This is a genomic window from Lacticaseibacillus boliensis, from assembly GCF_054784775.1.
Genome location: NZ_BAAIHN010000005.1, coordinates 55618 through 113288, shown reverse-complemented (window position 1 = coordinate 113288; position 57671 = coordinate 55618). Strand labels below are relative to the sequence as shown.

Here is a 57671-nt window from a genome sequence, read left to right as displayed (position 1 = left end):
TCGCCGATTCACTTGAAGCAGACGCACTCGTAGCGGTTGTCGCCGTGGTGTCCTTAACATCAGCCTTTTTATCGTCAGCCTTGGGTTCATCTGCCTTCTTCAGCCGCGCCGCGTAACTTTTGTGCAGCGCCTTGATCTTGACGGTCAGCTTCTTCAGCTGCTGATCCGAGTAAACCACCGCCCGCTCGCTTTTGGCGACCTTCAACAACGCCGCCAGCGCATGGTCGTTGGCCTGCAACTGCTTCTTGCTGGCAGACGCAAGCTGCTTGCCGTCCAGCGTCGCCGCCTTCAGTGCCGCGGCATTTTTGTGGACAAAGTATTGCTTCTCTTCAGCAATATCAGCCTGATACTGCGCCAAGATCTGTTTGTCGTGTTCGTCACCTTGGCGATAAGCGGCATACGCCTTCGTCAAAGACTTCAGAGCTGCCAGACGCTTGGCGTCGTTTTTCTGTGCTTTGACCTTGGCAAAATCTGCGCTCATGTCCGCCAGCTTGACGTGGATCCGATCCTCATAGTGTTGCTGTGCCATCACGTTTTGCCGATGGTGGAAGCCGACAAAAACGAGTGCTGCCACAATGATCACGGCGCAGACGGTGGCGACCAGCGTCGAAATGCGCTTCTTTGTTCGCATATGTCATCCCCCACGATTCTCCCATACCAAACCCCGATCGGTATGGACATGCTTCGATGATATTATACCAGCCCAGCAAACACTTAATATAGTCTGAAAACAGTTTAATTGCGTAGCTGGCAGTCTGACTCGCGTATTAAACGATCCAGACCGTCACATTCATGCAAGAGCGGATTGTTAGCAACAAGTCTTTAACGAAGTCTGGATGGTTAGTAATGCCGAACCTCGATTCAAACACTACCCGATACACAACAACGTCGATACAGTGCCAGTTGGCGATTCATTCAAGAATACATAAGGCTTGGAACGCAACTGATTACCATGCTATAATGGCTACAGAAAAGGCGCGGTGTGCAACCACCACGCCCAATGCAGACCGTTTAAGACGGCTGGCATTTATGAATTGACTAGAGAACCGTCGCTTCGGCCAAGAAGTTATCGATGGTTCTTTTTTTGTCGGCTTCGATCATTGCTTTCACGATAACAACCACTAGCTCGAGTAAGGCAACAATTAAGCTACCAAACGCCAACATCATCATGATTGCATCAGCAACGGGAATCAACAAGGCACCCCCTTTCACTTAGCGTTTGTGAATCACCCATAGGCGACCACCTCACAATGTGATTGGATTTACCAACCGTCATCAACTTTCTGCTTTGTTATCTTACCATATCGACTATCACGACACCCCAAAAAGTTGCCACGATTCTCCCATACCAAACCCCTATCGGTACGGACACGTTTCGATGATATTATACCAGCCCAGCAAACAGGGAAAATGCTTAATTCCAATAAAACAGATACATTGCGATTTGGAGGAGACCCATGACCGCCAAGAAAGCCGGCTCGGATCATCTTCGCTTCGCTGCTTTCGCGTGCTTACCCTCCAGAACGCAACCGACTTTCCTTGAGTTGAAATCAAATCTTTTTTGTTAGCCTAAAATCTTATAAAATATGATAGAATCAAAGTAAGGTTTCATTCACGTTAGCTCAATTTTCAGTCGCCACGATATCGATAATATTCCTATAACAATAAGCTTTACATCATTGAAATTTAAATCTCTTCCAATCCACCATTGAGCACTTTTCAATTACTTATTGCTAACTTTCTCGTTAAGTTCATCTTATACGTATACGTATACGTCCAGGCGCGGATTGACGTTAAAAGCTTGGCGCGTTCCAGGAGGCATTATTCATGAAAGTAACAAAGCTCGTTGTCGGTATTCTTCAGATCCTGGTTTCATTGGTCATCTTGCTGCAATCTTGTGCAGTTGGGCTTGGCCACGCAATCGAAAGCAAAACGTCAGATGCTGGCGGCTCTGTCGGCGTCTTCGTCGGAATCTTATTTCTGGCAACCGGCATCGTCTATATTGCAACCCGGAAGAGCGAAAAACTTGGCGGCGACATCGCTGCAATGGTTATGATGCTCATTTCGTGGGTCTTTGGCATCACGAATGCTGCCGATTATTCCGACCTCGCAATCTGGGGTTGGCTGGCGTTCATCATCGGTGTTGGCTTCTTCGTCTGGCACCTCATCAGTAATCGCAAACAGAAACATCCAGCCGCATAATTAGCGGCCAGCCCCTTCTCGCATGGCTAACGATGTTGACTAACGAACCGGCACTTCTGCCAAGAAGTGCCGGTTCGTTTTGTTGTCTGCGATCATTTTGCTAACGCATGCACAGCCGAGCACTGACGCCATGATCGCCGCCGCTGCTGGCGAAGGCTCTCCTCTTAAGCAAAAAAAGAACGCCATCTCTTGATTCCAAGAGACAGCGAACCTTCCACCTGATTACTTCACCGAACGAATCGAACCCATCAGGACGATCGCGACGATTTCCATCCCGATCGCGAAGTAGAAAATAGCACCAAATCCGAAAGCGCTGACAATAACAGACGCAATAATGGAAGCTAACATCTGAGAGAACGTGTTCGCTAAGTTGATCAAGCCCAGATCCTTACCAGCCGTATCAGAAGATGGCAGGACATCCAAGTTCAACGCGCCATCGACTGAGTTATACACGCCATTACCAATAGCGGCTAAACCACCATAAAGAAACATTGCCCATGGTGTGACGAAAAGGAGTGGTAATACTGGCGCAATGGCTAAGATAACCGTTGCAATCAAGATTGGCAGCTTGACCCGCTTGAATTTATCAGCAATTGGCCCGGCAACGGCAGCAAAGAACACCCCAACGACCAGACTGATCGTCGAATAAATCGAGATAGATGCACCTGCACCGCTGTTAGACAAGTGAATGTAATCTGTGAAGATATACAGCAGATAAGTAAAGACAATCATGTAACCGACAGTCATGAAGAACTTGCCTGTCAATGCTAAGTAAAAATCACGTGCGCCCTTGGTTGGGAACGTGAAGTATTTCAATACGGCAGCTTTATCGAATTTGATCTTAGGCTGATCCAAGTTCGACTGTTCATTAGACAACAGTATATGAACCACGCATAAGATGACCGAAATCGCAGCTAACGTATAGAGCCCATACTTCACATTACCAAGGAACTGAGCGGCAAGAATCGCAAACCCTTGTTGTGCGGCAGTCATCCCCACACCATAAAACGTTGATAGCGTCCCGCGCCACCGTGGTGCGATCCGATCCGAAATCTGCGGGTAAATAGCCGCGGCGACAATGTTCTCGCCTCCAGAAACCAACACCCACACAAAGATAATGGCCATTACTGAACGAAGATTGGCAACGATCACCAATGAGATCGCCATAATCAACGTCCCAATAACAATGTACGGTTTACGCTGACCGAACCGTGAACGGTTGACATCGGACATGGCACCAAACATAAAGTTGGTGATCGCCCCGGTGATCGTCGCGACCGCACCAAGGATCCCGACCGCCCAGATCTTCCGCGCAGGGTCGATCTGACTAAACAGTTCTGGTAACAAGGTCCCCCGAGCAGAAGCGGCTGGGCCGTACCAGCATAACGGTGCTAGAAACATCGCGATAGAAAAGGCAAGCGGTAATTTGGGCTGATCCTCATCGCGAACTTTGGCGTTAACTGCACCGACTTTCTTATCTTTATCCATGATTTCACCTCATTTTGAAATCTGTTACGTTTACCAGCTAACCATCGTGCCCGCATCTTCAGGATCGTTCAAATCAAAGAACGTTAATTTTGCTTCGGTGTAATGCTCCCCGACGCGATACAGGTTGGTCCCGTGAGTGATATTGCCGTGCCCGTTGATGACCAAGTAGTGCTGTGAATGGGCAACGATGTCGAGTCCTTCGACTTCGTCTTCCGGCACGACACGGTTCAACTTGACGTCGTGAACAGGTACCCGCTTGACGCTCACATTTTGAGCGGCCCCTGCAACCAAGACGGTGTAGAACGTCTGATTACCAGTGAAATCACCGGCACATACGACCTGCTGACTAGCTACCTTGCTGTTGTAATGATACGATTGTTCGCTATCTGCCAAAGTACTGCTCAAACGCTCATCGAAGACGCTGGTTGCGGCCACATCAGCTACCGTGAATTCAGCGACATGATCGTTGAGGACGACCTTACCTTGACTGTCATAATGGAATGCTTGTTGATAATGATGCTTGCCAGAAGCCTTGACCTGATCGATGACCAGATAAATATCAGGCTGCAGATGCAAGACTTTGCGGGTGACCCATACCGGACTAGGCAGCTTCATGAAGCCATCATGGCCGCCTTCAAAGAACTCATAGCCAGGGCCTTGATGCAAAGGACTCTTCAGCACGTCGACTTGCGTATTGAGATCCCAAGATTGGTCGTAATGGTGGGGATCGAAGCCGTCGACGATGATCGTATTGTGCGCCGGCAACATCTTGAATTCATAGCGGTCGGCCTTGTCGACATACGTGTAACGGCCGGCATCGACTAAGACATCATGGCCGCCAACGATCCAATCGACATGCAAGAGATCGCTGTGGCCGTGCCCACTACCGATTTGACCACAATCCATGTGCAACATATTCGCGTCGCGGCGCCAGCTTGAACGTAAAACATAATGGCCTGAAGATTCTAGGGCAATCGATGTCTGCTCAGGGTCGCGCGGCGCTAAGCCATCAAACAAAGCTTGGTCATGCGCGGTAAACAACCAAGAGTTCTCGAAACTCAACGGCTCATCTGAAGCTTGCTTGAACGTTCCGTCGGCAAAGTCGATCGCCGCCAGCTGCCACGGTGTGTTGAGATGCTGCACATCAGAATCGCCATACAGAAGCTGGGTGCCGTCAGGTTTGGCCATATACCGCGAAGCTTTGGCCATCTTGGCAACCTGCGCGCTAAAACCAGCGGGCAAAGTGAGATTCAAGCGCCGGGCGAACAGGATAACTTCAAGCATCACGCGCAACACTTCGTTATGATAAAGCGCGGATTGTTCGACCTGAACGCCGTCGTTTTGGACCTGCACGTGCAGTTCATGGCTCAAGTATGCCAGCGAATCGTGTAAGGCCCGCTCCGTGTCGCTGTTATGTGGTAACAAACAACCGTATAAGAATAACCCGAAGTTCTCGAACACACCCCAATTTGTTGAATAATTGTAGGGTTTGTTCTCAGCCAAGAGCGTCTTTTCATGCACCCGCATCGATGCGTAGATCTTGTTGAGCACCGCATCGGTCAACTTAGGGCTGTCTTGGATCATGTACAACGATTTCAACCATTTTTCGGTACGGAAGCCAATTTCTAGGATCCGCCAAGTCGTCATCCGATTATCTGGACTGATCGGCTGTTGATCGATGAAATCTGTGATCAAATCAATATAGCCTTGAACGTACTTTTCCTTACCAGTAATCAGATAGGCCTGTGCCAAGCAAACCAAGAACTGGTGCCGGTTGAACGCCCAGATGAACTCGTTGTCGTCTGCCGGCTTGAACTCCCAGTTGATCTTATCTTTAAAAATCACCGGAATATCGGTCCGTTCCAGGTCCCATTCCATGTTAAAGACAAACTTCTTTTGCAACGCGTCATCCGCGGTTTCGATCACCTGTTGGACGATGTCTTCATGCTGATTCACCCGTGGTAGCACCAAATCCATATGTGCAGCCGGTGCAAATGCCGGTTGGAAAAAAGTCGCTTTTGTAACATCAGCCATTGTTAACTGCCTCCTTGGCAACTTGACTAAGTGGTAGTGGATAACCACCTAATCGCATTAATGCTTCAATATAATAGAAATCTGCATAAATTAACGGTTGGGGTTGCGGCTCATCGTGATAACTGACTGCCGCACTTTCGACAATGTTATCTCGCTTATCGTCGTAATCGGCATACTTGGCGTCAATCACCTCCAGCAGATCGATAGCGGCTCGTTTAAACTTACCCGCCTGCTCGGGCTGTGTTGCTTGCAACGCAGTGCTCAAGTGTAACAACCCGCTGGCCAGGATCGCCGTTGCTGAATTGTCGACGTAATCAACGGTTTGGGGCTGATCAAAATCAATTGGCAGAGCCGCTCCTGGCCGCAACTGTTGTAAACAATAGTCGGCGATCTTCGTCGCGGTCGCTAGATATTCTGGCAATCCGGTATATTCATAAGCCTTCATGAAGCCGCTGACGCCCCAGCTTTGCCCACGCGTCCATGCAGAACCATGCGCGAAGCCTTGCCCGCCGAGAGAATGCTGATAATCACCGGAAACGGGATCAAAGACGATAATGTGTTTGACTGAGCCATCATCACGCACCGCATGCTTGATGACCGTGTGGGCATGGGCATTGGCAATCGCGGCAAAACGCGGATCCCCGGTGGTGGCACTTGCCCAATACAAGAGCTCGAGATTCATCATCGTGTCGATGATCGACCACCCGACTCTCGTATCGCTATCGGTGCGCGCATCCCAGGCACGAATGAAGCGGCCGTTGAGGTTGAAACGGCCCGCCAAGATCGTGGCGGCATGAAGCGCGCGTTGCTTGGCAGTGGCAGAACGCGTCAAGACGGCGTCATAACCGCTGCTCAATAAGTACATGAAGCCGACGTCGTGATCAAGCCCGCGCATGGTTGTCAGATTCAGCGCCAATTCAGATTCAATCGTCTTGGCCGCTGCACTGTATTGCTTGCTTCCACTCACCGCGTATAGCTCCCACAAGATTCCTGGATAAAAGCCGTTCGTCCACCAGCTGAGATGATCGACCGCCATCACATCCCCGCCAATGTGGCTGTGATCATCAAAGTGCCCATCCACAGTGGTATAAGGAATCTTGCTACCTGTCCGTGAAGCAACGGTTTGATACTTTTTCTCAATCGCTTGGAGACGCTCTTTTGCAGCAAACTCGCTCATAGATATCACCTCGAAAATAGTATTAATCGTTTGATTTTTTAATTAAATAAATATAGAGGAACTTTACCCCTATTTCCGTAAATATCAAACGTTTATCTTTGAACAAGCACACTATACATCCGCATAAAAGCGCTGTCAATAGCAAATCCAAAATTCTCATCATCCCGTTTCTATGGTATAATAATGCCAGCTTTTCTCATTTACTCTAACTAATCAGGTGACTTGGCCATGAAAAAGAAAATCGGGCTGGTCGATATCGCCAAGCGTGCAGGTGTCTCTGTTGCGACTGTCTCTTACGCCTTGCATGGCGGCGGTACCCTCAGCGACAAGACGCGTCAAAGAATCAAAAACATTGCAACTGAACTGCATTATCGCCCAAACATAGCGGCTCAAGGGTTGCGGACGCACCAGTCGAAGATCGTCTGCATGCTCATTAACAGATTCAACAGTGCCTTCAACGGCACCTTGATCGACGACACCAGAATGGCGTTGCTGGCCAAAGGCTACGCCTTGGTGGTCATTGGCAACAGCAACGCCTATTTGATCGACTCGCAGATGTTCGACGGTCTAATCTTCTGGAACCACGCGATCCCCCGCGACGAGCTGCACGCGCTGGCCAAGCGCGTCCAAATTCCCATCGTCTTGATGGCTGATGAGCTCGACTTGCCTAACGTCGACAACGTGGTCTTGGATAACGCCCCGGCGATCGACGCCTTGATGCAATACTACGAGCACTCCGCCCATCACAAGATCTGTTTCTTCCGGCACTCCGCGGACTTCTACAACGAAGATCACGGCTCGTACAACTCGGAACAACGCCTGAACGCGTGCATCGCGTATCTGCGCAAACACCATCCCGACATCGACGTGCTTGCCAATACTTACGACGGCTTCTTCGAATTTTCCCGCGCGTACGAGATCGCGCTAGACCTGTTGAAAAAGCGCCGCTACGACTTTTTCTTCTGTCTCAATGACATGATGGCCTATGGCGTCTACAAAGCCGCCAATGAGTTGGGCCTGGTGGTAGGCGAAGACATCAGCGTCGTCGGCTTCGATAACTCCCCCACTTCCGGGACTTATTATCAGCCCGCGCTGACCACGATCGACTCCGAACTTACTGAATGGAGCACCCGCGTCGTCGATGCCATCACCGACAAGATGTCACATCCGGACAAGATGCAAGGCCACACGATCATCTCCCCAACCACGCTGGTGCCCGGGGACTCGGTGAAGTTGGCAACGGCGTTGGATAGCAAGTGATTTGGCAATATAAAAAAGGCAACTCGCGAGAGTTGCCTTTTTTACATGTTCTGTTAGCGATAAACCCTAATACAAAAGTCTCGACGATGACAGCACATTTATAGTCGGTTATACATATAACGGATCGTAATATTTGTGCACCCATGCATCCGCTTCTTCTTGGGACTCATTTATGCAATCTTCTGGTTTAATGATCAAATCATCATCAACGTTAAACAGCCGCTGACGTCCTTTTACCTTGAACGGTCGGATGTAATAACCATCTGTTCCAAATTTCCACTCATAGCTTTTAGGACCCAGCTTCACCACATCAACGATTTGAATCACGCATAAAGCATGACCTGGAATTGTGCCCGGTATGTGTTGCGCGGTCGAACAGATCAGCAGATCCCCACGGTGTGACGTTGGCCAACTCCTGAACTCACTCATTTTTTCGCCTACAAGAATATCCATCACATAATCCGGTCGAATCGATATCGCCTTCATAAGCTCATCCCCATCCTCTTCAACCAGATTATAGCATTTAGCGCTTCCAAAATATTTCAAAAGCTTCCGAAACATCGCTTTTAATAATGGAATACTCCCATGAGTTCTTGCCGGTTTCTTCGATTGTGACTAGTTTCTGGGCGTCCATTAAACCATACAGATCGGAGCCTGCATCGCTGCGCCACAGATACGGCACGCCGCTTGAGATGTGCGCGTCAGGCTACGCAAAGCAAAAAACCACCGCCCGCTCTTGTTAGCAGGCGGTGGCATGTGTGAAAGGAAGTCCGTCCCTTTGATCCGGCCGTCACCCAAACAGCCGGTGGCGCAATCGCGCCTAAAAATAGGATAGCAAATTCTGCATGACAAGATAGTCAGGATTTCACTAAAAACTTTGCGATGCCGATATTCATCACGACGAATTTTACTTCTAAGCTTGGTTAATGCTTCTATTCTATGTGAGCCCAGCCTCACAGACTTTATGGAGGAAGGAGGACGCAACCATGGCACGTACAGTTTTGAGTTATACGCTGTCGGTGTCTTCGCGCCGGAGTAATGGGACGATCATTACCCGGCGGTACCCGAATGCCAGCTTATCGCTGAATGATGATCAGGCACGGACGATTCAGGATGTTGTCAACAGCTTCGACGAAGATCTACCGAACTACCTGCGGGTGACCCGCATCGATAATATTGACACCGAGCCTGATGACTGACCCTATTGACGGATAGAAGGAGGTGATTATCATGGATAACATCATCCAAGACCTGAGCTTGAACTTTGCAGGTGCAAACGGCGAGATCAACAGCTTTCGGATCAACGGCTTATACGGTACAGTGACGAGCGAAAAGGCTAATGCGGCGATGGATATCATCCTCGCCACAGGCGCATTCGTCGACGACACCGGGCCTTTGTATACGACCCCCATCAACGCCGTTTTGACCACCACTGAGACCAAGACGATTTCCGAGCGCTAACCACGATTGCGGGAGGCGCAGGCAATTGCCAAGGGCTCAAGCGGGTAGGAAAGAAGATGACGCTTATGGACACACAATTCTTAGGCAGTCTGGTCGACCAAGCCATCGGCGGCGTGATCGCCTTGATCCTGCTGACGAAGATCGACAAGCGGCTCGAACAACTCAGCACGGATGTGCAGGCGCTCATCACCGAGATCCGCGCCGAATTAAAAAAGTCAGCGTAACGAAAGGAGATTCCCGTTCATGGCAACAGCACTGGTCGCAGATGTCTCTAGCTGGAATCCAGACACCCAAGCTTTTTTCTCAGACCTCGCCAAGCGCGGCGTGAAAGCCGTGGTGGTGAAGCTGACTGAAGGCACCACGTACAAGAATCCCAAGGCCAAAGCCCAGATCCGTGCCGCCTGGAACGCCGGCATGCACGCACACGGCTACCACTTCGCCCATTATCAAAATACCGCCCAGGCCCAGGCCGAGGCGCAATACTTCACCCAAACTGCCCGTGCCTTAGGCCTCAACGGCACCTCAGTCTTGGCCGCCGACGTCGAAGACCCCGCCCTTCCCAAGGCCAATCTCACGGCATTGACCAACACCTTCCTGACAGCGGTCAAGGCGGCCGGTTTTGGTAAGGTCGACTTCTACACCATGGCCAGCTGGATCTGGTCGGGTTACCTCAATCCCGCCACCCTATTGGCCAAGAACCGCTGGATCGCCCGCTACGGCGCCACCCAACCCGGCGTGGACAACGTCGGCACGTGGCAGTACACGAACAACTTTCAGGGGCTGCATGTGGATATGAGTTACGATTTTCATGGATTATATACCAAAGTGTCGTGAGGCGGGTTTTGCTGGAAGTCTATGGCGGCTTGGGTGCCGGTGCGTGACCGAGACAGCTTAGCCAGTCCTCTGTTGCACCCTGAAGCTCGACAATGAACCGGAGTGTTGTGCGTACTTCGAACCCAGAAAGGAGGCCTGGCATGTCCCCGTCTCGAATCCATGTCGTCTTGAGTCTCTCCCAACGCCGCACCATTAACCATTACAAAGCAGTCTACGGCCTGTCGATCAGCAAAATAGGCAAGCTGGCATTGATGGAATTCTTCGCCAATCATCCCCTTGCACCTGATCCCCAGACGTTCCAACTCGAAGACACGCCGGCGTTCGCCTCAGTCGATGCATTACTCCAGTATCTAGAGGAAAAGAAAACTGATCAGGCTTGACCTCCCCCCGAACAAAATCGCCTGCCATCCGCGAGATGACAGGCGATTTTTTCATGGGTTCAGTTCCTTATACACCGCGGCGATGTGCTTAGCGTACTGCCCAATTCGCGCCGGGCTAAGATGCAGGCGTGCCGCGAGCTCACGGTTGTTCAGTCCTTCTTCGTAGCGCAGGCGCACGATGGCCTGCTCCACCGGCTTCAAGTGTGGATACAGCGCCGTCAGCGTCTCCGCCACCTCGATGGTTGTCGTGTCTGTTGTGGTTTGTAGAGGCAAAAGTGCCGGTGTTCTGGCGATCGCCTTGTCTTCGATCTCATGGCGATGGTTGTCGCGTTGGCGGGCGTGTTGAATGTCGTAACGCAACCGCCAGCCGATCAGCCGGTTCAAATCCGAACCGTGATACTTGGCGGCAAACTCGTGGTAATAGTGCACATAGCGCGCCACACCGACCATCCACATGTCGTCATAGTCGGTGTGGCTTCTCAACACCCCTGCCCGCTTCAGCGCGGCGTAAACTACGCCTTGATTAGCGGCGAGGGCTTCCAATGCATCGTCGGTCAAATCTGGTCGTCTCCCGGTCTGCATCGCGGCCGCTTAGCAGACATCAGTATTTCCTGAGCACTCGGGATACTGGCAGGATACAGCAGAGGCGTGGCTGGCGGCTATTGTTGCAAAACGTCGGGAAACGCCTTGGCGACAGGCGCAACCCCGATCCTGCGGTGAACGCCCAATCAGGCGCTGTCAGGACAAGGCTTGCACGCGCTTTGCGGCAATCTCAAATCAGACGATTTTTCCAGATTCATTAATCTCGTCAAATGCCAAGTCCAGCAACTCTTGCATCAGCTGGGCATTGCTACCGACAATATCAAAATTGCTGTTCATTCGCGCCATCAAGAGTTGCTTGAGATGATCAGGGTCGCCTTTTCCCACCGCTTCCCGCCACACGTCCAACAATGATTCCACTGTCGTCAGATCTGTGTTGAAGCGCGACGTCTTCAGTAAACTGGGGGCAAGGGCAACGAGGATGCGACGCCACACCGGCAACAAAATATCGTCGACTTCGCGACAATACTGCCAGATCCGGTTCATCATCGCAAAGTTCAGATGGGGATGGTAGATCTCGACGGTGGCGGTATGGCGCTCGAATTTGAACGCCGCGATACACCTGTGGGCATCAACGTGGTGTAACTCTTGCATCAAGGTCGCACACAACCACATGGATTCCGCACCGCTGCCGACATGAAACCAGATGCCGCACATCGACACCGCGATCAACGGTAATTTACCGCCAGGCATGTGCATCGCCAGCTGTTCACGCTGATCGGCGCGACCTTTTGCCTGATTGATCCACATCTGGTAAGGCGCCATAAACTTCGCCGTCTGGGCACACAAAAACTCCGGACGCTTCGGATGGCCGATCACACCGCGGTCCAGATCCAACATATACATGCCAGACGCTAAAAGCGGGTCAGCCAACAAAATGATCCCTTCGACTGGAAACACCCGATAATTCGACGTTTGGCCATGTGCGTCTCGCACGGATAACGCGCTCCCGATCGGTAAATGCAATCCTGACCAGGTTTGGGTTAAGGTAACGCTAGGCATTATCATCGGCTTTCACCCTTCCCATTCATTTGTATTAATTGGTTCTATTATGACCCTCCTCAATCCAGCTACCTAATTTTTTGTCTCGACATCGATAGATATTTGAATAAATCTAGGACGTTTTCATGTCGTATTTTATTTGAACAAAATAGATTATTTTCTAATTCAAGCCATATTCGCTGCCAATCGCAGATTTACTTCTAAGTTATTTTCAGCAAACACCTGGCATCGAGAACCCCATCCATGTAAACTAGAAGAGAAGCTACACGATAGCACCTAGGAGGAACACATATGCCAGATCAACGTACCTTAATTCTAGTCAAGCCTGACGGCGTTGCCAGCGGCCACATCGGCGACGTGATCGCCCGCCTCGAGCGCCGGCGCTTCACCATCACCGCGCTGAAAGTCGTCAACGCCAGCAAGGAACAGCTTGCCCAACACTACGCCAAGTTAGTGGGCAAGCCATACTACCCTGCCGTTGAAAAGTTCATGATGTCCGGCCCCATGGTCGCCATCGTTGCCACCGGCGTCGACGTCGTGGAATCCTTCCGCAAGATGACCGGTCCGACCAACCCAGAAGACGCCTTGCCTGGTACCATCCGCGGCGACTACGGCCGCGCCTGGGACGCAGACGCAATCTACAACGTCGTCCACTCCTCCGATTCTGTCGAAAGCGCAGAAAAGGAAATCAAAGTCTGGTTCCCAGAACTATAACCAGAGCGCAGTGGCGCGTACTTAGGAGGGAGTCTAAGATGGCCTGGGTGCGTGCGGCAAAGCCGTGCGTGACCGGGACAGCTTAGACAGCCCTCCGTTGCGCCACGGAGCTCGACGCCAAACCAGAGCGGAACAAGATCAGGTTCCCACGTCTGCCCATACCTGGCAGACAGATTTGATCGTTACCATCCAAGTCCCAACATGCTACAATAACACAGAATCGAAAGATGACACATCATCACCGGAGCCGCTACCTTCGCAACAGGTAGCGGCTTTTTGCATCCCTCAATAAATATCTCAAAATTACCCTCACAACTGACATATGTTGTCATGAAAGCGGCGTAAACTACTAAGCATAGGAGGTGTTGAGATGCCAACGATCAAACAACACTATCAAATGCGATACGCCGCGCTGGGCATTCCCATGCCCGACGTACCTGAAGAAACCTGGCCGCTTCTCGAACAGATGCAGGTGCTGGGCAACTTCCAACCGCTGCGCATTCCTTCTGTCGACCAGCTCCAACGTGACATCTGGTTTCTGCCCCAGGATGATGAAAAACTCAACTTTGACAATGACGACGCCAAAATGGCGCTGACCAGCTTCGTCAACTGGCTCGACGACACCGATACGCCAGGCTGGGAAGACGATCCTGACTACGATCTCAGTCAAGTCCACGTCCTTTCCACCGGCGAGTTGCTCACGGACACGGACGATTATCAAGACATGATCGCCGATGGCCCCATCGATCCCAAAGGGTATTACGACTGGTGGCTGCACGAGTTGTTAGGCAAGCGCCTGCCGACGCCTGTGGACGACACCCTTTTTGTCAGTGAATACCGTGACTTCAAGGAATTTGTCACATGCCTGCGCGAAAATCACACGCCGTATTGCTTCGCGCCCGACACCTGGGAGCGACCGGAAATCCACGGCAGTCTGTGGTTGCCGGGATTTGAGGCCGATTATTATCTGTGGGACGGCGATGTTTGGCCGACGATCACGATCCAACCTTACTCGAACTAAACCATGCCTTATAGGAGGATAAGATGACTTTTCCAACCCTTCCCATCGATTTCAGCTTCAAGGTCGCGCTACTGCGAGAACAGCCACAACCTGCAGAAGCGGTCGTGCTAAACGCGCTTGGGATAAGAGAGCGCGCGATCATGCCGTGGCAGGTCCAACTCCTGCATCAGTTACTGAAGTACCAAGAAGCCGGCCACCGGCCATTTCTTGACGACTTCCGGCTCCTGCACGACGCTTACGGCATAACGCGCTTCGAGTTTGCCGCCTTCGTACTGCCGTCGACGACCATTGCGACAACATTAACCCAGATCCGCGATTGGCGGGTGCAAAACACGAACTCATTTGCAGTGACCGTTGCAGACAAGCAAGCCGCGATCCTTGGTGAGACTGCGCCGGCACGCTACGCGGAAGCCGACAACATCATGCGGGTGCTGGAAGCGACCGGCTTTTTTCACATGGACGACGACCGCTTCGTGTGCTGGCGGCACCGCGAAGACGAGCTGGCTGACATCGTTGAACACGTCGATCCTCAACTACTGCCAGAAGCTGCCTATGCAGAGGCGATGGCGAATCCGTACCAGCCGCAGTTGCTTGGTGACGACATCAATTATCTGATCGCCAAAATGGGGCCGCGGATGATGTTAGGCGAGGACAGCTATTCACTTTCGGTCATCCAGAAACAGGCGGAATCCATGTACAATGCTTGGCGCAGCGACCGCCGCCGCGTCGCCGGCTTCATGAGCGACGGTAGCGACATTGCGGACTATAATTACGACGCGATGACAGCGCTGAAGGCCCATCTAGAGCGGATACGAGGGTAATGCCCGGCTTGTGCCAGGACATGTTATCCTGACGACATAGAAAAACCCGTGCAAATGAGCACGGGAATGCAACCGACTAAAGCTCAGTGGCTAGCTTATCTTAGTTTAGTAGTGCAAACTACTTAATCGCAGTCAGCTACCACTGAATAAATTCGGTGGCTTGCAGCTCGCGTGTCATTGACACAGTGGTCCAATACCTTTCAGGCTCCCACTAATCGCGGCTGCATCGTCGGACAGCTGACAATGCCCGTCAGTTATCAGGTTTACCCAATAACTTCTTTAGTAAAGCGTGGGTGGTCGTCACCATTCATATACAGTTGTCCCAGAGTTACAAGATTCATTGCCGCAATCCGGTCATCATTACTCTGGTAAGCACAGGAATCGCAACGATACTTGTGTCGCAGGTAATCACGCTGGGTCTTATCGATTCGCCCACAATTTGGGCACCGTTGGCTAGTGTATCGGGCAGAGACGGCAACAACTGTGTGGCCTGCTAAGGCCGCCTTGTATCGAAGATCTTGTTCTAGCTCAAAAAAAGCCCAAGAATGGAGTTCTCTTCGTGCCTGAGCTTGGCATCTGGATTGTTGGCGAACGCCTGTGAGGTCCTCAACCACAAATAGTGCTTTAGGTAACGCTTTCGAGACGAGTGTCTTTGACAAGCAATGATTCACATCACTCATCCAGCGGTTCTCTCGTCCTGATAGTCGTCGTAAGCGCCGTTTGGCGGATTGCGTGTTCTTGAGTTGTAGCTCTTGACGAATACGGTGGTACTTAGCTCGCCTATTCGCAATTGCTTTGCCAGAAACAAAGTTGGTTTGCCCAGCAGTGTCATGGGTGACTAGCACAAAGCGCAACCCTCGATCAATGCCAACAACAGCCTCAAACTGCGTCCGGTCAACAGTAGGAACTTCCCTAGTGGCCGCAATATGCAAGAAATAACGTCCACCGGTGCGAATCAACGTTCCAACACCAAGTTGCCAATCAGCAGTCAGTATTGTTCAAAGCCCTGTACGTGTGGTGTGACGCGGATGCGTTTCGTCAAGGTGTTGAGCGACAGGCGACGTTCTTGTAACCACGACCAGTCCCGGTTGCGCACTAACTTGAGTTGCGGTTTACGGTACTGTAATGGTCGCCGCAACCAAGTGAGGTCGCGCGGACAACACGTCCACTGACCTGTATATCGATCCTTGAATGCGTATGGTTGGGACTTCATCTGTGTCTGAACAGCCTTGTAATTGCCGACAACGTGACGAATTGCAGATTGCGCCATCTGAGCTTTTAGTCCAAATTCTGCGCGCAACTGATGATACAGTGCCTCGTGCAAGGCATGTTGATCAAGGACAAATTCGTGATTGAAAATATACTGTGAAACCAACTGACAGCCAGATGCAAACTGCAACATAGTCTCCTGTAACAACTGGGTCTCAGCTATAGTGAGTGTAATGCGCAACTTTAGGGTGATGGCTTGTTCCATGGCTATCCCTCCAATGAAATTATATCAAACATACGTTCCTATGTAAAGACATTAAGCTACGGGATAAATTTGGAAATAGCCAGGTATCTTTCGTCAAATTGCAATCAGAAATTTTCCATTAGACGCATTCAGAAATTAAGTGAAAGCTATTACTATTGTATTTGATATAAATGTATCGATACTGATGATTTCAGTTGCGTTTCATGAATAATGCCAACATCATCTTCAAAGCACTTGTATATTTTGATCAAACTTGATACACTCAATCCACCAATGAAACTCGCCAAAGTTTTAGTATTGCTGCAAAACAGTCGTTTCCTTTCTCAGGAAGCGGCTGTTTTGTTCATCCCACGAAAAGAAGCCTCCCGACTCGGAAGGCTCCCCACGCTCACTTGATCTTCAACGGTTCTAACTGCTTTTCGATATCCGGCAACGCCACGTCTGCGGCCGCCAGCGTCGTTGCGGTGTACGCGCCTTCGACCAGCGCGACATCGTACAGATGCACCGGCTTGTCCGCGAACTCCATCGCCATCTCCAGATTCATCTTGGCACTGCCGAGATCATAAAATGCCAGCAGTTCTGTGGCGGCATTGTTGGCAAACGCCGCCTGGATCTTTTCCATACTGGTGCCAACGCCGCCTTCATCGGTACCGCCGGCTTGGGTAATCGGCACGTCCTTGGCGATCTGCGCGAGCAGGCGCGAGACCCCGTTGGCGATCTCCGGCACATGCGACACGATCACGATTCCTAAGCTCATACCCCTGCCTCCATCAATGCTGAGAAAAGGTACCCGCTAGACATCGCCCCGGGATCGATATGGCCGACCGAGCGATCGCCCAGATACGACGCGCGACCTTTGTGTGCGACCAGCGGTGCCGTCGCGTTAACCGCGGCATCGATTGCCTGTTGGTCGAGCTTGCCGGCATGGTAGGCCCCGACCAGCGGCGTCCAGACATCCACCATCGTTTTGTCACCGACCGTCGCGCCACCGCGCTTCAAGATCCCGGCCAGCGCGGCATCCAACCACTCGTTGACGTCTTGAGTCGTTTTGGCGGCCTTGGCCATCTCCAAAAAAGCAGTCCCATACAGCGGTCCAGACGCACCGCCGACCTTAGAGATCAGCGCCATCGCCACGGCCTTAAACGTCGCCATCGCGTCAGCGTCAGCGGGCAACCCCGCCAGCGCGGTATCGATTGCCGCAGCGCCACGCGCCATGTTGCCGCCGTGATCGGCATCCCCGATCGGTGTGTCCAATTCACTGAGATAAGCCTGATTGTCCTGAATCCGCTTGGTCCAGCCAGTCAGCCACTTGGTTAATGCTTCTGCCATATGCATGTTCCTTTCTGAATCACAATTTTTTTGGTTATTGATCGCTAGAATACGTCCAAAAAAGCCAGCAAGTTCTTTCTCCACTATCGAGAAATCACGAAACGCCATCCACTGCCCCGCAGTTAGCCTCAAACCCATCCCACGTAAACCGATGTGAAAATCCTCACCGAATACGCAGGATGGAGGCAGTTAGGCGGAGCTGGGCGGGCTCAGGCGTGGCGGGACTGGCAAAACCAGTCCGCGCAAGAATCGAGACGCGCATGAAGCAACGCTTCGTGCGGCTCAATTCTTAGGCGTAAAACCGCGAAGCGGGTTGAAGCCGGCGCCACACCGTTCCAGCCCCGCCCGGCGGAGCCTAACTGCCATGCTGACCCGCTAAACCCGCACCGTTCCGCTCTGGTTACCAGCCAATCGTTTCCACTGGATAGTTCAAATATTCCAGCCACTTGGGATCTGCCAGTTCCAGCACTGTCAGTGAAAGTCCGGCCATGTCGATGGAAGTCATATAGTTGCCCACCTTCGTGAACACCGGCTTGATGTTTTTGGCCTCGAAGTCGTCGAGCACGTCATTGGTGAAGATGTACTGCTCCATCAGCGGCGTCGCGCCCATGCCATTGATCAACACGGCGTATTGCTTGTTGGCGTCGAAAGTGAAGGCGTCATCGAGCTTGGCAAAAAGTTCCTGCGCCAAGTCTTTGGACGGCCGCAGTTTCTCCCGCCGGTATCCCGGTTCACTGTGGATGCCCACGCCGTATTCGATTTCGTCTTCCGCCAGCGTAAAGCCTGGCTTACCGGATTCCGGAACCGTCGCCGCAGACAGCGCCACAGCCAGGGTCTTGAGATGTGGCATGACACTTTTGGCCAAGGCTTCGATTTCTTCCAGCGACGCGCCAAGGTCAGCCGCAGCGCCTAAGATCTTGTGCATCAACACCGTGCCGGCCACGCCGCGGCGGCCTTGCGTGTAGAGACTGTTTTCCACCGCGATGTCGTCATCCACGACGATGCTGGCAACGGCGATATCATCGAGCTCCGCCATGTCTTTGGCCATGTCGAAGTTCATCACGTCACCGGAATAATTCTTGATGACCATGAAGACCCCTTTGCCGTGGTCAGCGGCCTTGATCGCCGCGTAGATCTGGTCTGGCGTCGGTGACGTGAAGACTTGTCCGGCGACTGCGGCTGACAGCATCCCCTTGCCCACATAGCCGGCGTGGGCGGGTTCGTGCCCGCTACCACCGCCGCTGATCAGCCCGACCTTGCCTTGCATCGAGTCCTCATCGCTGCGAACCATTGCCGTGGTGTCAGGGATCTGCTTGAGATATTGCGGATACGCCCGGACCAAGCCACGGACCATTTCCGGCACAACCTGATCAGGTGCGTTGATGATTTTCTTCACAATAACACGTCCTTTCGTCTGTTACCCCTATTTTACCGCGCCACCGCTTACATTGCGAAGATGCCGAGCGTTTTATTAGGGAATTTATCAGACAGGCGGTACACTTGAACCATAGGAGGTGCGAAAAATGACTAGTTTTCCTCGTCGCGATCCTGCGACTGATACCCTGTTGACGCCGGAGAATTCTGCCCTGCTCGTGATCGACTACCAGCCGACTCAGATCCAGTCGATCCGGTCGATCGATCACCCAACCTTGATCCAAAACATCACCATGACGGTGCGCTTGGCCAACATCTATGATGTCCCGATCGTCTTGTCCACCGTCAACGTCGCTTCTGGCCGCAACCAAGACACCATCTCACAACTACGCTCGATGCTCGCAGATGTCCCTAGCTACGACCGTTCCAGCATCAACGCCTGGCAAGACAAAGACTTCGTCGCCGCCGTTCAAGCCACCGGCCGGCGCAACCTTGTCATGTGTGGGCTGTGGACAGAAGCATGTCTGGCCTTTCCAGCCTTAGACGCCTTGCGCGCGGGCTACAACGTGTTCCCAGTGGTCGATGCCGTTGGCGGCACCAGCACCATCGCCCACGAAACTGCCCTACGCCGTATCGAACAAGCCGGTGCTGAGCTTGTTTCCAACGCCCAGCTCGCCTGCGAATGGCAACGCGACTGGAACCGTATCGACACCGTTCCAGAATTCGTCCAACAACTACTGACAGCAGGCGACTTCATCTCGTTAGACTAACCAGAGCGGAACAGGACGGTCTTAGGCATGTGTATAAGGCAGCTTGGGTGCGTGATGGCAAAGCCATCACGTGACCGAGATGACTTATACGCAATGCCGTTGTCCTGTGGAGCTCGACGATGACCAGAGCGGAACGAGGCGGGTTTAGCGGGTCAGGTAGCCTAGCAATCGTGCTTGGGGCGATCATGGCCCCGAGTGCGGTTGCGTAGCTAGCTGTACCCGCGTTGCCGCGTACAGCTTGACAACACCAGAGCGGAACAGGACGGTCTTGGGCATGTGTATAAGGTTGCTTTGGTGCGTGATGGCAAAGCCATCGCGTGACCGTGATGACTTATACGCAATGCCGTTGTCCTGTGGAGCTCGACGATAACCAGAGCGGAACTAGGCGGGTTTAGGGCTGTGAGTAAGCCTGTTACTCAGTGCGGCTCAACGATATTCATTACGATACAAAAAGAGGTTCCAGATCATGATGATCTGGAACCTCTTTTTAGCGGACTTCTGTTAAAAAGCCGCTTTCTAGCAATTTGCTAGTTTAGTTCATGGAATGCTTGCGACGTTCGCCGGCAAGCCCGAACAATGCAACCAGAGCGGTAAGCGCACCGGCACTAGCAAGGGCAACATTGTTGTCGTCGCCAGTCTTAGGCATCGTTGCAGCAATCGTCTTGGTAGCAGCCGTTTCGGCAGCAGCCTTAGCAGCTGGCGTTTGGGCGGTGTAGTAACCAGCCTTGCGAAGATCTGCACGGCTAGGAGCAGGCGTCGTATCAGTCTTAGAAGGTGTCTCGGACTTGGTAGATTCCGTAGCTGGGGCCGTCTTTGCGAGGCCATTAGCATCGTAACCAGCCTGGTCTAATTCAGCCTTGGTAACAGAAACTGCAGGGCCAACTTCAGCCTTAGCTTGTGGCAAGTTGTTGTAGTAAGCTTCCTTGTTGATCGCAGTTGGGTTGCCTACTTCAGCCTTGAACTGAGGAAGGTTGTTGTAATAAGCTTCCTTGTTGATCGCGGTTGGGTTGCCTACTTCAGCCTTGAACTGAGGAAGGTTGTTGTAATAAGCTTCCTTGTTGATCGCGGTTGGGTTGCCAACTTCGGTCTTGGTTTGTGGCAAGTTGTTGTAGTAAGCTTCCTTGTTGATCGCGGTTGGGTTGCCAACTTCGGTCTTGGTTTGTGGAAGGTTGTTGTAATAAGCTTCCTTGTTGATCGCGGTTGGGTTACCAACTTCGGTCTTGGTTTGTGGAAGGTTGTTGTAGTAAGCTTCCTTGTTGATCGCGGTTGGGTTGCCTACTTCAGCCTTGGTTTGTGGAAGGTTGTTGTAGTAAGCTTCCTTGTTGATCGCGGTTGGGGTGCCTACTTCAGCCTTGGTCTGAACACCCTTTGTGTTGTCGTAGTAAGCTTCCTTGTTGACTGCAGTTGGGGTGCCTACTTCAGCCTTGGTCTGTACACCCTTTGTGTTGTCGTAGTAAGCTTCCTTGTTGACTGCAGTTGGAGTGCCTACTTCAGTCTTGACGGTAGCGTTCTTAGCAGCCTTTGCAGCGGCAGCTTCTTGAGCCATCGTAATTTCCTTACCCTTGGAGTAAGTCAATTGTTGGTTAGCAAGTGCTTGCTTCATTGCGGCATCGTTAGAAGCCTGAGTCGACTTGTTTGGTGTGTCAGCAACGTTACCCTTGTAGGTCTTTGCTTGCCACATTACACGGCCAGCGTTAAAGCCTGAAGTAATTGCTTGGATGTAGTCAAGAGACTTGCCATTCGTCAAGCTAGCTGGCAATTCACTGACACTGATCTTACCCAAAGACAAGCCCTTAGCATAGGCATCAAGGTCAGCTGCAGTCTTGCCGGTTTGGTTTGCAGAACCAGCGTGCGAAGCAGCTTCTGCGGCACTCTTAGCAGCAGCAACCCGATCAGCCGTACCCTGCTTGTAACCCTTAAGATAAGCAGCGTTGGATAACTTAGCAGCAGTAGGTGTTACGCCGTTTTTAGCATCGGTATAACCGGTTTGAATCTGATCAAAGTTACTCTGTGCCTTACCAGCCACGTTAGCAAAGTCTTCTTGACCCTGCTGGTAACCGGCTTTGTAAGCAGCACTTGCGTCTGCAGCGGCTGGCTTGTTAGCCTTACCTGCAGCGTAGCCAGCATCGATATCATCGACAGCCTTTTGTGCCTGACCTGCTACATTAGCAAAGTCTTGTTGGCCTTGCTTGTAACCAACGGTGTAGGCATCACTTGCATCTGCAGCGGCTGGCTTGTTAACCCGACCGGCAGCGTAACCAGCATCGATATCATCGTTGGCTTTTTGCGCCTTACCGGCCATGTTAGCAAAGTCGTGTTGGCCTTGATCATAACCCTTTTTGTAGGCAGCACTTGCATCTGCGTTGGCTGGCTTGTTCAGCTTACCGTCATTATAGCCAGTTTGAATCTGGTCAAGAGCAGTTTGTGCTTTACCTGCATCGTTGGCAAGCTTTTCATCAGCAGCCTTTTGGGCAGCTGCAGCGGCTTGCTTGTCAGCTGTACCCTGCTTGTAGCCTTGCGCATATGAAGCGTTGGACAACTTAGCAGCAGTCGGGGTTACACCGTTTTTAGCATCAGTGTAACCAGTTTGAATCTGATCGTAAGAAGTTTGCGCAGCGCCTGCGTTTTTAGCGAGGGCTTGCTGTGTCGTCTCATCCAGAGTCTTTTGTGCAGCTGCAACCGCAGCTGTATCAGTCTTGATGGCAGTTTTTGCTTTATCTCTGTTTGCAACTGCGCCCTTATATGCGCCGTCAGTTGCTTGATTGATTTGCTCAGTTACCTTGAAAGTCGCGCCAGTTTTACTAGTGTATGTACCATCACCAGTGTCATGTGCGGTGTGCAAATCTTTAGCCGCCTGCTGTTGTTGCTTGGCAGTTTGATAAGCAGTCACATCAGCTTTTACGTTGCTGCTGGCTGTGTTTAATGCCTGCTGAGCACTCACAACTGCTTTTGCAGATGGAGTATCGGTTGTTGGCGTCGTTGCTGGATCCGTTGTACCAGACTGAGCTGGCTCAGATTGGGTTACAGGTTGAACAGCAGCTGATACTTGGGTACCACCCAAAGCACCTGCAGAGAATAAGCCTACCGCAGCGACCCCTGCGGCAAACCACATTTTATGTGCCTTATAAAGCTTTTTTGCTCCATTACGTTGATTCATTAATGAATTCCCCCTCAGGAAGTAATCCCCCTCAGGAAGTAATATAGATGACTATGATACAAATACGCAGTGAATACAAAACTACACTACTTGTGATTAAGTATAAGTCGCGGTGAATCATACGTCAAAACCGTTTTCAATAAAATTACAATTTTTTTGCTGTTGAATTGTCGATTTTTTTAAAAAAATGGCAATTTAAACTCTATCGTTTTAACAATCAAAAATATAGACGTTCTTTTTGTAAATTAATGGCTGTGCACAATCTTTTTTATGACCGGATAAACGCGGCTTGATACTGAATTGTGACACGATGTCATTCACAATGATGATATTTAGGTAAAATTGACATTATCAAATTTTATTAAATTGTTTTCTAACAAACCGGTTTATTAAATTTCTAAAAATCGAATTTAGAACAATAAAAAAGCCTGCGTGTATTCCGAAAAATCGGAAAACAACACAGGCTGTGGCATTTTAGCCAACAATTAGCTCGACTTCGACCAACGCCCCTGCTGGGATCGTGGCGGCAAAGGTGGAACGAGCTGGCTTGGAAACGACATATTCGCCGTAGATCGCATTGAACTTCGCGAAGTCATCGATGTTCTTCAACAAGCAAGTTGCCTTGGCAACATCAGCGTAGCTCTTGCCGGCGGCATCGAGAATGGCACCGAGGTTGGCCATGACTTGCTTGGTTTGCGTTTCGATATCATCCCCGGCGAGCTTGCCGGTTTTAGGATCGATACCGATCTGGCCAGAGATGAAGACCATATCTCCAACTTTTTTAGCTTGTGAGTAAGGGCCGAGTGGTTCTGGCGCGTTTGGCGTATAGACAGTTTCCATAAATTAAAACCTCCTGAGATTAATGCCATCATTTTACCACAATGTGCTCATCTCTGCTGGATAAATTCCTGCCCCAGCTCCTGATACACCGGCATCATGGCCGAGAAGCGCCGCTGAATGTCCAGCCACAAGGCGTCCGGCGTCTGCCATAACGGATCCGTGCGGACATAAGTCTTGCCGATCAGCCACTCTGCTTTTTTCCTACTATTGAACTGCGTCGTCTGATCTACGAGTGCCGCGCTGGAAAAGTCATGCGCGGCAAGCTTGTCCGTGTGGTCGCCTGCCAACTGAGTCTGCTCGGGCAAGTCGGCACACAACGGCGCAATCGCGGCCTGATCGATGGTCAACGGCTTGCTGTCTTGCAGCACCGCCAACCACAAGAACAGCCGATCATCCCAAAATCCCAGCTCAACATGGGGCATCATCTTATAGCCGCGAGTATTTGCCGCCAACGCCAACCAAGTATCCGGCGGCGGATTCTTATGCCGCCGCGCATGTTTGGCGATATGGACCGTCTGTTGTGGCACCCCAGCCGCTTGCGCCAGCGCGGCCAAAACCTCCCCCGCACTTTCGAATTTTGGATCCAAGTCACGGCGAATTATGGCTAATCGACCTTCCAAAGAAGGCTCTGCAAAGGCACGTAAATCGGTTAACTCGAACATGACGACAACCCTCCTGATAAGTGTTACAATCTAGACACATTCTATCACAGAGCGAAGTAACCCGAACTTAGCGATGTGGATAAGACAGCTTGGGCGCGTTAACCGAGACGACTACCCGCATCCCGAATACATAAGCATTCTGCGCCAGGCGCGATTCGCTCACAGATCACAGTTTCTTATCGGCTGATAGCATGCCGTCCCTCTAAATTCCTTCGCCGCAGGCACCCCAGCGCTTCTTGTGTGCCTTCTTTAACTACACCCTCGAATCTACAATTAGTAACTAAGCGACGACACAAAAAAAGCTAGTGCACCTGCACTAGCTCAGAGATTCAGCGATGTTCGTCTTCGAAAAACTGTTCCCAAGCAACATCCAATTTACTTGCTAAGGCTTTCGCCCGTGCGACTGTGGGTGTTCGCGCTGCCTGCTCGTATGCGGCCAGCGTGCTCACCGGAATTTCTAAGAATTCCGCGAACTGGCGCTGGGTCATCCCACGTGCTTGTCGCTTTGCAACTAGCCAATCGCGCATCCGGTTCACTCCCATCTAATCCGTTACCAATTAAACTACGTCACAATTAGTGCAGCGTCAACAACAAATTGCTCAATTTGTGGATTTCCTTCAACTATACATTTTGTATTGTAAGCTTAGCACATGAGGTGAATTTCATCATGAACGCAGAACGCTTAAAACAATTACGCACAGAACACAAAGGCCTTCGCCAAGTCGATCTCGCAAACAGCTTGGGGATCTCGGCATCGGCCTATTCATCCTATGAACAAGGAGTCCGCGAACCGGATGATGCCACCAAACGGCAACTGGCAGATTATTTCAGTGTGTCCTTGGACTATCTTCTCGACCGCACGGAACACCGCGCCACGCCGACAACTGCTGACGTTGACGTCCAGCTGGCGCACCTGCTTTCTGAGCTTGATGACACCGGCAATCAGACGACGTTGGCCGGCAAAGCGATGTCGACGCCGGAACGTCGTGTCCTTCGTGAAGCCTTGGCGGGCACGCTGAATGTTGCGCGCACCCTCGCCAAGCAACATCAAGATTCAGGCCAGCAACGCGGCGAGTAAGCTCGTCGCCAAGTTCCGTTTCGTGCCCATTTGCGCAACGGCATGCGGCCACAGTGCCGGCGTCGCAGTGACGCCTAAGATCGCGGCCTGCCCACTATGTTGCGGGTCATAGTCTGCATACAGATTGGCGATCACCATATCGACGCCCGCGCGGCGCAAACCGATGGCCTTGACCGCCTGGACCGCCAAGTCGGCATAGCCGATTGCTAAATCATCTGTCACGTCGTAGCCGTCACTGCCGAAACGGGTGTTGGATTCATTGCGCAAAAAGACTTGGTGCCCGCGTGGCACGATAGTATCCGTGCTAACCCCTTGCGCCGCTAATAGATTCTCTGCCACGCTGTCCAAGACGACTGGTTGCCAGCCGAGTGGACGGCGCGCGTTTTTGTGGCTGACAAGTGCTGCCACCGATTTGCGACCATCCCCGACTACATTGGCTGGGGTCAACTCCAGCGCGGCGATCATCTGGTCATCTTGGACGACCAAGCGATAGGCCGCGCCTTTGGCGTACGCTTCGATCAACACCGGCCCATACTGTGCGGCGTCGTTGAAAGCAGCGATGAAAACTTTTTCTGTTGGCGGCAACATGAACACGTGCACACCGTCACCATCTTGCCCCTGCGTCGGTTTCAGCGCGATGGCCTTGTTGGTGAAACTGGTGTGATAGTCATGCAAGGCCGCCCGCAACGTCAAATAGACTGCCCCGCCTGGTGTCGGCAGGCCAGCTTCACCCAGTAGCCGTTTGACCGCGGGCCTTACCCGACTGGTCGCCACTGCCACTTGACTGTTTAAAGCCGCCGACCCAACGATCAAGCGTCCATCGATACGCAACACCTCGGCGGTTTCGTTGAGCACTTCCACCTTGCGCCCAGCCGCCAGCGCTGTGGCAACCAGCAACTGGCTGTCGAGGCTGAGCTGTGGGTAACCAGGCAGGTGCAGGCCGTCGTCTGGTGCTTGGATCTGGCGCCTTTTGCCTACTGTAAACCGGGCACACACGCTCAGCGTCTCTTCATCGAGCACCTGTGCTTGTACCCAGCTGTTCAGCTCGGCCGGCATGGTGTTGGCCAGCACACCCCAGATCGCCGCGCGCAACCACACCAAGTTCTGCGTCTGGTTGCCGGTATCGGTGTTGGCCATGATCGGCACGTTCTCCCAACGCATCCCCAAGATTCCCTTGTGGTCGGGATCATCACCGAGCAAGCGCAGGTCAAAGCCGTGCGTCACGCCAAATTGTGCTTGTAATTGCGCCTGGAATTTGGGCCAGACCTGAACGAAGCGCACGTACCAACCGTTGCGAAACGCGATGTAGCTCGGCGCGTCTTTGCTGTCTTGCACGGCCATATAGGCGCGTTCGAACAACTTTTCCGGAAGCGCCCAGTCCAAAGTGAACGGGGTCTCTTGAAGCGTGACATCCACACCGGCACGCACAAGCGTCGTCGTCACTGCCGCCAACATGCGCGTGCTGGTACGCAAGTTCTCATCCCAAGGCAGCGTCACATCTAACGCAGCTTTGGTTTGGTGCCAATACGGTGACGCCGGTAATACCGCATCCGTTGCCGCCAGACGCAAAGTGAGCTTTGCTTGTGTCTGCGGCAAAAGGCCAATCAACCCAAGTTGACTGATCATCTGGCCATAATCGTACATTTCCATCATCCTATCCACTATTTTCTGCAACTATAATGGTAACACGGCCAGCGCTGGTTGCAACGATTTGTCGTTCAAGTCGCTGGCGCTTATCTCACCGCCATTCATAATCATTGACACCAGCCTGCCCGCCGATGAAAATGGGTTTTCCTGCCGAACTTATTTAACGATATGCTATACTACATTTAATCTTATCATCCTCTATTATAAGATGAAAGGCAACGCTTTCAGCAAACTGTCTTCGGATTTTAACATTTAACTCCGGAAAGTTTGAGGTTATAAGGAGTGAACCCATGAAAACCTTCATCGTCGTGGCATTCAGCCTACTACTCAGCGGCTGTGCTTCCCAACAACCCGCCAGCAAGCCATCAGCCCCTGCTTCATCAAGCCACACACAAAAAAGGCACGCCGTCTCAGTGTCTGGCATGCTTTACAAAATTCAGGACAAGGTGGTCTTCATCTCCGGCACCAAGGTCGCCAATCTCCGCTCCGCCGCTGAATTGCAGACGTTCTTTAAAGACGGCATCCGCATCTCACAAGGTGAATATCTCAATGCGAACACGCCCCTGAGCATCTTTGTCCTTGCCCCGACGCCAAAGCACAACCAGAACTTCGCGCTGGCCAAAATCACAGTCAACGAACCCAACGCGCAGACCTTGCGTGCGCGTCCGGCTGTGGTCGACCTTGAAGACACGCAGAACCTGCCGCTGCTTCGCGACTATCAGCTCACCATCAAATGACCATACCACCGCGAACTTAAGAAATACGTTACCTTTGATCATAACTCACAAACATCGCATTCTGGCGGTTTAGTTGCCAAATTTTGGAAGCGTTTTTTAGATTTATTTTTGCCCATCAGGTGCTCACAACTTGCGAAAAAACCGATTACTTCTGAAAAACATCGCCACATCAGTCTTTTAAGTCATCGTTAACTTGATGGACCAGGTTGGTTCAATTGGATGAATTGCTCATATTATTAAATATACGTATATAATTTTTTGATAATATTCATTTCATTTACTTGATCAGAAGATGAATTATAATAATTGTAGATGATGGCGTTATCAACCTATGCACTTCCTTTGGGGTGTTAATGTTGTGATCAACTGTTGGGCATTCACTTTCGGGCATTTTATCACTAGGGGGATACAACTTATGACAGATCGTTCTGGAGCAAAGAAATTATACAAAGCCAACAAGACCTGGATCGCTGCAGGGGTAGCAGCTGCAACCTTGTTCAGCGTTTCAGCCTTGGGTGGTAATGATGTATCTGCTGCAACAACGGCAACCGAACCACAAGTGGTTACACAAGTAGGCAATCCGACTGCGGTCAACAAAGAAGCCTATTATGACAACACGGTTCAAACCAAGACCCAGGTTGGCAATCCAACTGCGGTTAACAAAGAAGCCTACTATGACAACACGGTTCAAACCAAGACTCAAGTCGGCAACCCAACCGCAATCAACAAAGAAGCCTACTATGACAACACGGTTCAAACCAAGACCCAAGTAGGCAACCCAACCGCAATCAACAAGGAAGCCTACTATGACAACACGGTTCAAACCAAGACTCAAGTAGGCAACCCAACTGCGATCAACAAGGAAGCCTACTATGACAACACGGTTCAAACCAAGACTCAAGTAGGCAACCCAACTGCGATCAACAAGGAAGCCTACTATAATAACCTGCCTCAAACCAAGACTCAAGTAGGCAACCCAACTGCGATCAACAAAGAAGCCTACTATAACAACCTGCCTCAAACCAAGACTCAGGTTGGCAACCCGACTGCGATCAACAAAGAAGCTTACTACAACAACCTGCCTCAAACCAAGACTCAGGTTGGCAACCCGACCGCAATCAACAAAGAAGCCTACTATAACAACCTGCCTCAAACCAAGACCCAAGTAGGCAACCCAACTGCGATCAACAAAGAAGCTTACTATAACAACCTGCCTCAATTTAAGACTCAGGTTGGCAACCCAACTGCGATCAACAAGGAAGCCTACTATGACAACACGGTTCAAACCAAGACCGAGGTAGGCCCTGCCCTTTCCATCACGACAGCTGAGTTGGACAAGGCTGGTTACGATGCTAACGGCCTTGCAAAGAAGACCACAGAAACCGACACGACAACACCTGCAAAGACGCCAGAATCGACCAAGACCACCACGACGTCGACCTCACGTGCAGATCTTCGTAAGGCTGGCTACTACACCGCGCAAACGCCAGCGGCTAAGGCTGCAGCAGTTGCTGCCGCTACGACCTTACCTAAGACCGGCGATAGCACTAACGCGGCATTAGCTGGTGTCGGTGTTGCCACCGCGATGGTTGCGTTGTTCGGGCTTGCCGGCGATCGTCGCAAGCGTGCCATTCGCTAACCTAGCCCCAAGTTTGTCACAGCGTCAGTCATCATCATGCGGCTGAAATATCAACCCGTTTCGGCCCTGCACAAGCGCCTTTGTCCCCTGATTCGTTCCTTGAATCGCGGGGCAAAGGCGCTTTTTGTGATTGCAAAAGGGCCACACGCTCAGCGGCGGCTTTCGCCAACCCTGGGTCGTGTGGCCCTTGATTGAGATCATAACGTCATCGTGACGGCCTGCTTTGCCGGTAGCGGATAAGTCTTGTCGCCAACACTCACACTACCGCCAGCCCGCGTTGCGGTCACGGTCAGCCGGCTGCCGTTTTTGACAACGGTGACGCTACCGTCTTTGATCGGCAACGTCGCGTTCAGCTGGTCGAACGCGTCGAGCGCCGGCGTCAGTGCGAACGTCTGATAGCCTGGCGCGGTCGGCCGCAACCCGATGAAGTGGCGCCCGAGCAGGTAGATCGGGCTGGCGCCCCAGCCGTGGCAGAGGCTCTTGCCATAAGGGTCGCCATACATCGCGTACATCTCTGCGCCGGTTTGTTCAGGATCGAATTCTTCCCAGAACGTCACGGCGCCGCGATCGAGCATGCCGCCCCAATAATCGCTCAGCGTCTGGTAGACACGCGCTTGTTGGCCGAGTTTGCACAAGGCATCTTGCTCGAAGAACTTGAAGTACGGCGTCGTCAGTTGCGTGATGGCAGGATTCAGCAAGACATGGTGCAGGATCGATCGCATCTTCGCTTGGTCGACTACATCGAAGAGAATCGCAAAAATATTGGCGTGCCGCGTCACGTGGCGCTTGCCGGATTCATAGCTGTCGATGAAGGCGCCGCGATCGGCATCCCAGAAGTACTGCATCACATTGGCGTGCAACTGATCGTACTTGGCCTGAAAATCCGTGACCGGCTCGTCAAGCACGGTAGCGACAGTGACGACGGTTTTGTAGACTTCCAGCAACAGCATCTGCTCGGCAGCGACGGTGCCGGTTTTATCCATCTCCGACCAGTCGACGAAGATCCAGTCGTTTTTGCGACCATAGATGAAGCCCAGGTCGTTGGTTTGCGCCATCAAATACTTGACCATGCTCAGCATGCGCGGGTAGATCTGGCGCAAGAACGCGACGTCGCCGGTCATCTGATAGTGATTGAGGATGCTGATCACCCACAGCATCGAATAATCGACGATCGTGTCGATGTGTTGCTTGACGTCGTCTTGCCCGCGCAAAGCCAGGATCGTGCGCTTGTCGACGTCTTCGTCGAAGAAAGAATACTGATTGATAAAGTTCTCCTGATACGCATCCCCCGCCCAGATCCAGCGGTCGCGCTTGACGCCATCGATGAAGAACACATCCGAGCACAAGTTCAAGGTCTCGGCCGACACCTCCCAGATCTTGTTCATCAGCGCGTTGTCAGAGTGGAACGACGCGCGGTTGACCTTGGGGACAAACATGTGCACGGCAACCAGATCGACACTGCCGGCGGCCACGGCCGGTACGAAAATGTACCGGAACGCGCGCCGACGCAACTTAGTGGCAGCCGTCACGCCATCTTGTTTGTAGTAACAGCGCGCCACATCGCGGGCTTCGGTCGCGGATTCGCCATAACACAACGTGATCGGCTGGGCAGTCGTGACCTGCAGCGTGCCGTTAAGCTCACGGCCAAAATCAAACAGCACGCCGCCATCGATCGGCGTGACGACTGTTGGGGCGACCTTCTGTGTCTGATACGTGATCACATTCGGATCCTGGTCTGGATGGGTGAACAACGGATCGTGACCAGCAGGTGCGCTGGTCAAAAAGTTGGACGCCTCCCAGCCGGAATCGGAGCGGATCACCTGGCCGATCACATAGATCGTTGGCAGGCCAGTGAGATTGCCGACAAAGACCTCGATGCGATGGGTGCCGGCTTCAACTTGTAGCGCCTGGCCAAGCGGATGCTTGGCGTCATCGATCGCCACATAACCAGTCCCGATCGCCTTGACCGTAAACGTCGTCGCCGCATCGAGCTGATAAGTCCGCGAGAACTTAACGTTGCGGTGGCAGTCGTCCATATACCAGTATGCCGGCCAGCCCATGCGGCGTTCTTCACGCTGGAAATTTTGCACCAACCCGGCGTGGATCTCAAAATCCCCGGGATACCAAAGCCATGCGGCATCTTTGGTCGTTATCGTTTCTGCCATTGTTTCTGACCCTCCATTGTTTCCAAATGGCTGCAACGTGCAAAAGCACAGCCATATCATGCATAATTACAGATTAACCTTTGGTCGCGTTCAACGCGGCATCGCTGAGATGCCGACGCTTCAACAGCGCGACGATCGCCAGTGCGGCCCCGCCAAAGACGGCCGTGCACAGCACCATGATCCACAGCAAGAGCTTTGGTGAATACCCCATCAACGTCGGGGTGATCAGGGAGAAGATCGCCGTGCAGATCCGAACAAACCCATACGAGAAGCCGGTCAGCGTTGCGCGCGCATCGACCGGGTAGAAGGTCTGACTCCAGATCTTGTACAGGGTCTCGCCAGTGAAGACGTTACTGCCTGAATACAAGATGTAGGCAATCGTGAAGACTTGCCATTGCGACGAGAAGCTACCAGCCGCGATGAACGCCGCCAACGCGACGATCAAGCCACAAACCATTGCGGGATAACGATACTTGGTATCTGCCAACCGCAGGTAACCGATGGTCAAGACGACCCCCAAGATGTTGGCGATCAGCCCAATCAAGGTCGAATAAGACTGACTGCGTCCACCGACAGTCACCAGGAAGTAGTTCACAAACGATCCCCAGGTGTTGGCAGGCAGGTTCCAGAATAAGTAGAACACGGTTAACAAGATCAGCGGCACGATAAAGGTCGAATTCTTCAACAGTGTCGACAGCTTGTAATGCTTAGGCGCGCCTTCTGCGACCTGTTGATCCGCGGGACGCGGTGCCTCTTCGATGGCCTTGAGATGCTTGGACGAAACCCGCACCAGCCAGTTCAACAAGGCTGCGGTCCCGATGAACCCAAACAGCGTCATCGGGCTGCCCATGCCGGCGTTGGCGGTCAAAAAGCCCAAGAACTGTGACAATAAGATCCCGATCGACCAGAACATCTGCGTCAGAGCGATCGCCCGGCCGTAGACGGCCTTAGGCACCCGCTCAGAAATCACCGCGAGACTGGTCGGCAAGTCTGCGCCTGAAGCCAGACCGGCGATGACGACCCCAATCAACAATACCACGATGTTGTGTGACACCGCGATCACCCAAGCCCCGATCCCGACGAACAAGATGTCGAGATTAAAGACCCGTACCCGGCCGAAGCGGTCTGACAACCAGCCGCCGGCAAGCGATCCCAGCGCGACTGCCACCGTCAGCAACGTGCTGACGACCCCGACCAGCCACGAATTCAGATGGAAGTTCGCCGCCCAGATCGGCAACGCCACCCCGAGGCTGACCAGCAGTGCGGCGTCCATGTATGATGCCAAGCCGGCAACAATAATTAACAGGATGTTGTCGCGGCTCAATTTAACTTTTTTCGTTGCTTGCATATGATTTCACCTCACCAATGTTTACGAAACATTCAACAAAGAACATTGTAATCGGTACCATAAAGCGGTACCATATCCTGCGAACACACAAAATCATGCAGAATCACAGGAGGCGTCATCATGCCGATCTCAGCGCTCATCAAGCAACTGCAAGCCTTGAACCCGACGGAACGCCGGCAGCAAACCACCCATTCGAACGTCAACAGCTTGGATCTCGACTACATCCATGACCCGATCCCTCAGATGCCTGTCGCCCATTTTTTCGACAACAGCGACATCGCGGTAGCAAAAAACAGCCGCTTCTCTTATGTCCCCGCCCACACCCATGAATTCATCGAGATGAATTATCAGTTCTCCGGGCACAGCACCCAGTTCATCAACGGCGAGAAAATCATCTTGCAGCCGCACCAACTCTTGCTGATGGACACTGCCATCGTCCAACAGATCGAATCAACCGGCACGAACGATTTGCTGATCAACCTGCTGCTCAAAGATGATGCCACCGTCGACCGCCTGTTTGCCACGCTCCCGGCCACCACCAACCGCATCACCGAATTCCTCTATAATGCCGTCCAAGTCAACACGTTACACAATAACTTCATCCTATTCGATCTCAGCGACCAGCCGATCGCGATCGACTTGATCGAATGCCTGCTTTTCAAAGGCCTGAACCCGATCGGCGACCAGCAGACCAGCATGACGCTTCTATTATTGCCACTGCTGTTGGAACTGCCGACCACGATCATCAAGTCGTTCACCAATTTTGCCGACGTCACCCACGACCGGCTCTTGCCTGTGCTCGATTATATCAACCACCACTACGCCGACGCGACCCTGACGGCCGTCAGCGCCCACTTCAACTATAACGCCAACTACCTCAGCAACAAGTTGCGCGCCAGCACCGGCCACAGTTTCAAAGAACTGGTCGACCGCCGGCGGCTTGCCGTCGCGCAAAACTTGATGATCAAAACGCCCCTCAGCCTCAACGCGATCTGCGAACAGATCGGCTACCAGAATCCTTCATCGCTGTTCCGGCTGTTCATGAAGTATCTGCAAACCAGCCCTTCAGACTACAAACACCAAGTCACCCAGCACGCCTCGGCGATATAAGCCATCAGTGTTATCATAGAAAGCAACGATTGCGTTAGAAAGGACTGATCTCATGCAACAACCGCTCGCCTTCCGGATGCGGCCACAGAATCTCGATGAAGTCGTCGGCCAGCAACATCTTGTCGGCAAAGACCAGATCATTCGGCGGATGGTCGTCGCCCATCGCTTGTCTTCCATGATCCTCTATGGCCCGCCCGGCACCGGCAAAACCAGCATCGCCGCCGCGATTGCTGGGGCGACCAAGTACGCCTTCCGGACGCTCAACGCCGCGACCGACACGAAAAAAGACCTGCAGATCGTCGCGGAAGAAGCGAAGATGTCTGGCACCGTGATCCTGTTGCTCGACGAGATCCACCGCTTGGACAAAACCAAGCAAGACTTCTTACTGCCGCACCTAGAATCCGGCCGGATCGTGCTGGTTGGGGCCACCACCGAGAATCCCTACATGAGTATCTTGCCGGCAATCCGCAGCCGCACGCAGATCTTCCAAGTTTTTCCGCTGACGGCAGACGACATCAACACCGCTGTCGACCGCGCGCTACAAGATTCAACGCGCGGCTTGGGCAAGTATCCCGTGGTCTTAGAAGCTGACGCCCGCGAGTTTGTGACCCACGCCACCAACGGCGACTTGCGCAGCGCCTTGAACGCCTTGGAGCTGGCAGTGCTGTCCACGCCGGAAGTTGACGGCCACATCACCATCACTGCGGATGTCATGCACCAATCCCTGCAACAGCGCGCCATCGACGGCGACGCAGACGGGGATGCACATTACGATCTGATTTCTGCTTTTCAAAAAAGCATCCGCGGCTCCGACGTCGATGCAGCCTTGCATTATTTGGCGCGTCTGATTACCATCGGCGACTTGCCCAGCATCCTGCGCCGGCTGTTAGTGATCGCCTATGAAGACGTCGGCCTCGCCAATCCCCAAACCGCCAGCCGCACGCTCACGGCGATCCAAGCCGCCGAGCGCCTGGGGCTACCGGAAGGCCGAATCCCGCTGGCCAATGCCGTTATCGACTTGTGTCTGGCCCCCAAGTCCAACACCGCCATGGCGGCCATCGATGCCGCTTTGGCCGATGTCTCTGGCGGCCACGCCGGCGCGATCCCAGACGACTTGCGCGATGCCCATTACAAAGGCGCCGCCGCCCTCGGCCACGGTGTCGGCTACAAATATCCGCACGACTATCCAGGCGACTGGGTCCGCCAACAATACTTACCAGACACCTTGGTCGGTAAGCATTACTACGACGCCAAAACCACCGGCAAGTACGAGCAAGCCTTGGCCCAGCGCCTGGCGCAACTGCGTAAACTGCAAGGTGGCAGGTAAGACACCCGTTGTTGCCAGAGTTAAACGGCCATGCTATAATGGTGTCAAGAATGGTAGCAATAGCAACACAAACGCCGTACCCATTGCAGTGGGTACGGCGTTTTTTTACACTCAGTGAGCGGTGTGGACTGGATTAATAGCAACCCTAACAGGCGCTCATCGTCGCGTATCCAGCCAGTGCGCGAATAATGCACAGATTAGCCCTACGACCAAAGGGCCGACGAACACCTCTAGAATGGTGCGCAATAGCAACACCCCCTTTCGAGGCGGGTTGCCGTTGCCAATATATCATATCTGACAACACGATACCAATTATTTACTTGCTTATATATGCCAACCAATATCGTCATTGCCTGGTTACTTGACGTTGCCACCAGATTGTGCTAGTAAAATAGCGCTAACAACGTTGCTGTCAAGCGCTTTTGCCGCCAAGCTTGAGACTTGCATCCCGGCGATGATGATGCTATGATTTAACCATGGAAGTCACCTAAGGTATGCGCGCTTCCCATAATTCAGTTGACCGAACAGTTTCGAGACCTTGGGACCATCAGAGCCCAATGCCGTGTTACTCTATCACTGAGCGACTAACGCCTTGGACGTTTGGACCCACTTGCATAGTAGCGGGTTTCAACAGAACGGGAAGATAACGGTACCACTAGCCTTTCATCAAAAAGTCTTCGCGACTTGGACCGGCCTACGCCGGTTTTTTTTTACTCTTGGTGCGTATTGGGGATGGTGGTATCAGTCCGGACGGGGTGCACTGCGACAGGAGATGGCTGGAACGGCTTGCATGTCATGGGCGAGGCGCTCGGGAGCTAACTCTTCGCTCCGCTACGAGTGGATCTCCTTCAACGCCTTTGTTGTAAGCGGCAAGCCGCTAACAACAATGCCGCGCCTGAGCCATCTCCTGTCTCCGCACACCCCGTCCTTACATTTGCGTTCTAAATATTCTAAGTGGCAATTTCTGAGACTAGAAACATTAGATAACGCCTGCAATACATTTGGTGCACCGTACTCATAGCGTGGGATAATCCGCTCGTCCGTTACACGATACTATCCAGATACGCAGAATCCAGAGTGTGGGTGAAAGTGACGGAAGCAGGTCAATCTGACGTGGTGAGATTGCTGTTAGCGACTTGTCGCTTACAGCAAGGCGCAGGTGGAGATCCACTCAGCAAAGCTGAGTTAGCTCCGCCGAGCACCCTCTCCACGACAGATTGATCCTGCTGGAGTCACTTTCGCCCACACCCGACAGCACCCATCAACGCCACATACGACTTTACCTTCGAAAGGAATCCAATCAATGCTTTTCATGATGCTTTTGTATGCCATTGTGCTCGTTGCGCTGGCGGCATACCTTTTCACCCATCGTACTCACGACTTCTTAATGCTCAAAGACGTGCCCCGCAGCGTCAGTATCTCGCTGGCTTCTTACGCGGTGGTGTTGGTGATCGTCGCCATCGCCGCCATCGTTAGTGCCTTCATCGACTTGACCTGGTTGAAACTCGCCGTCTTGGTCGCCGGGGCCTTGATTGTCGGCCTCTTAGGCGTCAGCCTGCCGGGATACATGAACCGCAAGCTTTAAAAAACGCCCACACCGCGGCAACGGTGTAGACGCCAGATGCTTCTTCCCTATAATTTTAGCCTAACATATTGGAGGTATCGAAATGAAGCAAATTCTCTTTGCAAGCGCCTGTGGCCTGTTACTGCTGGGGTTAGCAGGATGCGGCCAAACCAGCAACGACGCTGCCAAGCTTTCTTCCGTGGAACGCGACAACGCCAGCCTGAAGTCCGAAGTCTCGTCGCTCAAGACCCATGACAACGACGATGATGATTATCACGATAATGATTATCACGATGACGACCACGATACCGATCCCGACGACTTGACGACCACCAACGTTGCGACCTACAAGCTTAACCAGGAAGCCCTCATCGGTACCAGCGCGACGCACAAGGCCATCGGCTTGACCGTTACGGCGGCTGATCAGAAGTGGAACGCGTTTGCCAAAGCGCAAGGCGATCACATTTTCCAAGGCAAGAAAGACCACGCCGTGCAGATCCAGGTCAAATACACCAACTATGCGCTCGACGACGACTTTCAGCCTGACGAAGACGATCTGAAGGTCTACGATGACGACGGCAACGCCGCCACCCCACTCGACTACCAAGACGGCCAAACCGAAGTCACCGCCGGCCACTCGAGCACCACAACGCTGTGGTACCTTTTGGCCAAGCCTTATGACCAGGCCGACCACTTTACCATCGAGTTCGCCCCTGAAGGCAAAGCGCTGGCCAAGTGGACGATCGATTAGTTTGTGAAAAATTACCCGAATTCCCTCGCGAAAACGTTTCACTTTGCCCGTCAACATCGTATAATGTAGATAAGAGGTGATAGACATGTTACACAACTACAAGCACATCCTAGTCGCAATTGATGGCTCGTATGAATCCGAATTGGCCTTCGAAAAGGCGATCGCGGTCGCCAAGCGTAACGACGGGGAGTTGTTCATGGTGCACACCGTAGACACCCGTGCGTTCCAGAACGTGTCGAGTTTTGACTCTGCAATGGTCGAACAGGTCACCGAAACAGCCAAGCAGACGATGGACCAATATATTGAAAAGGCCAAAAAAGCCGGCCTAGACAACGTGTCATACACGATCGAATACGGGGCGCCAAAGACGATCATCGCCCGTGACATCCCGAAACAACACGACATCGATCTGATCATGATCGGTGCTACCGGTCTCAACGCTGTCGAGCGCCTGCTGATCGGCAGTGTGACGGAGTATGTCACCCGCAACGCCCCTTGCGACGTTTTGGTCGTTCGTACCGATTTGGAGAATAAACCTGCCTTGGCCAGCACGAAGCAGCCAAAGCCCAAAAAAGATCTGTAGTGCTTTTATCAAAACCGCCCTTGAGGCGGTTTTTTTTTGCCTGAATGCCGTTTTGGCTGGCGGCTTATGATATTGGTATAGTCTTAACATCAAGATTAACCGCACAGATAATCCAAAATAATCGTGGCCAATTTTCTTTTTGAAAACGGATAATTCCGAACTTAGGTGAGGGCAGTCTCACTATCTATCCAAAATAACGAATTTTGACATTTAACTTACCATTTCAACAAATTATATTTCGATTCTTAATTTATATTGGTCTAGCGGCAAGTCGTGTCTTATACTACTACTAAGGAGGGATGCATATGTTCGTCGAGAGTCTCATTCATGAGCCAACGGCACCGTTGCTTTTCAACCTTTATGGCTGTGATTGGCAACAAGAAGAAGTCGATCACACCGCCACCGGCTACCCAGATTTTGTCTGGCTTCAGACTCGCGACGGCAGCGGTGAGGTCCAGTTTGCTGACAAAAGGATCCAGCTGAATCAAGATCAGGCCATTTTGATCGCGCCAAAGTTACCGTTTAGCTATCGTCCGCTCTCTGGCAGTTGGCACACGGCCTTTCTCACTTACAACGGCACGCTTGCCGGTGAGCTCAGCGCCGGCTTGGGCCTGAAGACTTATCTGCTTTTTCCCAAACTCAGCCAGCAACTCACCACCTTCATCCCCGACCACATGAAGATCTTCGTCGACGACACGCCGCAAGCACGCATTCAGCAATCAACGGCAATCTATCAATTCCTGTTGCTCTTGCGCCAGCAAAACAACGATTCTGTCAGCTTCTACAACCACTCCTTGATCGAACCGATCCTCAATTATATCGATGCCCACTTCTCTGAACCGATCACCAACGACACCCTGCGCCAGCTGACCGGGTACTCTGCACCATACCAAAATAAGATCTTCCGCGAATTCTACGGTATGACGCCATTACAATATCTCACCCGCTACCGCATCAAGCAGGCCAAAGCGATGCTGCTGGAACATTCGAATCGGCGCGTCCAAGACGTCGCCAGCGACGCCGGTTTCACCGACATGTCCCACTTCATCAGCGTCTTCAAGCAAGACACCGGCTACACCCCGTTGCGTTTCCGTAACTGCCATCAGTTCGGCCGCAGTAGCGCAGATCCGAAACAAGCGGATGCCTAACAAGACCGCAAACAGCCCTACACCTTTGAGCACCAGGTGTAGGGCTGTTTGCGTGATTGACCAAAACGGCTTTGAGTCTCAACCGCTTTTAGTCGCTGAGTAACGATTAATTTTGATCTCCAGCGTTGATGCGCCGTAACTCAGCGTCAACCGTTCCGATCTTCTCCTTGGTCAGTGGATACCAGAACTTCAAGATCACCGCCGCGATAAACAACAGCACACATGGGACCAAGGTAGCTAACATATAGATTCGATTAGTTACCATTGACGTTTGCGCGGCGCCCCCAGTATGCGAGGATTGATAGCCGATCAAGGCTAACAAGAAGCCACTCGTGCCCCCTGCCAGCGCCTGGGCGATTTTACGAGCAAGTGAGTTGACCCCATAAACCGTCCCGTCTTCACGATAGCCGGAGTGATACTGATGGTAATCGATAACATCGGTGATGAACGCCCAGATCATCAGGTTGAACATCGCGACCCCGAATGTCGCCAACAGCAAGAAGATCAGGTAGATCCATGCGCTATGGATATGAACGAAGAACATGATCAAATACAAGGTTGCCGCGAAGAACAAGGCGACCGTGCTGGCTTCTTTCTTACCAAACTTGGAATTCAACCACTTGGCAAACGGTGCTAAGGCCACCGTTGTCCCATAGGTAAACAGCAACGCGATCGATAACGCCTTATTATTATGGAAGTAATCAGTGAATAGATAAGTCGTCATCGCACTTTGCAAACTCGTGCAGAGGACAACGACCAGATCCGCAAAAATCAATGACATCAATGGCCGGTTAGTGAACATGGTCTTGATCAATTTGGACAGCGGTACTTTTTCTTTCTTAACCACGCGGACACGTTCTGTCGTCATGATGTACAACAAGTTGTAGCAGATGAACGACAAGATCGCGCACCCGATCGCCGCATAAAACAGGCGATCGCCAGACAAGATCTGTTGGCCATTAGCGGCTGTGTTGTAAACCAACAGCGGCAAGATGAACCCGGTCGCGCCGGCCCCAACCGCAGACCCCACGCTACGGTAGATCGATAGCGATGCCCGATCGTCAGGATCGGAACTGATTGCAGACGCCAGTGACCCGTAAGGAATGTTAAAGCAGGAAAGAAAGACGCCACGGAATAAGTATGTGACGAAAACATACAGGATTCTCATGCTCATCGGAAAATTATGCACGACCGGCAGAAAAACGATGATCCCAATCAAACAGAAAGGATACTTCATCACTCGAAGCCATGGGCGGAACCGTCCTTGCTTCGTAAGCGGGGTGATATCAGACAAGCGCCCGATCGTGACATCCGCAAAGGCATCGATGATCCGTGTGATCAGGAATAACAGGCCGATCGTGCCGGCGGTGATTCCTAACACGTTGGTGTAATAAATCATCAAGAAGGCATTCGTCAGGCCCATGATGAAACAATTACCTAAATCGCCAAACATGTAGCCAATCTTATCCCGCATACCAAAAGGCGCTGGCTTATCAGCAGGTGCGGTGACATCTGGCGAATCTGAAATTGCGTCTTGTTTCATTTTCACAACCTCTTTTCTCCAAAGTTTTTCGTTTTCAAATAATTACCGAAGTTTTTTGCGATGCACGCCATGCCTTCTGCCGTTGGGTGCACAAGATCTTGGCTAATGAATCGCGGTTCATTCAACAGTGCCAGCCCATCGATATAATCAAAGTGGGGCTTGGCATAATGGGCGACGATTTCTCGGTAACGTTGCGCCTTGGCATGATTTTTGTTGACCTGGACTAAGCTGGTCACAACGATCGGTCTGGTTTCTTTGCGAAGCCGATCAAGAAAGGCACTGACCCGGCTTTCAAAGACATCTTCGGAATAATCCGTTAGCATATTGATCCCCAGCTCAAGCGTTGCAAACTGCCAATCCGACCGCTTCATGATATCATCTGCGATCGCAGGCTCCATGAAACAAGCCCCTGCCATACCAAGGTTTAACGCATCGATATTTAACTGCTGAGCAACGCGAAAGGGATACGCGTACGGCGCCGCCAAGCAGAGACTGCCGTGTGTGATCGATGACCCGTACGCCAGCATCTGCGTATCCGGAACATCGCCTGGTTTCGGCGGTGCGACTTCTCCGATGACCCCGACAAAACTGACCTTTCCATAAGGCAAGACGACGCGCACCAAGTCAGGGGAAAATGCCAGGCCTTGCTCGTCAGTGATGGCTCGCAAGACGTCAAGATTAGTCGGTCGTTGAACCGTGACCGCCGCAATGTCTCCGTTCAGCGGCCGGCTAGAGCGATCCCAGCCGCCTTGGAAACTACCGAAGAAGAGATACGCCGCTTGGGCCTCGGCATCAGTTTCGACTCTGAATAAAAGCGTTACCCGCTCGGAGACCATCCGAAAGCGCAGTTCCACCCCGCTGGTATAATGCCCGACAAGCTTCTGCGTCCGATCGCTCATTTGCGCGCAGACCGCTCGCGGCACCCGCCAGAGGCGATAGGCATCCCCGGTCTGCTCGATTTCAGCAACATTATGAAACTCAATATGATCAAAAATCATCTTCTGGCCTCGACATGTTCCTGTGCATATTCCCGATATGCTTTTTTGACCGTTGCATAGGCCATCTTCGGTCGCCGGTACTCATCAAGGATCCCCTTGTTGTTGTATCCGCGTGGGCGCCGATCGAACCACTCTTCATCTGTGACGCGACAGTCGGCGAATTGCCACAAGAAAATCCCTGTCAACCGCTCGTCATGGAGGTAAACATCCAAATTATCCTGAATGATGTCTGCTTGACGTTCTTCCGTCCACTTCATGCGCATCGGATTGTGATACCCATAGATCGCTCCGGCACCCCATTCGCTGATGATCAGCGGCTTATTGGCGCCTGGGGTCGTGTTGATCCAGTCTAATTCCTTTTCATGCCGGACACTGACCGGCATATCTTGATACCAGCCCGTATACATGTTGAACGACACGATATCGGGCTGATCTAAACAGATATCTTTAAAATGCTGGCACGTTGCAGAAGTCAGCGGACGGGTGCTGTCCAGCGCTCTGAGTTGCGCGTATTGTGCCACATATTTAGCCCGTCCGATCTCGGTATCGCTGGCACACTCGTTCAATATTCCCCAGATCACGATGCCAGGATGGTTGTAATGGTTCAAAACCATCTCTTCATTGACCGCCGCACATTGGCGATCAAAGTTAGGATTTTGCATTCGTTCAACAGACAAACCGCGCGCATGATTCTCTTCCCAAACTAGGATGCCGCGTTCGTCACAAAGATCGAGAAACAACTCGTCGTTAGGATAATGGCACGTCCGGATCGCATTGGCCCCCATATCCTCAAGCAGATCAAGATCGCGAACCATCTGTTGAAACGGAATTGCACACCCAAAACTCGGGCTATCTTCGTGGCGGTTGAAGCCCAGCAAAAATACAGGTTTGTCGTTGACCAACAACCTTGCCCCTTGAATTTTGACCGTCCGAAAGCCCACCCGATCGATCAGGTCATCAACCACCTGATCAGAAACCAACAACTCAGCGCTGGCCAAATATAAATTGGGAGATTCAGGCGACCACGGCTTGATCCCATCGAAAGTCTTCGTGACCGTGAGCGTGCCGGTCGTCTTGGCGGCAATCGTTTGATCCTGAAAGGCGATCTGTTCTGCCGCAATGGTTACCCGCGCACTGACCGTTTGCGGTTGGGCACTCAGATTGCGGACGACCAATTTCACGTCTGCCTCCCAATGTCCTGAAACAAAACGCGGCGTGAATTGGATCCGCTCGATAAACGTGTCAGGAACTGCTTCAACCGCAACTGTGCGCGTGATGCCCCCGTAAGTGTAATAATCGTTGGGCAAATGTAGCGCGGAAGCTTCAGTGAACCGATTATCCACGCGCACGACCAGTTCATGAGGCCCAGGCGTCACTTCGGGCACAACTGCTTCAAAAGGCGTATAGGCGTTGTAGTGATGGGTGATCAAGTCATCGTCAAAATACACATCCGCCGTGTGGCTGACGCCTTTAAACACCAGCCGTAAATTTTTCATGGTCGCCGGGACATCGATCATCTTCCGGTAATACCCGACCCCTCGGAATGTGTTCAATGCCGGATGTTGCTCCCAGCATCCCGGCACCGGCAATTGATAATAAGCTGATTTGCCTTCCTGATTGAACCCCCACAGCCCATTCAGCTCCGTCACAGCACGCATCACGTGTTGGTTAAATCGTCTAATCATGCCTGCAATCTCCTATCTTCGCTGTGTATCTCATCACATACGCATTCAGCGTTAGGCAATATCGCATGTCAACACAGCGCCACTATTTCGTTCGCGAACACCTATATCCTAGCTTGTAATCGCTAACAATAATATTGCGATTTGCTCATGAAGTATGTGATTTTGAAGATTGGATGGCCTTCAAAATCATTGTGACCTATACTACAAATTGAGGAGGTGACGCTATGCTTGCAGAAAGTTTGATTGTCGACAGTGACGCACCATTAGCTTTTCACCTTGTCGGTACTGATTGGTTGCAACACAAAGTCGACCGCTCCGTTCATGGGCATCAAGAATTCGACTGGCTGCAGACAATAGACGGCGTCGGCGAGATTGAAATCGATCATCGCAAGATCACGCTTGCCGCCAACCAGTCGATCCTGTTTCATCCCCGCGTTCCACACGCATACCGGCCTTTAACCTCAGAATGGCACACTTCTTTTCTGTCGTTTTCAGGAACCATCGCCCACGAACTGACGACGAGTTTGGGTTTAGACCATTTCCTTTACTTCACCGAGCTGACGCCGCAACTTGCCAATTTCATTCCAAAACACTTCACCCTTTTCGCAGATGAAAGTCCCGAGATGCGCATGGAGCAATCGATCGCGGTTTATCGATTTTTATTGCTGATTCGCGAAAACAACAACGCGACCGACACCTACTATGATTACTCGCTATTCAAACCGATCATCGATTATATCGATACGCACTATGCCGAGCCAATCACCAACGCGGATTTCTGCGCGATCACCGGCTATTCCGCCCAACACCAAAGCAAACTGTTCCGCGAGTATTACGGCATGACGCCCCTTCAATACTTGACCAACTATCGTATCAAAAAGGCTAAGGCGCTACTGATGGCACATGACGATTGGCAGATCCAAACCATCGCCGCACGTACCGGATTCACGGACATTTCACGGTTCATTCAAGCCTTTAAACGCGACACTGGTTATACCCCACTGCGCTACAGAAACTGCCATCAATTTGGTTGATCAGCGAAACAAACACAAGCGCTTGCCCTGTCATCCAATTTTGGAAAACAGGACAAGCGCTTGTGTTAATTACTTCTTCTATTCGAGCGCTTCCGCCCACGCCGCCGGTTGCGGCAAGCGCGCACTCAGTCGCTGCTGGGTGAACGGGTCGATGAAGCTCAGCTCGCTAGCCTGCAGTAACTGTGTCTGGTAGTGGCTGGTATCGCCACCATACAAGGCGTCGCCTACCAACGGGTGTCCGAGATGGGCAAAATGTGCGCGGATCTGGTGCGTGCGTCCCGTCAACAGATGCACGCGCACCAGCGCCGCGTTGGCGCTTTGGGCAACCACCGTGTATTGGGTCTGTGCGCTTTGGCCATCTTCGCGCACTTCGCGGTGAATGCCGTCTGCGGCCAATCCCAGCGGCAGATCGATCAGCCCACTGCTTGGCGCCAACGTGCCACCCACCACCGCCAGATACCGCTTATCGACTTGGGCGTTGACCCCAAGCGCATCCAGGCGGCCTTGGGCGAAGGCGTGCTTGGCCACCAAGACCAGGCCGGTGGTATCACGATCAAGCCGCGTGATGATCGCCGGCTGCGGGCCAACGTAACCGGCATCTGCCAGATAACCGCCGACGCGGTTCAGCATGGAATCGTCGGGATTGGCCCGGCCAGGGACGCTGGCCAAACCGGCAGGCTTGTTGACAATCAGCCAGTTATCGTTTTCTACCACCACTGTCAGCGGCTGGTGGCTGAGCACCAAGCCGGATTCTGGCGGCAAGGCGAAGCGCACACTGCCGCCTGCTGGTACCGCGGCGTTATTCGCGATTGGCTTTTGGTCAAGCCAGACGCACTGCGCCACAAACAGCTTCTTGAGCAAGCGGTGGCTGACGCCGTGTTGGGCCAGCAGGCGCTTAACTGTCGTTGCGTCTGTCGCCTTGTAAGTGAATGTAAAAAGCATCAATGTCTCCTTAACCTATTGGACGAATTGCTCCGATTGACACAAGCAGGTACAATTAAGCTATCTCAACCATCAATGGAGGGCGCTTATGGTACTACTAACATTGCTCATCGACTTGATCGCCGCGGGTGGCTATTACGTGCAACGCCAAGCCGCCGGGCTGTATCTGCCGGGCTTGATCTTGCAAATCGTGCTGGTGCTCTTGGCGTTGGTCTTTACGATCGGCTACCGCGGGCGTCGGCGTGGTCGCTTCAACTTCGACACCTGGTCACACGTCTTCACCCTGCCATACGCGTTCATTGTGTTGTCTTTGATCGGCAACGCCTTGCTCGCGTTCTTATACTACCTGAACTACACCGGCGCCAACCCGCTAATCTTCTCCTAGCCCGGCGTTCAGCCGCGTCAAGATCGTTAACAGCTGCTTTTGCTCCGAATCTGTGAGCAAGACGGCTGTTTTGGTCTCTCGGTCATAAAAAATCTGTTGAACCTCTGCGACCATGGCCGTGCCTTTGGGCGTCAGGGTCAGTTCTTTTTGCCGTTCGTTATTGGGGGTGATCTTACGCAACACCAGGCCGCGCTTTTCCAGCGCCTTGAGCAGGTTTGTCACCGTCGCGTCTTGCTTCCCCAGGTATGTCGCCAACGTCTTCTGATTCGTCTTGGCATGCGCGTCAATATATAGCAACGCCCGCGCCTGCGGGATCGTCAGCGCATAAGCCTTGAGGTGCGTCGTGGTATATTGTTGATTCAACGTGTTGAGTTTAAATAGTGCTTCCATCACTGCTGGTGGGGTCTGAAATTCCATATTTAGTCCTCTTACAAAAATTTGTTTGACGCTAATAATTCAATCAATAAGGGTTACGTTTGCAACTCTCATTATCTGTCAATTCAATCACCACTGCAAAGTTTTGCAGCTAAGAACCGCCCGCCTTCAGGCTGAAGACGGGCGGTAAGATTGGACGGCTACATTGGTTGCAATGGCATATCTCGTGACGTCTTGATCGGCTCGGCCGGCCTGCTGAAGTAGAACCCTTGAAGCCACTCGATGCCGAGATGATGGGCAAGCTGGATATCCTTGAAGGACTCGATGCCTTCAAGTGTGAATTGGACGCCGGCATCGTCGGCCAGCTGATGCCAGCGTGTGATCTCGGCTTCTGCTTCGTTTTCACGCCCGAGTTCGCGCAGATTCTGTAGCGCATACTTCAGCATGTCCGCGTGTGGCGCCAGCTGGCGAACTAACGCATAGTCTTCAATATCGGTACCAACATCGTCAATGGCGATCCCGATCCCGGCATTGCGGTATTCCTGTCCGATCGTCATGATCTCTTCAACGGTTGGCGCCTCAGTCAGCTCGACGGTCAATGCGCCGAGGTTTTGGGTGCGGCTGGCGAACGTGATCAGCTGTTGCATCGTGTCTTGAGCGGCAAATTGCTTAGCCGTCAGGTTGATCGACACATTCTTGTTGGGCAGGCTGCGAATCACCCGTTTCATCATGCGCATCTGCATTTTAACGGTGATCTCGAAGTCGTGTGGCAATAACCATGCGTTTTTTTCCGCATCCCATGCCCGCAACAGCAACTCATAGCCAGATGGCTGCTGAGTGGTGCTGTCAACGATCGTCTGTGTGAAGTAAGTGTACGTAATCAATCGCATTTCCCCCAGGCCAGTGTTTACCGGCCTTTTATTCATTCTAGCGCAAAAATGAAACTACGAATAGTTTCATTTTCACGAGGTTATTAAATTAAATCTGCACGCGTCCCTGGCATTGCCGGCCGGCTGAAGTAGTAGCCTTGGACATTGGTGATGCCCAAGCCGGTGACTGCCGCCAATTCGTCGCTAGTTTCTACCCCTTCGACTTCGAGGACGTCACCTTGAGCACTTGCCGCTTTCTGCCAAGCGGACAGTTGCGAGGTTATCTGGGTGAGGTTACTACCGTCTTGACGCATACTCCGCAGAGAAACCTTCAAGGTGTTGACCTTACCGGCCGCCTTAGCAATCTGTGTGCCATCGGTGTGGCTGCCTAAGTTATCAAGGGTGATGTTGACCCCTGCGTTTTGGTACGTTGCCGCGTTGGCATCCAGCGCTTCACTCGACGGAATATCACCTAACTCGATCGTCATCTTGTTGACTTGATCGGATTGGGCCAGCTTAGTGATCGCCTTTTGGGTGTCTTCATCTTCAAATTGCGCTTCCGTCAAGTTGATTGAGACATCTTTAACGTCCAATTGGGCGACAGCGCGCGCCATCAAGTGCGCTTCCATGGAAGCCGGGATCGAGAAGCTAGCCGGCAAGTGCCAGCCACCTTGCTTGGAATCCCAGACCCGCAAGAGAAGTTCGTAATGGTCAACCGAGTTGGTGGTCGTGTTCATGACCGGCTGGGAGAAGAACGTGTAGTCCGCCATCCCAGGCGCCCCACCAGCGGTGAAAATGTTCCCGTGAGTGAGATTCGTGTTGCTATCGAGCACATCGATCACCGGCGAAACGGTATTGCCAGCATCAGCCGTCGCAGTCGGAACGTTAGGCAAAATGTTGGCCAGCGCGTTGGCACCAGGAACTGCATCTTGTTCAGTTGGATCGACGTCATCCGCACTCTGTCCAGCTTGAGGCGCCGTGGCATCCTGCGCGGTCTTCACCGCAGCAGCAACACTAGGTGCTTGTGTCGCATCCACAACCGTGCGGAATTGGGCAACATTGCCGTTACTTGGTGTAGCGGTAGCAGGTGTCGTTGGTGTGTTCGTACCATTAGAAGCAGTCGGCTGAACGGGAACCGTCGTTGCTTGCGGTGTCGGCATTGCCGGAGTGGCATTACCGGTCAGCGGCGTATTGACCGTTGTCAGCGTTGGTGTGCCGTTGGTCGATGGCGTGTTCGTTGACGGTGTCGGCGTGTTCCCTGTCACTGGTGTTGGCGTATCATCGCCGGACGGTGTCGGCGTATCGTCGCCAGACGGTGTTGGTGTGTCATCGCCGGATGGTGTCGGGGTATCGTCGCCAGAAGGTGTTGGCGTATCGTCGCCGGATGGTGTCGGGGTATCGTCGCCGGATGGCGTTGGCGTGTCATCACCAGATGGCGTTGGCGTATCGTCGCCGGATGGCGTTGGCGTGTCATCACCAGATGGCGTTGGCGTGTCATCACCAGAAGGTGTCGGCGTGTCATCACCAGAAGGTGTTGGCGTGTCGTCGCCAGACGGCGTTGGTGTGTCGTCGCCGGATGGTGTTGGGGTGTCGTCGCCAGATGGCGTTGGCGTGTCATCACCGGATGGCGTTGGCGTACCGTCGCCAGACGGTGTTGGCGTATCATCGCCGGATGGCGTTGGTGTGTCGTCACCAGATGGTGTTGGCGTATCGTCACCGGATGGCGTTGGCGTATCGTCGCCAGACGGTGTTGGCGTGTCATCGCCGGATGGTGTCGGCGTGTCGTCGCCGGACGGTGTTGGCGTATCGTCGCCGGATGGCGTTGGGGTATCGTCACCGGATGGTGTCGGGGTATCGTCACCGGATGGTGTCGGGGTATCGTCGCCGGATGGCGTTGGCGTGTCATCACCAGACGGTGTTGGCGTGTCATCACCAGATGGCGTTGGCGTGTCATCGCCGGATGGTGTCGGCGTGTCGTCGCCGGATGGCGTTGGTGTGTCATCACCAGATGGTGTTGGCGTATCGTCGCCAGATGGTGTTGGTGTGTCGTCGCCAGATGGCGTTGGTGTGTCATCACCAGATGGTGTTGGCGTATCGTCGCCGGATGGCGTTGGCGTATCGTCGCCGGATGGTGTCGGCGTGTCATCACCAGAAGGTGTCGGGGTATCGTCGCCGGATGGCGTTGGTGTGTCGTCACCAGATGGTGTTGGCGTATCGTCGCCGGATGGCGTTGGTGTGTCGTCACCAGATGGTGTCGGTGTATCATCACCGGATGGCGTTGGCGTATCATCGCCGGATGGCGTTGGCGTATCATCACCAGATGGTGTCGGCGTATCATCGCCAGATGGCGTTGGCGTATCGTCGCCAGATGGTGTTGGTGTGTCGTCACCGGATGGTGTTGGTGTGTCGTCACCAGACGGTGTTGGCGTATCATCACCGGATGGCGTCGGCGTATCGTCGCCAGACGGTGTTGGCGTGTCGTCGCCGGATGGCGTTGGCGTGTCATCACCAGATGGCGTTGGTGTATCATCACCGGATGGTGTTGGCGTATCATCACCAGATGGTGTTGGCGTATCGTCGCCGGATGGTGTCGGCGTGTCATCACCAGAAGGTGTCGGGGTATCGTCGCCGGATGGCGTTGGTGTGTCGTCACCAGATGGTGTTGGCGTATCGTCACCAGATGGTGTCGGCGTATCGTCGCCGGATGGCGTTGGTGTGTCGTCACCAGATGGTGTCGGTGTATCATCACCGGATGGCGTTGGCGTATCATCGCCGGATGGCGTTGGCGTATCATCACCAGATGGTGTCGGCGTATCATCGCCAGATGGCGTTGGCGTATCGTCGCCAGATGGTGTTGGTGTGTCGTCACCAGACGGTGTTGGCGTATCATCACCGGATGGCGTCGGCGTATCGTCGCCAGACGGTGTTGGCGTGTCGTCGCCGGATGGCGTTGGCGTGTCATCACCAGATGGCGTTGGTGTATCGTCGCCGGATGGTGTCGGCGTGTCATCACCTGACGGTGTTGGCGTGTCGTCGCCAGATGGCGTTGGCGTATCGTCGCCGGACGGTGTCGGTGTGTCATCACCAGATGGCGTTGGTGTATCGTCGCCGGACGGTGTCGGTGTGTCATCATCAGATGGCGTTGGTGTATCGTCGCCGGATGGTGTCGGCGTGTCATCACCTGACGGTGTTGGCGTGTCGTCGCCAGATGGCGTTGGTGTGTCGTCGCCAGACGGCGTTGGTGTGTCGTCACCATCTGTCGGCACACCAGTGTCAGAACCAACTGCTACCGGCGTGCCTGTATCAGAACCGACTGCCACCGGCGTACCTGTATCAGAACCGACTGCTACTGGCGTGCCCGTATCAGAACCAACTGCTACTGGCGTGCCTGTATCGGAACCAACTGCTACCGGCGTGCCTGTATCAGAACCGACTGCCACCGGCGTACCAGTGTCAGAACCGACTGCTACTGGCGTACCTGTATCGGAGCCGACTGCTACCGGCGTACCCGTATCGGAGCCGACTGCCACCGGCGTGCCTGTATCAGAACCGACCGCTACCGGCGTGCCTGTGTCAGAACCGACTGCTACCGGCGTACCTGTATCGGATCCTACTGCTACCGGCGTACCTGTATCAGAACCGACCGCTACCGGCGTACCTGTATCAGAACCGACCGCTACAGGCGTACCGGTATCAGAACCGACTGCTACCGGCGTACCTGTATCGGATCCTACTGCTACCGGCGTACCTGTATCGGAACCAACTGCTACTGGCGTACCCGTATCAGAACCGACTGCTACTGGCGTACCCGTATCGGAGCCGACTGCCACCGGCGTGCCTGTATCAGAACCGACCGCTACCGGCGTGCCTGTATCAGAACCGACCGCTACCGGCGTGCCTGTATCAGAACCGACTGCCACCGGCGTACCAGTGTCAGAACCGACTGCTACTGGCGTGCCTGTATCAGAACCGACTGCCACCGGCGTACCAGTGTCAGAACCGACTGCTACCGGCGTACCCGTATCAGAACCGACTGCTACTGGGGTACCAACATCATTCTTCTGCTGTGGAATCATCGTATAAATCACATCAGTAATTGCTGAGGCACCATCCATCGGACCGATCGCCTTCAACATTTGAAGAATCCCGTCATCCGTGATGTCGTTATCGGTTTCCGTTGTGTAGCCGTCAAGTGCCGGCACTTTCAAACTGTCGAGCCCTTTTTGCACTTGCCAGTCACTGTATGACTTGTGGCCTTCGGAATCAGTGGTTTCGACATAACTGATTGTTGCCTGACGTTCATAATCCTTAGGAAGTAAACTCGAGTCACCCTTATCACCGTCAAAATCATAATCGACTTCATCGGTAAACGTGACTGTCTTGTGCTTCGTTGTCGTCGAAGGCGCATAAATGACGTTGATGATGTTGGTGATCAAACTGTCATCAGCCGTTTTGACTTTGTTGACGATGGCAGACTCATCCCAGCCGGTGTTGTCAGCAGTGCCTTCAAGCACCGTGACATCTCCGTTATCCGTAGTGATCTTGATCTCATCAAGATTGGGTTGATCGACGAACGTGCCGTCTACATGAATCAGATCATCGCTCTTGATTGCGTTGACGGTTTCTGTCGTATCTTTAGGTAGCGCGGCGGGATCGCCATCGACACCGTCTGCATAGCGATAGTGAATGGTTTGTTGAACCTTGACCGGCGTTGCGCTAGTGCCTTGATCGACCTTAACACCAGCACCGATTGGTTCACCTGTCTGTGCGTTAGCAGCGTTGTCGAAGGTGTACGTGACATGAACGCCGTAAGCGATCTTGTCGCCGGCCTTGAGCGTCGCCTTGGCCGCATTCACCTGCTTGGCGTTGGTGTAAGCCGGATTGTCATACGTGACAGCAACCTTATAGGTATAAACGGTGCCGTCATCAGCGGTGAACTTTGCCCAGGTTCCATTCTTATCGGTGAAAATGGTGTAGTCGGTGCCATCAGCGTTCTTGTATGTGCCGTCTTTGACTTGCGGTGCTTCTGCCACATCGCCATCTAAAGAGACCCCACCATCGGTAATCGTCGCGGTAAGCGTCTTTTTGAGGTCAGCACCCAGACTTGGCTGATACTTCTTATCGATTTTGTCTGCACCGGCCAATTGATAGGTAAAGTCTTCCGTGATCGTCGCGGTTTTTGGCGTTTTGTCATCATTTTTTGGCGTTTGGTCACCGGTCGTCGGGGTGTCGTTGCCACCAGGATTGGTGACAGGGTCCGGCACCTTGGCGATCGTGTCGCCGCCGTCTGGCTTGTGATAACCATCCCCGCCTGGATTGTTGCTCCCACTACCGTCAGCCGCCCCATTGATCAGCCCGACGATGCCGTTGTAACAGGGCTCGTTAGAAACATAGTCGGAAGTTGGCGCGATGAGGTTGACATTCTTCCCAGCCGACGCCGCGTTGGGAATCGTGATCTTGTTCCCGTTTGGCACTGCCAAATACAGCTTGCCTCCGGTGATGAAAGAAGCACTCTGGACGAACGAATCGGCTTCATGATCAAATTCAAGGTCGCTCTTGCCGCTGACCTGCAGGATCACATTGCCGCCTTTGTACAGATCGGTATTGGTGAATTTGAAATTCATGAAGTTAGCGTTGTTGAAGTTATCTGCGTTGAAGTCGAAGAGCCAGTTGCCGTTATCATCTTGGGTCGCCTTGCTGAAGTCGAACTCACATGTTGAGTTATCGCCACCAGTCGTCGATTTCGTCTGCGCAGAGTCTGCGCTGACCTTGGTGCCCCAGTATGCCAGCAAACTTGTGGCGGCAGAACGTACCGACCGCATCTCGTCGGCCATCGAGCCATCGGAAAAGCTGTACTGTGTCAGCGAGTTCGTCATCGCCGTCGACAACCTGCCACTACCTTGTAGCGTGCCGCCATCGGTGATCAGCGTCTTGCCATTAGGCGTCCCGCCATCGATAACCAGTTTATTTAACGGTCCGGAAACGATGGCACTGTATGGGGTGGTGCCGATGGGGGTGGATTCTGCGCTCAGTGTGTTAGTCCCATTCATCGCAATGCCATTACCAGACAGTAACCGATTCTTCACGCCATTATTGACACCGACCATACTGCCACCGTTAACGGTCAAGGCCCCACTGCCCGCCAGATAACTCAGCAGCGTTTGTTCGTTACTCCCAGACGTGGGCGCACTTAATACAGCCGCCGCTGGGAAACCAATCTGCCCCACCACGGTATTAAAGTCGACCTTCTGATCATCAGACATCGGTTCGAGCTGCCACTGGTCATCGCGCAAGATCAGCTTCATGTGTGCGGCTTCGATCGCCTGCATCTGGCTCGCATCGATTTGGACGGAGCTGGCACCGTTGGTCGTCGCATCGTATAGGTAACCTTTTTTAATGGCATCTGAAAAAACCGATGCGTCCCCGTTGCCTGGATAGACATAACCAACATCAGCACTAGTTGCATTCACGCTCGTTACAGGTGTCAAAAGGGCCGCAGAAAATAACGCAACTGGGATTGCTACCCCAGTGACGATACCCGCCGTGACCCACTGTTTGCCATCTTTATATAACTTAAACCTTACTTTTTCATCCGTTGTTGTGTGGCTCATCTGTGATTCCCCCAAGTTTTTGCACGTTCTCCCGAAATGTGCGGTTTACAAAAGTATAGATTTTATGTAAACAATTTAACTTACAACTTACGTCTCAATTAAAACACTATACTTATTTAACGTCAATATTATTATGATAAATATTTCACTATTATATGTTTTACCGATTTTCGGTCACCAAATAATTCGCCGCCTGTCTTGAAATGTATTCTAATGCCAAATTAATTGGCTATTTCTATCTGTGCTGATACAACAATCGGCTAAGTTCGAAGACAGTAATATTTTCCGAAAGCGACATCTTTCAAGCACGGCACGGGTTCTTATTTCATAAAGTGTTAACGTTAACTGCCCTTCTCATCACTGGGATTACATGAAAATTAGGATTTCCATAGAAAAGTGAAAATTACACTTCACAATTTCAATTAATCGTGTACAATGATGATTGTCAAAAAAATACTGATACAGAAATTAAATCAATGTTTACACAGTAAAGGAGAAATTACCCATGAAGAAGTTTGCCCTACTCATCGCCGTTGTTGCCGTTGCCGCACTGGTTGCGATCATCCAGGTCGTCAACGTTTCCGCCGTCAGCAGCACAAACCCAGCCATCGCCCAGATTCAAAACGATGACTTCTACACCCCACAAGCCTACATCAGCCAAAAGAACACTGGCATCAATCACGGTGCCGACACCTTGAGCTTTGCCGGCGTCAGCGACAAAGCCTCCCAAGTTCAGATCGCTGATCTGTTCAGCAATGACACCAATGCCTTGAACACCGTCAACTATACGGTCGATGGTTCCACACTTGTTGTCGACCAAAGCGACCTGCCAGCAGGCGTGAGCGCCTACTCCGCGCAACTCAACGACGATGGCACCACGATCACCGTTCGCGAAGTCAAAAACGGTGTGACCCGTACCCGCAATGGTAGTGCCGTTAACCGTACCAACGACCAACTGAGCAAAGTTGCCGCTGATCGTTAAGCTAAACTAAAGGAGCACCACCTGCCGATTTTGGCGGGTGGTGCTCCTTTTTGAGTTTACCGTTTTGCTTTAGGTTATCGTCGAGCTACACAAAGCAACGGCGGGCTGTCTAAGCTGTCTCGATCTTGCGCGGCACTGCCGCTCCAGCCCAAGTCATCTTAGACTCCCGCCTAAAACCGCGTTGCTTCGCTCTGGGGTTGTCGTCGAGCTACACAGGCTGTCTAAGCTGTCTCGGTCTTGCGCGGCACTGCCGCTCCAGCCCAAGCCATCTTAGACTCCCGCCTAAAACCGCTTTGCTTCGCTCTGGGGTTGTCGTCGAGCTACGCAAAGCAACGCGGGTACAGCTAGCTACGCTATCATGCTCGGGGCCAAGCCCGCCCCAAGCACGATAGCTAGGCTACCCGACCCGCTAAGTACGCACCATCAAGCTCTGGGTTACTTGTTATCCTTTTCCAGTGCTTCCCAGAGACCGTTCAGATAGGCAATGCCTAAGGCGCGGTCGTACAGGCCGTAGCCCGGCACGCCGTCTTCACCCCAGATGTTGCGGCCGTGGTCAGGACGAATGTAGCCGTCGAAGTGGGTGTCGTGCAAAGCCTTCATGATCTCATACATGTCCAGGCTGCCTTCTGAAGACAGATGGGCGGATTCGTGGAAGTCGCCTTTGGCATTCATGAACTTGATATTGCGAGCGTGGATGAATGGTGCGCGGTCTTTTTGCACGAACTCGCGAATGATGGCAGGCACGTCATTCTTAGGATTTTCACCCAGAGAACCGGTGCAGATCGTGAAGCCGTTGTACTTGGATTCGTGCATGGCTTCGATGGCGCGCATGTCTTCCGCATTCTTGTAGATCCGCGGTAGACCGAACAACGGGCGCGGCGGATCGTCCGGGTGCATCGCCATGCGGACGTCGCATTCTTCACAAACCGGAATGATGGCATCGAGGAAGTACTTCATGTTCTCGCGCAGCTTGGCTTCATCGACGTCTTTATAAGCTTTGAAAAGGCCTTCGATCGTCGCCAGCCGTTCCGGTTCCCAGCCGGGCAAGGTGTAACCATTGGAACCATTGCGGGTCGAGTCGATGATCTCTTGCGGATCGTCGGCCAACTTGTCAGCTTCAAACGCCATGTCGTTAGAACCATCTTCCAAGACATAGTGCAGATCTGTGCGCAGCCAGTCGAACACCGGCATGAAGTTGTAGCAGATAACCTTGATGCCGTATTCGGCGAGGTTGCGGATCGTTTGCTTGTAGTTTTCGATGTATTGATCGCGGCTCGGCTTGCCGATCTTGATGTCATCGTGAATGTTGACGGATTCGATGACTTCCAGCTTCAAGCCGGCGTCTTCGACTTCCTTCTTCAGCTCAGCGATCTTGGCTTTGGGCCAGACTTCCCCGACCGGCACATCGAAGAGTGCACCGACAACTTGGGTCGTGCCAGGAATCTGGCGAATGTTTTGCAATGTGATCGGGTCATCTTTTGGCCCGTACCAACGAAATCCCATGTTCTTCATAACTTAGTCTCCTAATTCTTCATGTAAGGTTTTGGCAACGGCCCCCGTACCGGTGATCATACGGGTGAAGTAGCCTTCGATCTTCGTCGTCAAGCCGGCGGCGTCCAGGTCTGCTGGGAAGATCTGCTTGTTGGACAAGATCGGCTGCAACACGGCGTGCGCATCGATGGTGTCGCCTAAGTGGACGTTTTCTACATATGGTTGCAACTTGCTCAACAGCGGATCGCGGCTTGGTTCAAAGGCTTCCCCATCGTCTTTGACCGCCATCAAGAAGCGGCACCAACCGGCGATGATCAGCGGGATCGCTTTGAGTTCGCTGGTATCTTTCTTCCTATCCAAGTAGTGCTGCAGCGTGACGCCATAACGGATCGGCATCTTCTGCGAGGTATCGCTGGCGATCCGCTGCGGCGTGTCTGGAATGTTCTTGTTCGGCAGGCGCTTGTTGATGACCTCGTCGATGAATTTCTTGGGATCGATGATCTTCGGGTCCTTCACTACCGGCAGGTCTTCGTTGTAGCCGACCTGCTTGACCAAGGCGACCAGATCCGGGTTGGTCATTTCTTCGGCGATGCTGGTGTAGCCCAGTACCGAACCGAAAATGGCGAGGCCGGTGTGCAGCGGGTTCAAGCACGCGGTGACCTTCATCTGATCAGCATCGTTGACGGTGTTGCGATCAGCGAGAATGACACCAGCCTTTTCCAACGCTGGACGGCCATTCGGGAAGCTGTCTTCAATGACCAGATAATGGGTGACTTCGGTGTTCCCAAACGGGGCGATGTTCGTGTGTTTGGCGGTGTGGATAATGTCGGTGTCTTCAAAGCCGCTGTCCTTGAGGATCTTGGCAACGGATTCCGCCGGGTTCGGCGTGATCCGGTCGATCATGCTCCAAGGGAAGCTGACCTGCTTCGGGTCACTCAGATAATCAATGAAGCCTTGATCGACGGTGCCCTTTTCTGCCCAACCGTTCGCAATGGTCATGATGGCATCTTGGAAACGCTGGCCGTTTTCGGAGAAGTTATCCGTGGAAACCATCGCGAT

Annotated in this window: 52 protein-coding genes and 1 pseudogene (2 of these 53 only partly in view); 23 read left to right on the top strand and 30 right to left on the bottom strand. The window is 52.6% G+C overall.

What is annotated here, in order from left to right; genetic code table 11:
- A protein-coding gene (locus ACYVRB_RS03960) for a hypothetical protein (protein ID WP_461213706.1) crosses the window boundary here: on the bottom strand, positions 1-631 show its 5' portion. Its footprint begins 395 nt before the window's first position; the window shows 631 of its 1026 coding nt (coding positions 1-631); the start codon lies at positions 629-631; the stop codon falls past the left edge of the window.
- 407 nt (positions 632-1038) lie between these two features.
- Entirely contained in the window at positions 1039-1197 is a 159-nt protein-coding gene (locus tag ACYVRB_RS03955; RefSeq protein ID WP_461213704.1) for a putative holin-like toxin, read from the bottom strand.
- A gap of 630 nt (positions 1198-1827) precedes the next feature.
- Between ACYVRB_RS03955 and ACYVRB_RS03950 the strand changes: the two genes are divergently transcribed.
- Complete coding sequence (locus ACYVRB_RS03950; RefSeq protein ID WP_461213702.1) at positions 1828-2202, top strand: hypothetical protein; 375 nt, start codon at positions 1828-1830, stop codon at positions 2200-2202.
- 222 nt (positions 2203-2424) lie between these two features.
- On the opposite strand, the gene ACYVRB_RS03945 is transcribed toward ACYVRB_RS03950, so the two are convergent.
- Genes ACYVRB_RS03945 through ACYVRB_RS03935 form a run of 3 tightly spaced genes read right to left on the bottom strand, consistent with a single transcriptional unit; the run spans position 2425 to position 6901 of the window.
- Complete coding sequence (locus ACYVRB_RS03945; RefSeq protein WP_461213701.1) at positions 2425-3690, bottom strand: MFS transporter; 1266 nt, start codon at positions 3688-3690, stop codon at positions 2425-2427.
- A gap of 30 nt (positions 3691-3720) precedes the next feature.
- Positions 3721-5724 (bottom strand): alginate lyase family protein, encoded by a 2004-nt coding sequence (locus ACYVRB_RS03940; protein WP_461213699.1) that lies wholly within the window; start codon positions 5722-5724, stop codon positions 3721-3723.
- Positions 5717-6901, bottom strand: a complete 1185-nt coding sequence (locus ACYVRB_RS03935) for a glycoside hydrolase family 88 protein (protein ID WP_461213698.1) — start codon at positions 6899-6901, stop codon at positions 5717-5719. The genes ACYVRB_RS03940 and ACYVRB_RS03935 overlap by 8 nt, the downstream gene beginning before the upstream one ends.
- A gap of 228 nt (positions 6902-7129) precedes the next feature.
- Here ACYVRB_RS03935 and ACYVRB_RS03930 point away from each other — a divergent pair, with 228 nt between their 5' ends.
- Positions 7130-8161, top strand: a complete 1032-nt coding sequence (locus tag ACYVRB_RS03930; RefSeq protein ID WP_461213697.1) for a LacI family DNA-binding transcriptional regulator — start codon at positions 7130-7132, stop codon at positions 8159-8161.
- Between the two features lie 108 nt (positions 8162-8269).
- Here the strand turns inward: ACYVRB_RS03930 and ACYVRB_RS03925 are convergent, their stop codons facing one another.
- Entirely contained in the window at positions 8270-8647 is a 378-nt protein-coding gene (locus tag ACYVRB_RS03925; protein WP_461213695.1) for an ASCH domain-containing protein, read from the bottom strand.
- A 500-nt stretch (positions 8648-9147) separates the two neighbouring features.
- On the opposite strand from ACYVRB_RS03925, the gene ACYVRB_RS03920 reads away from it, so the two are divergent.
- The 5 genes and pseudogenes from ACYVRB_RS03920 to ACYVRB_RS03900 all read left to right on the top strand — a co-directional run bounded on the left by ACYVRB_RS03920 (position 9148) and on the right by ACYVRB_RS03900 (position 10836).
- Positions 9148-9360: a hypothetical protein gene (locus tag ACYVRB_RS03920; RefSeq protein WP_461213694.1), complete on the top strand. Its 213-nt coding sequence runs from the start codon at positions 9148-9150 to the stop codon at positions 9358-9360.
- Between the two features lie 31 nt (positions 9361-9391).
- Complete coding sequence (locus tag ACYVRB_RS03915) at positions 9392-9622, top strand: DUF2922 family protein (RefSeq protein WP_461213692.1); 231 nt, start codon at positions 9392-9394, stop codon at positions 9620-9622.
- A 65-nt stretch (positions 9623-9687) separates the two neighbouring features.
- A complete protein-coding gene (locus ACYVRB_RS03910) occupies positions 9688-9846 on the top strand; it encodes a YvrJ family protein (RefSeq protein WP_461213690.1) in 159 nt (52 codons plus the stop codon).
- Between the two features lie 19 nt (positions 9847-9865).
- Positions 9866-10444: pseudogene (locus ACYVRB_RS03905) on the top strand (GH25 family lysozyme); the annotation flags it as partial.
- A gap of 152 nt (positions 10445-10596) precedes the next feature.
- Positions 10597-10836 (top strand): hypothetical protein, encoded by a 240-nt coding sequence (locus ACYVRB_RS03900; protein ID WP_461213688.1) that lies wholly within the window; start codon positions 10597-10599, stop codon positions 10834-10836.
- 51 nt (positions 10837-10887) lie between these two features.
- Here ACYVRB_RS03900 and ACYVRB_RS03895 read toward each other — a convergent pair whose 3' ends face one another.
- The gene (locus ACYVRB_RS03895; RefSeq protein WP_461213687.1) at positions 10888-11394 is read right to left on the bottom strand and encodes a sigma-70 family RNA polymerase sigma factor; all 507 of its coding nucleotides are present in this window, start codon (positions 11392-11394) and stop codon (positions 10888-10890) included.
- 219 nt (positions 11395-11613) lie between these two features.
- Complete coding sequence (locus ACYVRB_RS03890; protein ID WP_461213686.1) at positions 11614-12372, bottom strand: hypothetical protein; 759 nt, start codon at positions 12370-12372, stop codon at positions 11614-11616.
- Positions 12373-12729: 357 nt separating this feature from the next.
- Here ACYVRB_RS03890 and ndk point away from each other — a divergent pair, with 357 nt between their 5' ends.
- The 3 genes from ndk (at position 12730) to ACYVRB_RS03875 (ending at position 14994) form a co-directional block, all read left to right on the top strand.
- Positions 12730-13152 (top strand): nucleoside-diphosphate kinase, encoded by a 423-nt coding sequence (gene ndk / locus ACYVRB_RS03885; RefSeq protein WP_461213685.1) that lies wholly within the window; start codon positions 12730-12732, stop codon positions 13150-13152.
- A 370-nt stretch (positions 13153-13522) separates the two neighbouring features.
- Positions 13523-14173, top strand: a complete 651-nt coding sequence (locus ACYVRB_RS03880) for a hypothetical protein (protein ID WP_461213683.1) — start codon at positions 13523-13525, stop codon at positions 14171-14173.
- 23 nt (positions 14174-14196) lie between these two features.
- The gene (locus ACYVRB_RS03875) at positions 14197-14994 is read left to right on the top strand and encodes a hypothetical protein (RefSeq protein WP_461213682.1); all 798 of its coding nucleotides are present in this window, start codon (positions 14197-14199) and stop codon (positions 14992-14994) included.
- Positions 14995-15257: 263 nt separating this feature from the next.
- Here ACYVRB_RS03875 and ACYVRB_RS03870 read toward each other — a convergent pair whose 3' ends face one another.
- From ACYVRB_RS03870 to dhaK, 5 genes are all read right to left on the bottom strand, one after another.
- Positions 15258-15953 carry an RNA-guided endonuclease TnpB family protein gene (locus ACYVRB_RS03870; protein ID WP_461213681.1) on the bottom strand — a complete coding sequence of 232 codons (696 nt, stop codon included), beginning with the start codon at positions 15951-15953 and terminating at the stop codon, positions 15258-15260.
- A 29-nt stretch (positions 15954-15982) separates the two neighbouring features.
- Positions 15983-16468, bottom strand: coding sequence for a hypothetical protein (locus ACYVRB_RS03865; protein ID WP_461213680.1), 486 nt, complete (start codon positions 16466-16468; stop codon positions 15983-15985).
- 388 nt (positions 16469-16856) lie between these two features.
- Entirely contained in the window at positions 16857-17225 is a 369-nt protein-coding gene (dhaM, locus tag ACYVRB_RS03860; protein WP_461213678.1) for a dihydroxyacetone kinase phosphoryl donor subunit DhaM, read from the bottom strand.
- Entirely contained in the window at positions 17222-17803 is a 582-nt protein-coding gene (gene dhaL, locus ACYVRB_RS03855; RefSeq protein WP_461213676.1) for a dihydroxyacetone kinase subunit DhaL, read from the bottom strand. The genes dhaM and dhaL overlap by 4 nt, the downstream gene beginning before the upstream one ends.
- A 394-nt stretch (positions 17804-18197) precedes the next feature.
- On the bottom strand, positions 18198-19193 hold the full coding sequence (dhaK, locus tag ACYVRB_RS03850) for a dihydroxyacetone kinase subunit DhaK (protein WP_461213675.1): 996 nt from the start codon (positions 19191-19193) through the stop codon (positions 18198-18200).
- A 127-nt stretch (positions 19194-19320) separates the two neighbouring features.
- Between dhaK and ACYVRB_RS03845 the strand changes: the two genes are divergently transcribed.
- On the top strand, positions 19321-19941 hold the full coding sequence (locus ACYVRB_RS03845) for a hydrolase (protein ID WP_461213673.1): 621 nt from the start codon (positions 19321-19323) through the stop codon (positions 19939-19941).
- Positions 19942-20473: 532 nt separating this feature from the next.
- Here ACYVRB_RS03845 and ACYVRB_RS03840 read toward each other — a convergent pair.
- The 4 genes from ACYVRB_RS03840 to ACYVRB_RS03825 form a co-directional block, all read right to left on the bottom strand.
- Positions 20474-23098, bottom strand: coding sequence for an LPXTG cell wall anchor domain-containing protein (locus ACYVRB_RS03840; RefSeq protein WP_461213672.1), 2625 nt, complete (start codon positions 23096-23098; stop codon positions 20474-20476).
- Positions 23099-23572: 474 nt separating this feature from the next.
- Positions 23573-23938: a Rid family detoxifying hydrolase gene (locus ACYVRB_RS03835; RefSeq protein ID WP_461213670.1), complete on the bottom strand. Its 366-nt coding sequence runs from the start codon at positions 23936-23938 to the stop codon at positions 23573-23575.
- A gap of 47 nt (positions 23939-23985) precedes the next feature.
- Entirely contained in the window at positions 23986-24600 is a 615-nt protein-coding gene (locus ACYVRB_RS03830; RefSeq protein ID WP_461213668.1) for a DUF1054 family protein, read from the bottom strand.
- Positions 24601-24929: 329 nt separating this feature from the next.
- Complete coding sequence (locus ACYVRB_RS03825) at positions 24930-25127, bottom strand: helix-turn-helix transcriptional regulator (protein WP_461213666.1); 198 nt, start codon at positions 25125-25127, stop codon at positions 24930-24932.
- Between the two features lie 140 nt (positions 25128-25267).
- Between ACYVRB_RS03825 and ACYVRB_RS03820 the strand changes: the two genes are divergently transcribed.
- Complete coding sequence (locus ACYVRB_RS03820; RefSeq protein ID WP_461213664.1) at positions 25268-25678, top strand: helix-turn-helix domain-containing protein; 411 nt, start codon at positions 25268-25270, stop codon at positions 25676-25678.
- On the opposite strand, the gene ACYVRB_RS03815 is transcribed toward ACYVRB_RS03820, so the two are convergent.
- A complete protein-coding gene (locus tag ACYVRB_RS03815) occupies positions 25655-27322 on the bottom strand; it encodes a hypothetical protein (protein WP_461213663.1) in 1668 nt (555 codons plus the stop codon). The two genes, ACYVRB_RS03820 and ACYVRB_RS03815, sit on opposite strands and share 24 nt — an antisense overlap.
- Positions 27323-27615: 293 nt before the next feature.
- On the opposite strand from ACYVRB_RS03815, the gene ACYVRB_RS03810 reads away from it, so the two are divergent.
- Both ACYVRB_RS03810 and ACYVRB_RS03805 read left to right on the top strand, forming a co-directional pair.
- Positions 27616-28062, top strand: coding sequence for a hypothetical protein (locus ACYVRB_RS03810; RefSeq protein ID WP_461213662.1), 447 nt, complete (start codon positions 27616-27618; stop codon positions 28060-28062).
- 415 nt (positions 28063-28477) lie between these two features.
- The gene (locus ACYVRB_RS03805) at positions 28478-29701 is read left to right on the top strand and encodes an LPXTG cell wall anchor domain-containing protein (RefSeq protein ID WP_461213661.1); all 1224 of its coding nucleotides are present in this window, start codon (positions 28478-28480) and stop codon (positions 29699-29701) included.
- 197 nt (positions 29702-29898) lie between these two features.
- Here ACYVRB_RS03805 and ACYVRB_RS03800 read toward each other — a convergent pair whose 3' ends face one another.
- A complete protein-coding gene (locus ACYVRB_RS03800) occupies positions 29899-31866 on the bottom strand; it encodes an alpha-L-rhamnosidase-related protein (RefSeq protein WP_461213659.1) in 1968 nt (655 codons plus the stop codon).
- A 73-nt stretch (positions 31867-31939) separates the two neighbouring features.
- A complete protein-coding gene (locus ACYVRB_RS03795; RefSeq protein WP_461213657.1) occupies positions 31940-33214 on the bottom strand; it encodes an MFS transporter in 1275 nt (424 codons plus the stop codon).
- Between the two features lie 120 nt (positions 33215-33334).
- On the opposite strand from ACYVRB_RS03795, the gene ACYVRB_RS03790 reads away from it, so the two are divergent.
- The gene (locus tag ACYVRB_RS03790) at positions 33335-34324 is read left to right on the top strand and encodes an AraC family transcriptional regulator (RefSeq protein ID WP_461213655.1); all 990 of its coding nucleotides are present in this window, start codon (positions 33335-33337) and stop codon (positions 34322-34324) included.
- A 52-nt stretch (positions 34325-34376) separates the two neighbouring features.
- Entirely contained in the window at positions 34377-35651 is a 1275-nt protein-coding gene (locus tag ACYVRB_RS03785) for a replication-associated recombination protein A (protein WP_461213653.1), read from the top strand.
- Between the two features lie 156 nt (positions 35652-35807).
- Here the strand turns inward: ACYVRB_RS03785 and ACYVRB_RS03780 are convergent, their stop codons facing one another.
- Complete coding sequence (locus ACYVRB_RS03780) at positions 35808-35879, bottom strand: type I toxin-antitoxin system Fst family toxin (protein ID WP_461213720.1); 72 nt, start codon at positions 35877-35879, stop codon at positions 35808-35810.
- 1075 nt (positions 35880-36954) lie between these two features.
- Between ACYVRB_RS03780 and ACYVRB_RS03775 the strand changes: the two genes are divergently transcribed.
- From ACYVRB_RS03775 to ACYVRB_RS03760, 4 genes are all read left to right on the top strand, one after another.
- On the top strand, positions 36955-37236 hold the full coding sequence (locus ACYVRB_RS03775; RefSeq protein ID WP_461213651.1) for a hypothetical protein: 282 nt from the start codon (positions 36955-36957) through the stop codon (positions 37234-37236).
- An 82-nt stretch (positions 37237-37318) separates the two neighbouring features.
- Positions 37319-37966 carry a hypothetical protein gene (locus ACYVRB_RS03770; protein WP_461213650.1) on the top strand — a complete coding sequence of 216 codons (648 nt, stop codon included), beginning with the start codon at positions 37319-37321 and terminating at the stop codon, positions 37964-37966.
- A gap of 85 nt (positions 37967-38051) precedes the next feature.
- The gene (locus ACYVRB_RS03765; protein WP_461213649.1) at positions 38052-38549 is read left to right on the top strand and encodes a universal stress protein; all 498 of its coding nucleotides are present in this window, start codon (positions 38052-38054) and stop codon (positions 38547-38549) included.
- A gap of 305 nt (positions 38550-38854) precedes the next feature.
- The gene (locus ACYVRB_RS03760; RefSeq protein WP_461213648.1) at positions 38855-39697 is read left to right on the top strand and encodes a helix-turn-helix domain-containing protein; all 843 of its coding nucleotides are present in this window, start codon (positions 38855-38857) and stop codon (positions 39695-39697) included.
- A 106-nt stretch (positions 39698-39803) separates the two neighbouring features.
- Here ACYVRB_RS03760 and ACYVRB_RS03755 read toward each other — a convergent pair whose 3' ends face one another.
- From ACYVRB_RS03755 to ACYVRB_RS03745, 3 genes are all read right to left on the bottom strand, one after another.
- A complete protein-coding gene (locus ACYVRB_RS03755; RefSeq protein ID WP_461213719.1) occupies positions 39804-41171 on the bottom strand; it encodes an MFS transporter in 1368 nt (455 codons plus the stop codon).
- Between the two features lie 71 nt (positions 41172-41242).
- Positions 41243-42238 (bottom strand): GDSL-type esterase/lipase family protein, encoded by a 996-nt coding sequence (locus tag ACYVRB_RS03750; protein WP_461213647.1) that lies wholly within the window; start codon positions 42236-42238, stop codon positions 41243-41245.
- Complete coding sequence (locus ACYVRB_RS03745) at positions 42235-43923, bottom strand: glycoside hydrolase family 2 protein (RefSeq protein ID WP_461213646.1); 1689 nt, start codon at positions 43921-43923, stop codon at positions 42235-42237. Before ACYVRB_RS03745 ends, ACYVRB_RS03750 begins: the two co-directional genes overlap by 4 nt.
- A 224-nt stretch (positions 43924-44147) precedes the next feature.
- On the opposite strand from ACYVRB_RS03745, the gene ACYVRB_RS03740 reads away from it, so the two are divergent.
- Positions 44148-44957: a helix-turn-helix transcriptional regulator gene (locus ACYVRB_RS03740; RefSeq protein ID WP_461213645.1), complete on the top strand. Its 810-nt coding sequence runs from the start codon at positions 44148-44150 to the stop codon at positions 44955-44957.
- 78 nt (positions 44958-45035) lie between these two features.
- On the opposite strand, the gene ACYVRB_RS03735 is transcribed toward ACYVRB_RS03740, so the two are convergent.
- A complete protein-coding gene (locus ACYVRB_RS03735) occupies positions 45036-45899 on the bottom strand; it encodes an RluA family pseudouridine synthase (RefSeq protein WP_461213644.1) in 864 nt (287 codons plus the stop codon).
- Between the two features lie 88 nt (positions 45900-45987).
- Here ACYVRB_RS03735 and ACYVRB_RS03730 point away from each other — a divergent pair, with 88 nt between their 5' ends.
- On the top strand, positions 45988-46284 hold the full coding sequence (locus ACYVRB_RS03730) for a hypothetical protein (RefSeq protein WP_461213642.1): 297 nt from the start codon (positions 45988-45990) through the stop codon (positions 46282-46284).
- On the opposite strand, the gene ACYVRB_RS03725 is transcribed toward ACYVRB_RS03730, so the two are convergent.
- From ACYVRB_RS03725 to ACYVRB_RS03715, 3 genes are all read right to left on the bottom strand, one after another.
- Positions 46270-46701 (bottom strand): MarR family winged helix-turn-helix transcriptional regulator, encoded by a 432-nt coding sequence (locus ACYVRB_RS03725; RefSeq protein WP_461213641.1) that lies wholly within the window; start codon positions 46699-46701, stop codon positions 46270-46272. The genes ACYVRB_RS03730 and ACYVRB_RS03725 overlap by 15 nt on opposite strands.
- 158 nt (positions 46702-46859) lie before the next feature.
- Positions 46860-47543 (bottom strand): EAL domain-containing protein, encoded by a 684-nt coding sequence (locus ACYVRB_RS03720; RefSeq protein ID WP_461213639.1) that lies wholly within the window; start codon positions 47541-47543, stop codon positions 46860-46862.
- Between the two features lie 89 nt (positions 47544-47632).
- Entirely contained in the window at positions 47633-54139 is a 6507-nt protein-coding gene (locus ACYVRB_RS03715) for an EAL domain-containing protein (protein WP_461213638.1), read from the bottom strand.
- 505 nt (positions 54140-54644) lie between these two features.
- Between ACYVRB_RS03715 and ACYVRB_RS03710 the strand changes: the two genes are divergently transcribed.
- Positions 54645-55121: a hypothetical protein gene (locus ACYVRB_RS03710; RefSeq protein WP_461213637.1), complete on the top strand. Its 477-nt coding sequence runs from the start codon at positions 54645-54647 to the stop codon at positions 55119-55121.
- Positions 55122-55556: 435 nt separating this feature from the next.
- On the opposite strand, the gene uxuA is transcribed toward ACYVRB_RS03710, so the two are convergent.
- Complete coding sequence (uxuA, locus tag ACYVRB_RS03705) at positions 55557-56633, bottom strand: mannonate dehydratase (RefSeq protein ID WP_461213636.1); 1077 nt, start codon at positions 56631-56633, stop codon at positions 55557-55559.
- Positions 56634-56636: 3 nt separating this feature from the next.
- Positions 56637-57671, bottom strand: the 3' portion of a protein-coding gene (locus tag ACYVRB_RS03700) for a mannitol dehydrogenase family protein (protein WP_461213634.1). It continues 582 nt past the right edge of the window; 1035 of the gene's 1617 nt are visible here — the last part of the coding sequence; the start codon falls outside the window, past its right edge — the gene reads right to left on this strand; its stop codon occupies positions 56637-56639.

Bases quoted from the DNA above. Each gene is read 5' to 3' on its own strand.
- ACYVRB_RS03950 (WP_461213702.1), top strand. From the start codon at position 1,828: ATGAAAGTAACAAAGCTCGTTGTCGGTATTCTTCAGATCCTGGTTTCA.
- ACYVRB_RS03945 (WP_461213701.1), bottom strand. From the start codon at position 3,690: ATGGATAAAGATAAGAAAGTCGGTGCAGTTAACGCCAAAGTTCGCGAT.
- ACYVRB_RS03940 (WP_461213699.1), bottom strand. From the start codon at position 5,724: ATGGCTGATGTTACAAAAGCGACTTTTTTCCAACCGGCATTTGCACCG.
- ACYVRB_RS03935 (WP_461213698.1), bottom strand. From the start codon at position 6,901: ATGAGCGAGTTTGCTGCAAAAGAGCGTCTCCAAGCGATTGAGAAAAAG.
- ACYVRB_RS03930 (WP_461213697.1), top strand. From the start codon at position 7,130: ATGAAAAAGAAAATCGGGCTGGTCGATATCGCCAAGCGTGCAGGTGTC.
- ACYVRB_RS03925 (WP_461213695.1), bottom strand. From the start codon at position 8,647: ATGAAGGCGATATCGATTCGACCGGATTATGTGATGGATATTCTTGTA.
- ACYVRB_RS03920 (WP_461213694.1), top strand. From the start codon at position 9,148: ATGGCACGTACAGTTTTGAGTTATACGCTGTCGGTGTCTTCGCGCCGG.
- ACYVRB_RS03915 (WP_461213692.1), top strand. From the start codon at position 9,392: ATGGATAACATCATCCAAGACCTGAGCTTGAACTTTGCAGGTGCAAAC.
- ACYVRB_RS03910 (WP_461213690.1), top strand. From the start codon at position 9,688: ATGGACACACAATTCTTAGGCAGTCTGGTCGACCAAGCCATCGGCGGC.
- ACYVRB_RS03900 (WP_461213688.1), top strand. From the start codon at position 10,597: ATGTCCCCGTCTCGAATCCATGTCGTCTTGAGTCTCTCCCAACGCCGC.
- ndk (WP_461213685.1), top strand. From the start codon at position 12,730: ATGCCAGATCAACGTACCTTAATTCTAGTCAAGCCTGACGGCGTTGCC.
- ACYVRB_RS03880 (WP_461213683.1), top strand. From the start codon at position 13,523: ATGCCAACGATCAAACAACACTATCAAATGCGATACGCCGCGCTGGGC.
- ACYVRB_RS03875 (WP_461213682.1), top strand. From the start codon at position 14,197: ATGACTTTTCCAACCCTTCCCATCGATTTCAGCTTCAAGGTCGCGCTA.
- ACYVRB_RS03865 (WP_461213680.1), bottom strand. From the start codon at position 16,468: ATGGAACAAGCCATCACCCTAAAGTTGCGCATTACACTCACTATAGCT.
- dhaM (WP_461213678.1), bottom strand. From the start codon at position 17,225: ATGAGCTTAGGAATCGTGATCGTGTCGCATGTGCCGGAGATCGCCAAC.
- dhaL (WP_461213676.1), bottom strand. From the start codon at position 17,803: ATGCATATGGCAGAAGCATTAACCAAGTGGCTGACTGGCTGGACCAAG.
- ACYVRB_RS03845 (WP_461213673.1), top strand. From the start codon at position 19,321: ATGACTAGTTTTCCTCGTCGCGATCCTGCGACTGATACCCTGTTGACG.
- ACYVRB_RS03840 (WP_461213672.1), bottom strand. From the start codon at position 23,098: ATGAATCAACGTAATGGAGCAAAAAAGCTTTATAAGGCACATAAAATG.
- ACYVRB_RS03835 (WP_461213670.1), bottom strand. From the start codon at position 23,938: ATGGAAACTGTCTATACGCCAAACGCGCCAGAACCACTCGGCCCTTAC.
- ACYVRB_RS03830 (WP_461213668.1), bottom strand. From the start codon at position 24,600: ATGTTCGAGTTAACCGATTTACGTGCCTTTGCAGAGCCTTCTTTGGAA.
- ACYVRB_RS03825 (WP_461213666.1), bottom strand. From the start codon at position 25,127: ATGCGCGATTGGCTAGTTGCAAAGCGACAAGCACGTGGGATGACCCAG.
- ACYVRB_RS03820 (WP_461213664.1), top strand. From the start codon at position 25,268: ATGAACGCAGAACGCTTAAAACAATTACGCACAGAACACAAAGGCCTT.
- ACYVRB_RS03815 (WP_461213663.1), bottom strand. From the start codon at position 27,322: ATGTACGATTATGGCCAGATGATCAGTCAACTTGGGTTGATTGGCCTT.
- ACYVRB_RS03810 (WP_461213662.1), top strand. From the start codon at position 27,616: ATGAAAACCTTCATCGTCGTGGCATTCAGCCTACTACTCAGCGGCTGT.
- ACYVRB_RS03805 (WP_461213661.1), top strand. From the start codon at position 28,478: ATGACAGATCGTTCTGGAGCAAAGAAATTATACAAAGCCAACAAGACC.
- ACYVRB_RS03800 (WP_461213659.1), bottom strand. From the start codon at position 31,866: ATGGCAGAAACGATAACGACCAAAGATGCCGCATGGCTTTGGTATCCC.
- ACYVRB_RS03795 (WP_461213657.1), bottom strand. From the start codon at position 33,214: ATGCAAGCAACGAAAAAAGTTAAATTGAGCCGCGACAACATCCTGTTA.
- ACYVRB_RS03790 (WP_461213655.1), top strand. From the start codon at position 33,335: ATGCCGATCTCAGCGCTCATCAAGCAACTGCAAGCCTTGAACCCGACG.
- ACYVRB_RS03785 (WP_461213653.1), top strand. From the start codon at position 34,377: ATGCAACAACCGCTCGCCTTCCGGATGCGGCCACAGAATCTCGATGAA.
- ACYVRB_RS03775 (WP_461213651.1), top strand. From the start codon at position 36,955: ATGCTTTTCATGATGCTTTTGTATGCCATTGTGCTCGTTGCGCTGGCG.
- ACYVRB_RS03770 (WP_461213650.1), top strand. From the start codon at position 37,319: ATGAAGCAAATTCTCTTTGCAAGCGCCTGTGGCCTGTTACTGCTGGGG.
- ACYVRB_RS03765 (WP_461213649.1), top strand. From the start codon at position 38,052: ATGTTACACAACTACAAGCACATCCTAGTCGCAATTGATGGCTCGTAT.
- ACYVRB_RS03760 (WP_461213648.1), top strand. From the start codon at position 38,855: ATGTTCGTCGAGAGTCTCATTCATGAGCCAACGGCACCGTTGCTTTTC.
- ACYVRB_RS03755 (WP_461213719.1), bottom strand. From the start codon at position 41,171: ATGCGGGATAAGATTGGCTACATGTTTGGCGATTTAGGTAATTGTTTC.
- ACYVRB_RS03750 (WP_461213647.1), bottom strand. From the start codon at position 42,238: ATGATTTTTGATCATATTGAGTTTCATAATGTTGCTGAAATCGAGCAG.
- ACYVRB_RS03745 (WP_461213646.1), bottom strand. From the start codon at position 43,923: ATGATTAGACGATTTAACCAACACGTGATGCGTGCTGTGACGGAGCTG.
- ACYVRB_RS03740 (WP_461213645.1), top strand. From the start codon at position 44,148: ATGCTTGCAGAAAGTTTGATTGTCGACAGTGACGCACCATTAGCTTTT.
- ACYVRB_RS03735 (WP_461213644.1), bottom strand. From the start codon at position 45,899: ATGCTTTTTACATTCACTTACAAGGCGACAGACGCAACGACAGTTAAG.
- ACYVRB_RS03730 (WP_461213642.1), top strand. From the start codon at position 45,988: ATGGTACTACTAACATTGCTCATCGACTTGATCGCCGCGGGTGGCTAT.
- ACYVRB_RS03725 (WP_461213641.1), bottom strand. From the start codon at position 46,701: ATGGAATTTCAGACCCCACCAGCAGTGATGGAAGCACTATTTAAACTC.
- ACYVRB_RS03715 (WP_461213638.1), bottom strand. From the start codon at position 54,139: ATGAGCCACACAACAACGGATGAAAAAGTAAGGTTTAAGTTATATAAA.
- ACYVRB_RS03710 (WP_461213637.1), top strand. From the start codon at position 54,645: ATGAAGAAGTTTGCCCTACTCATCGCCGTTGTTGCCGTTGCCGCACTG.
- uxuA (WP_461213636.1), bottom strand. From the start codon at position 56,633: ATGAAGAACATGGGATTTCGTTGGTACGGGCCAAAAGATGACCCGATC.